This is a genomic window from Butyricimonas sp. RTP31003st1_G1_RTP31003_210430 (genome assembly GCF_040920905.1).
In the GTDB taxonomy this organism is placed as follows: domain Bacteria; phylum Bacteroidota; class Bacteroidia; order Bacteroidales; family Marinifilaceae; genus Butyricimonas; species Butyricimonas paravirosa.
In genome coordinates, this window is record NZ_JBCOSQ010000040.1 from 1 (window position 1) to 45402 (window position 45402).

Annotated in this window: 37 protein-coding genes and 1 tRNA gene; 15 read left to right on the plus strand and 23 right to left on the minus strand. The window is 41.6% G+C overall.

The features are described 5' to 3' along the window. Window positions 1-129: 129 nt before the first annotated feature. Window positions 130-588, minus strand: a complete 459-nt coding sequence (locus AB5542_RS12965) for an SPOR domain-containing protein (RefSeq protein ID WP_051466006.1) — start codon at window positions 586-588, stop codon at window positions 130-132. A gap of 388 nt (window positions 589-976) precedes the next feature. On the opposite strand from AB5542_RS12965, the gene AB5542_RS12970 reads away from it, so the two are divergent. Next, window positions 977-1525 (plus strand): RNA polymerase sigma-70 factor, encoded by a 549-nt coding sequence (locus AB5542_RS12970; RefSeq protein ID WP_118302420.1) that lies wholly within the window; start codon window positions 977-979, stop codon window positions 1523-1525. Window positions 1526-1551: 26 nt separating this feature from the next. On the opposite strand, the gene AB5542_RS12975 is transcribed toward AB5542_RS12970, so the two are convergent. From AB5542_RS12975 to AB5542_RS13025, 11 genes are all read right to left on the minus strand, one after another. Continuing rightward, window positions 1552-3876 (minus strand): TonB-dependent receptor domain-containing protein, encoded by a 2325-nt coding sequence (locus AB5542_RS12975; protein WP_279038523.1) that lies wholly within the window; start codon window positions 3874-3876, stop codon window positions 1552-1554. A 112-nt stretch (window positions 3877-3988) separates the two neighbouring features. Beyond that, the gene (locus AB5542_RS12980; RefSeq protein WP_279038522.1) at window positions 3989-7357 is read right to left on the minus strand and encodes an ABC transporter permease/M1 family aminopeptidase; all 3369 of its coding nucleotides are present in this window, start codon (window positions 7355-7357) and stop codon (window positions 3989-3991) included. A 126-nt stretch (window positions 7358-7483) separates the two neighbouring features. After that, window positions 7484-7846 (minus strand): hypothetical protein, encoded by a 363-nt coding sequence (locus AB5542_RS12985; RefSeq protein WP_288215181.1) that lies wholly within the window; start codon window positions 7844-7846, stop codon window positions 7484-7486. 238 nt (window positions 7847-8084) lie between these two features. Further along, window positions 8085-8519 (minus strand): hypothetical protein, encoded by a 435-nt coding sequence (locus tag AB5542_RS12990; protein WP_279038520.1) that lies wholly within the window; start codon window positions 8517-8519, stop codon window positions 8085-8087. Between the two features lie 48 nt (window positions 8520-8567). Next, window positions 8568-8909 (minus strand): hypothetical protein, encoded by a 342-nt coding sequence (locus tag AB5542_RS12995; RefSeq protein ID WP_279038519.1) that lies wholly within the window; start codon window positions 8907-8909, stop codon window positions 8568-8570. Window positions 8910-8971: 62 nt separating this feature from the next. Continuing rightward, window positions 8972-10060, minus strand: coding sequence for a TlpA disulfide reductase family protein (locus AB5542_RS13000; protein ID WP_279038518.1), 1089 nt, complete (start codon window positions 10058-10060; stop codon window positions 8972-8974). Window positions 10061-10121: 61 nt separating this feature from the next. Beyond that, window positions 10122-11702, minus strand: coding sequence for a PKD-like family lipoprotein (locus tag AB5542_RS13005; RefSeq protein ID WP_368243114.1), 1581 nt, complete (start codon window positions 11700-11702; stop codon window positions 10122-10124). A gap of 12 nt (window positions 11703-11714) precedes the next feature. Beyond that, entirely contained in the window at window positions 11715-12533 is an 819-nt protein-coding gene (locus AB5542_RS13010; protein ID WP_118302435.1) for a DUF4843 domain-containing protein, read from the minus strand. A 12-nt stretch (window positions 12534-12545) separates the two neighbouring features. Beyond that, window positions 12546-14030: a RagB/SusD family nutrient uptake outer membrane protein gene (locus AB5542_RS13015; protein WP_279038517.1), complete on the minus strand. Its 1485-nt coding sequence runs from the start codon at window positions 14028-14030 to the stop codon at window positions 12546-12548. Between the two features lie 11 nt (window positions 14031-14041). Beyond that, on the minus strand, window positions 14042-17368 hold the full coding sequence (locus tag AB5542_RS13020) for a SusC/RagA family TonB-linked outer membrane protein (RefSeq protein WP_118302439.1): 3327 nt from the start codon (window positions 17366-17368) through the stop codon (window positions 14042-14044). Window positions 17369-17454: 86 nt separating this feature from the next. Beyond that, on the minus strand, window positions 17455-18621 hold the full coding sequence (locus AB5542_RS13025) for a FecR family protein (RefSeq protein WP_279038516.1): 1167 nt from the start codon (window positions 18619-18621) through the stop codon (window positions 17455-17457). A gap of 279 nt (window positions 18622-18900) precedes the next feature. Between AB5542_RS13025 and AB5542_RS13030 the strand changes: the two genes are divergently transcribed. From AB5542_RS13030 to AB5542_RS13045, 4 genes are all read left to right on the plus strand, one after another. Beyond that, window positions 18901-21450, plus strand: coding sequence for a prolyl oligopeptidase family serine peptidase (locus AB5542_RS13030; protein WP_279038515.1), 2550 nt, complete (start codon window positions 18901-18903; stop codon window positions 21448-21450). An 83-nt stretch (window positions 21451-21533) separates the two neighbouring features. After that, window positions 21534-22001 (plus strand): CYTH domain-containing protein, encoded by a 468-nt coding sequence (locus AB5542_RS13035; protein WP_279038514.1) that lies wholly within the window; start codon window positions 21534-21536, stop codon window positions 21999-22001. Window positions 22002-22081: 80 nt separating this feature from the next. Then, entirely contained in the window at window positions 22082-24112 is a 2031-nt protein-coding gene (locus tag AB5542_RS13040; protein WP_410518807.1) for a transketolase family protein, read from the plus strand. A gap of 169 nt (window positions 24113-24281) precedes the next feature. Next, window positions 24282-24354, plus strand: a tRNA-Met gene (locus tag AB5542_RS13045). 269 nt (window positions 24355-24623) lie between these two features. Here the strand turns inward: AB5542_RS13045 and AB5542_RS13050 are convergent. The 3 genes from AB5542_RS13050 to AB5542_RS13060 all read right to left on the minus strand — a co-directional run bounded on the left by AB5542_RS13050 (window position 24624) and on the right by AB5542_RS13060 (window position 26805). Further along, entirely contained in the window at window positions 24624-25151 is a 528-nt protein-coding gene (locus AB5542_RS13050; protein ID WP_279038513.1) for a GNAT family N-acetyltransferase, read from the minus strand. A gap of 17 nt (window positions 25152-25168) precedes the next feature. Continuing rightward, window positions 25169-26092, minus strand: coding sequence for an EamA family transporter (locus AB5542_RS13055; protein WP_279038512.1), 924 nt, complete (start codon window positions 26090-26092; stop codon window positions 25169-25171). A 146-nt stretch (window positions 26093-26238) separates the two neighbouring features. Continuing rightward, window positions 26239-26805, minus strand: a complete 567-nt coding sequence (locus tag AB5542_RS13060) for a Crp/Fnr family transcriptional regulator (protein WP_087420179.1) — start codon at window positions 26803-26805, stop codon at window positions 26239-26241. A gap of 205 nt (window positions 26806-27010) precedes the next feature. Here AB5542_RS13060 and AB5542_RS13065 point away from each other — a divergent pair, with 205 nt between their 5' ends. From AB5542_RS13065 to lpxA, 4 genes are read left to right on the plus strand one after another with little or no spacing between them, the layout of a single operon-like run. After that, window positions 27011-28186 (plus strand): efflux RND transporter periplasmic adaptor subunit, encoded by a 1176-nt coding sequence (locus AB5542_RS13065; protein WP_195666796.1) that lies wholly within the window; start codon window positions 27011-27013, stop codon window positions 28184-28186. A gap of 47 nt (window positions 28187-28233) precedes the next feature. Beyond that, a complete protein-coding gene (locus AB5542_RS13070; RefSeq protein WP_118302453.1) occupies window positions 28234-31407 on the plus strand; it encodes an efflux RND transporter permease subunit in 3174 nt (1057 codons plus the stop codon). 6 nt (window positions 31408-31413) lie between these two features. Then, window positions 31414-32796, plus strand: coding sequence for a TolC family protein (locus tag AB5542_RS13075; protein WP_087420176.1), 1383 nt, complete (start codon window positions 31414-31416; stop codon window positions 32794-32796). Window positions 32797-32815: 19 nt separating this feature from the next. Continuing rightward, window positions 32816-33595 carry an acyl-ACP--UDP-N-acetylglucosamine O-acyltransferase gene (lpxA, locus tag AB5542_RS13080; RefSeq protein ID WP_279038511.1) on the plus strand — a complete coding sequence of 260 codons (780 nt, stop codon included), beginning with the start codon at window positions 32816-32818 and terminating at the stop codon, window positions 33593-33595. A gap of 253 nt (window positions 33596-33848) precedes the next feature. Here the strand turns inward: lpxA and AB5542_RS13085 are convergent, their stop codons facing one another. Beyond that, window positions 33849-34142 carry a hypothetical protein gene (locus AB5542_RS13085; RefSeq protein ID WP_087420174.1) on the minus strand — a complete coding sequence of 98 codons (294 nt, stop codon included), beginning with the start codon at window positions 34140-34142 and terminating at the stop codon, window positions 33849-33851. A gap of 351 nt (window positions 34143-34493) precedes the next feature. Then, window positions 34494-35402, minus strand: coding sequence for a DUF5996 family protein (locus tag AB5542_RS13090; protein WP_279038510.1), 909 nt, complete (start codon window positions 35400-35402; stop codon window positions 34494-34496). A 167-nt stretch (window positions 35403-35569) separates the two neighbouring features. Between AB5542_RS13090 and AB5542_RS13095 the strand changes: the two genes are divergently transcribed. Genes AB5542_RS13095 through AB5542_RS13110 form a run of 4 tightly spaced genes read left to right on the plus strand, consistent with a single transcriptional unit; the run spans window position 35570 to window position 38992 of the window. Continuing rightward, a complete protein-coding gene (locus AB5542_RS13095; RefSeq protein ID WP_118302862.1) occupies window positions 35570-36700 on the plus strand; it encodes a hypothetical protein in 1131 nt (376 codons plus the stop codon). A gap of 18 nt (window positions 36701-36718) precedes the next feature. Further along, window positions 36719-37360, plus strand: a complete 642-nt coding sequence (locus AB5542_RS13100) for an ABC transporter permease (protein WP_087420632.1) — start codon at window positions 36719-36721, stop codon at window positions 37358-37360. Next, on the plus strand, window positions 37357-38271 hold the full coding sequence (locus tag AB5542_RS13105) for a glycine betaine ABC transporter substrate-binding protein (RefSeq protein ID WP_118302459.1): 915 nt from the start codon (window positions 37357-37359) through the stop codon (window positions 38269-38271). The genes AB5542_RS13100 and AB5542_RS13105 overlap by 4 nt, the downstream gene beginning before the upstream one ends. Next, window positions 38261-38992 carry an ABC transporter ATP-binding protein gene (locus tag AB5542_RS13110; RefSeq protein ID WP_279038509.1) on the plus strand — a complete coding sequence of 244 codons (732 nt, stop codon included), beginning with the start codon at window positions 38261-38263 and terminating at the stop codon, window positions 38990-38992. Before AB5542_RS13105 ends, AB5542_RS13110 begins: the two co-directional genes overlap by 11 nt. A 10-nt stretch (window positions 38993-39002) precedes the next feature. On the opposite strand, the gene AB5542_RS13115 is transcribed toward AB5542_RS13110, so the two are convergent. After that, window positions 39003-39152: a hypothetical protein gene (locus AB5542_RS13115; protein WP_158571833.1), complete on the minus strand. Its 150-nt coding sequence runs from the start codon at window positions 39150-39152 to the stop codon at window positions 39003-39005. A gap of 151 nt (window positions 39153-39303) precedes the next feature. Here AB5542_RS13115 and AB5542_RS13120 point away from each other — a divergent pair, with 151 nt between their 5' ends. Further along, window positions 39304-40923, plus strand: a complete 1620-nt coding sequence (locus tag AB5542_RS13120) for a hypothetical protein (RefSeq protein WP_087420169.1) — start codon at window positions 39304-39306, stop codon at window positions 40921-40923. A 9-nt stretch (window positions 40924-40932) separates the two neighbouring features. Then, the gene (locus AB5542_RS13125) at window positions 40933-41415 is read left to right on the plus strand and encodes a GNAT family N-acetyltransferase (RefSeq protein ID WP_270542196.1); all 483 of its coding nucleotides are present in this window, start codon (window positions 40933-40935) and stop codon (window positions 41413-41415) included. A 9-nt stretch (window positions 41416-41424) separates the two neighbouring features. Here AB5542_RS13125 and AB5542_RS13130 read toward each other — a convergent pair whose 3' ends face one another. From AB5542_RS13130 to AB5542_RS13150, 5 genes are all read right to left on the minus strand, one after another. Further along, the gene (locus tag AB5542_RS13130; protein ID WP_279038508.1) at window positions 41425-42471 is read right to left on the minus strand and encodes a hypothetical protein; all 1047 of its coding nucleotides are present in this window, start codon (window positions 42469-42471) and stop codon (window positions 41425-41427) included. Continuing rightward, window positions 42455-43729, minus strand: a complete 1275-nt coding sequence (locus AB5542_RS13135) for a DNA cytosine methyltransferase (protein WP_279038507.1) — start codon at window positions 43727-43729, stop codon at window positions 42455-42457. The genes AB5542_RS13130 and AB5542_RS13135 overlap by 17 nt, the downstream gene beginning before the upstream one ends. 157 nt (window positions 43730-43886) lie before the next feature. Beyond that, window positions 43887-44045, minus strand: a complete 159-nt coding sequence (locus tag AB5542_RS13140; protein ID WP_158571832.1) for a hypothetical protein — start codon at window positions 44043-44045, stop codon at window positions 43887-43889. A gap of 151 nt (window positions 44046-44196) precedes the next feature. Beyond that, window positions 44197-44754 (minus strand): sigma-70 family RNA polymerase sigma factor, encoded by a 558-nt coding sequence (locus AB5542_RS13145; RefSeq protein WP_087420165.1) that lies wholly within the window; start codon window positions 44752-44754, stop codon window positions 44197-44199. 338 nt (window positions 44755-45092) lie between these two features. Then, window positions 45093-45402: hypothetical protein (locus AB5542_RS13150; protein ID WP_368243117.1), on the minus strand; the 310-nt coding region annotated here is incomplete at its 5' end.

Below are 45402 nucleotides of genomic sequence, written 5' to 3' on the forward strand. Positions count from 1 at the left end.
GTTTCCTCTTCGACTTTACTATTCAAAGATAAGCTTTAATTGGAAAAATGTTACCAACTATTTTTGGCCACATTACTTACTTAAAGGTCGGCATTTAGCCGACCTTTTATATCATCTTTATCTCGTATTTTAGTTTTGCTTGGAAATCAACAACCATGCATCAGCAAATTCCGGATATTGTTCACGAACTTTTAATAATTCTTCACGAGCGGATGCCTCTTCGTCAAATCCAGCAATACTTACCCGACTCATCCCTGCACTATTCTTCATGATAATGCTGTGATAACCCATCCCGTTCAATTTCGCCTGTAATTTCAAAGCATTATCCACGTTTGAAAAACTGCCGACAATCACGTTATAACGTTTCAACACGTCCCCGTGAGTCATAGTTACATTCTCTTCCCGAGAAACAACAGGTTTTGTATTTTCAGTTTTCTTTGTGGGATTTTGTGCCGTGGTTTGCACGTTTTCTTTCACTACAACAGTTTCTGTCTCCTCTTCCTCAAAAGGTGGTGCGTAAACACGTTTGTTAGTACCGCAACTGACAGTGATAAATGCCAATAAAATTACAGATACAATAATTCTCATTTTTCCCAATTTTTAATGTTATCAATCTTATATTAAAAAGACAAATTTAGTGATAATACATGAGAATTGGATTGGAATAAAAAAGATTTTTTCTTACATGAACGTAAAAAGAGGAAAACACAGATAAATCTAACACACCTTACCCTTCTAGGCTATTATTAATTGTTATAACAATATACCAAAACAAACATAATCCTCCTATCAAAAAACGAACGATTAATAATCATACAAATATAGGTTATTAATGGTTATTTTCACATGAAATTATGTTTTTATTAATTTTTTTATTCTCAGTGTGAAAGAGGCTCTAGTTAGTATTTGGTCTTATCATAACGAAATCAGTACTTTTTACTATTATTAATCGTTGGTTTAAAGATACGGCATTTACATGGAAAGTCAAATAACAACAAATTTCTGGGGACAAGACAGCGATAAAGCTTTCCGCTATTTATATGACAAATACGCATCAACATTGCGCTATTTCTCAGCTAAATATGTAGATGATGATGCGACCATTGAAGATGTAGTACAAGATGCCTTTCTCAATTTGTGGGAAAAAAGGAACGAATTTAAAACAGAAAGCACGATAAAAGCTTATTTATACAAAATCGTACGTAGTTTCTCTGTCGATACCATCCGTCGCAGAAACATTGCGAATCGATATGCCGAGAAAATTGTTCTCGAAGAAGAAGATCAAGAATTCTTTCTGGAAAACATCGTCGAATCAGAAGTTTTCCAGATGATCCAAACCGTCTTTAACGAACTCTCCCCTTCTTGCCGAGAAGTGTACCAACTCAGTCTTCATGGGAAATCTCATGAAGAAATTTCCCAGTTACTGGACATATCGATAAATACAGTGAAAAAGCACAAGAACAATGCTAATCACTATATGCGGGAAAGATTGAAACACGTGCTTTCCATATTTTTATGCATCTAACTTAAAATTTCATATTATCAAGGAAACTATATTTCTTTCACTCTATCTTCATTTTTTACTCCCCGACCACTTTTCTTTACACGATCACATAGGCGTCCAAAATTATAGACCAGGGTAAACGACACCCACCGACCTCGCCATTGTTCATCTTTGTCGTAGTAAAACGAGTCTGTTTCTTTCACGTTTTCCACATTGATATGTTTCCATAAAAACTTGTCCATATCAACTAGGAAAGATAACTTTGAAGTAAAAGCATATTCTCCTCTCAAAGTAGCTGTTGTGAGATATTCAAATTTTGTATGTTGTACAGACGTTGACATAGGACGAATATTTCCAATAATTCCAAGAGTTGCCTTTTTGAATAATGTAACATAAACTCCCGCAGCTGCTTTAAAATTCCAAAGAGGAAAATTACTTCTAGTGATAGAATAATACGTATATTTTGCCTCTCCCGTACACCATATTTGAAGTTTATCGGGGACTTTGTATTCAAAGTTCATATTAAAAGAAAGCATTTCCGAACGATTCATATTCCTGTAAGTAGTGACAAGCGCTCCTGTTTCATTCGTGTAGTCATAAGGATATATGGCATTACCCGAATGTTTATACTTTGCTGAAAAAGCTAAACTCGTCTTTTCTGTATAAAAGCGATAACTCATCGAGAGCAACTGGGATATTTCCGGTTCTAAATCAGGATTACCAACTTTCCAATGTGAAGGATCAGAACGATCTACAAAAGGATTCAAATAATAAATATCTGGTCGGAAAGAAGGCACTGAATATAATATTGAAAACGTAGATTTCCGACTTAATAAAAATATAGCAGAAGCACTGGGAGTTACATTAAAGAAATTCTTTCGTACCTTTTTGCTCTTCTTACTGAATTGCATATCATTTATTGTTTTCTCAAAACTCACTTCTGCCCTTAAACTCATTTTGACTGTAGAAAAAGAATAACTTGCCCGAAATGCCGGAACATATTGATCATAATTCAATTCCTCATCACTGCGATACTGTCTGGCAACAAGTTTAGCCGTCAGGAAATATGAATGTTTCTCATTTATTGGATTCGTAAAATCCACTCCTGTTGTGTGTTCCGTTAAACGCAAGCTATTCTTAAATATTCCCCTAGAATCCTCTATCCCCAACATCCCTGTTAACTCCTGTCCATACTGTTTTTTCCCTTGATTATTTTCCACGCCATACGTGGCAGTAAAAAGCCTCCCTTCTTTATTCCGGAACGACTTCTGATAATTAATTTTTCCATTCCACCGCTCCTCTCTGTTGATATTTCTATTTTCAAAGGAATAAATTTGTACCTTGTTATCTTTTTTATTCCATATCGTAGTTTTTCCTTCCTGAAACTCCCTTTCCCGATAGTAGGTGTATTGCCCGGTAAAGGTGAGTAAATCATTGTCTGAAAAATCGTAACTTGCGTTTAATTGTAACTCATGCGAATCATCTTTCGACCAAGTTATCAATTCTGATTCCGTTCTGTGTATCGTGTCATCCCTATAATTTATTACCTTTGTCTTATCTGTTAACTCCGAATAATAGGTGTATCCCGGTTGATAATTCACGTTATACACCAATTTCCCAATTTTTGAAGTTACCCCTAAATTCGGTTTAATGAAGTCTTTACCGAAATCAATCATAATATTCCCGACAATACCATCCGGCAAACTCCCCTTTGTCACGATATTAATCACGGCAGTCTTATCACTGTATTGTCCTTGTGGCGAGGTGATTAATTCGACTTGTTTCATCTTATCTCCTTGTAACAGTCGAGCCACGTATTGATTTGCCTCCGAAAGAAAAAGATTCTTTTTCCCGTTAATCGTAATCACGAAATTCGTCTCTCCCATCACTTGTAATTGTTTCGTTTTCAAGTCAATATTAACAAACGGAAGTTTCTCTAGTATCTGCATCGCCACAGAATTTTTGGCCATTGAATCTTGCTCCACATCATATATGATCCGATCTACTTTCGTTGTTAAAGATTTCTTGTGCTTTATCACTGTTACTTCATCCAAGGTAATCCCTTCTTTTATTCTAAACACACCTAAATCTCCTCGATTTCCCTCTATCAAAATATTTTGTTGTAAAATCTCGAATCCTACACAGGATATGTTCAATTTATACATCCCCTTTTCCACGGCTTGGATTAAAAAGAAACCATCATCACCACTTACAGCATGGGCAACAACCTTTAAATCTGAATTTAGTAAAATAACATGAGCTTGAGAAACAGGTTTCTCCTCCAAGGTTTTGACATAACCTTGTAAGATTTGTCCAGTTCCTTTACAAACGACCAAGAAAAATAATATCAAAAATAATATTCCTTTTTTCATTAGATTTCCTATAACTTTTTATTCAAATTAGATTTCTTCACGCAAGAACTTAAATTCTGAATTTATTATCGTCTCTATATTAGTGTTTTCGCCTTCTCGATTATTACTACATTCATGACTTCTTCACCCACTTCACCGCATCCGCAAAAACCAATTGTTCCGGGAAAGCCCCTTTATCATGTAAAATTAGTTTTACTTTACCCTTGACTAGCGGGAGAACACCTACTTGGATCCAACCACATTGAGGCATTTGTTGCTGGTAAGAATATTCTTCCTTTCGTCCGAGATTGTCTGACAGATAAATGTTTTGCAGTCCATTTCGGAGAAACGACATCACAATATCCGCACGATAATCTCCTTGCTCCAACGTGTAATAATAGGCCACTGAATCAGCTTGCCTTTGGTACCTGAAATCCAGGTCTAACTTGTATATAGACACCCCATACTCTCCTTGTTCCGGAATTTCCGTTTTCCATTCCGCACGGGCCTGGCTGTTTTTCGTCTTTTTACCTAAAAAACTCCGTACTGGAAAACCGTAAGCATCTATATAAACGGAACTAACCCATCCCGGGGCATTGTCGGTCAGAAAATCGACCCCACTATCTTCCACGATCATCTTATTCTGCAATAATTTCCCTAACAAGGATTCTTTCGTCTCCGAAGCGAAAACATGAAATCCTTGATCCTCATTGTCCACGACAATCTCTCCTGAAGGCGGTAAAAAGCAAAAGGGTTCCAACTTTTTCCGTCCCGCATGAACAAGCACTTCCTGGGGAAATTCCATGAAATTGTAAATATAATTACCCGGGATATTCTGCGCCAAATTAGTTTGCAAGATCACACCTCCTACACTATGAGGTAACGGGAAACAAATCCGGGAACATTCACCGGCCCGGATCATAAAATCCCCTACATTCAACAAATCTCTTGAACCATCGCCTTTATCCGTGTACGCGGAAATAATTCCGTTCACGTCTGAAGAATTCCATACACTGAAAGCAAGCATCGGCCCTTCGTTTCCCTTCCCCGTGTATTGTTCAATATCTTGTACACGAAGCGCGGCAAGTCCATGTTGGTCATACAATTCGCGTGTTGCCTCAACAAGATCGAAATTAAATTCACGTTCAAATTCTTCCGCCAGGCATTCGAAAGTAATGCGAGAAAAAGAATTCCTAGATCGGAATTTGTTCATGAAAACAGCAAAACTATCCTGATTCACTTTTATGTTAATCTGTTTTCTCAAATAAGCGGCTTTTAGCTTGTAAATGGCATCTAAATCACAAGACTTTCCCGTTCCTTTCAATACATCTCGTAAACTTTGCGAAGAAAGAGTCCGTATCGCTTTATGTTCACCGGTTTCTCCGACCTTGTATAATTCCCATTGTATATCAACTTGATTATTTGCTCGCATTCCTGTCATAATTCGATTAATGCCCGGAAAATTTTCAGAATAAATGTAATCGCTAAAATCAGTAAACATGGGAAGAATTGAAGCCGGATTCTTTATTATTTCCGGTGTAATTTGCTGCCCGGCAATAAAATCCGGCAACGCCATTTTTCTCAACACGCTAATTTCTTCCCCTACATTCGCCGTACAAAAATTACGAATCGCCTCACTTTCGATCTCTGTTCTAGAACTTCCGGTAACGGCTTTTTCTCTTTTATCCGCATACTCCTTTAAGGGAAGATAATCTGATTGATCGCAACAATTTTCCGGTTTAAAGATTAATTCCGGTTGAATCCGTTCACTCCTTTTCCTATTTTCGCCACGATAAGCACAAAAACTAACCGGGGTTTCAATGAAAGTCAATTTATGAAAAGGATAAACTTCTCCGGTTAGTTTTTCAAAATATGCTTTAGCCTCACCAATTCCTTGCACAAGCCCTTCTCTAGTCGCCTCAAGCGAAGAGAACAAGGCTCCTTTTTCATCAAAATAATACAATTCAAAACAAGTATCGTCAATCGTAATCTCTCGTTTATTATACCTGCCCATGCACAATGTTAATCCCGGCAATGCGTGAGCATGATCAAAACGAGTTCCATCCCCCGTTTGTGAAGCCTCTCCTTGAGATATAACGGTATAACTTGAATCATGGATAACGGTTAACACGTAATCCGTAAAATACCTGTCGGCAAATTGTAATGCCACGGGAGATGTCTGAAACTCCACAGTCGGATACCATAAACATTCGGGAGTTAACAACGTGTATTCATCATCAACCAAAGCTGTATGTTTCCCGTATCTCAAAATATTAATACTCCATTGTGTCGCGTAATAATCCTGATCCGGAATATCTAAATAACAAACACTCTCGTCAATTTCTCCGGCATAACGAATCACGAACTCTTTCGCCTCTCCCGGCTCCAAAGAATGGTGTAATGATATGGCAAAATCTTTTCGATCGAAATTCACGCTAGTCTCTCCAGTCGTTATGCCATCAACATATAATCCGGGATTCAGGAAAAGGAAAAATCCATCTATTTTTTCCCGGTAGGGATTACGAATAGTCAGCGTGTCATTCACGATCATCCGAGTTCGATGTTGGCTATACTCGATATGTTGACGGATAATTTCCACACGTTTCCGTGTTGCATACTCCATGTACAATTTCACAAACTCCTGTCTTTTCTGTCGGTCTTTTTCAAAATGGAAATAATAAGTTCCTCCTACCCAGATTCCTGTAATCAGCACAATAACCCCCATCCATTGTATCCATCGTCTATTTCCGGGATTATTCGGTAAACGTTTCAATCTAACTACAGATAGCAACATGAAGGCAATACCTAACATGGCAAATGCGATTCGTTGAGTCACATACGGGAAAAGTCCCACGTGTTTTCCCGTGGCATCCGAGAACACATTAGGTATCGAAATCGCCAGATAGTCCAAACTGCCATATAAATAATCCGTCAAAACAAAAACATTAAAAAAGATATATCCTATCAAGCACAATAACGCCACAGGCCATATTTTTATCGTGACGGTTATCCACAAAGTTATCCCGACCAAAAACAATAAAGAAGGGAGAGTTAATGTCATGAAATAAAATACATACGGGAAAAAAACAGGAGATGATTGCATTGAAAATTGATGGAACCCCCATGTAATCACAATGACCAGCACGTTCAACACCACGAAACTCCCCACAACAGCCAGTAATTTCCCCATTGCGTAATCGCCATTCCCATGAGAACGTGTGCTTAGCGATTCAAAAGAGTCTAAAGAACGATCTCTCCGGATAAAATCACCCGCTATAAAGAGGATAAAAATTCCCTGAATAAAATTGAAAAGAAAAGCACTCACGAAAGGAATCGAACAAGATAGTGCATTCAGAAAATGAATAGGAAAGTCCACTTGTATAAACCATTGAGCCGCCAGACTCCCACCTATCAATAAAAACACGAGAAAAATGAATAACCAATTTCTCCTTAGTAGCTTTGCCTCATAGTGACTGATTAATAGTATTTGATTGATATTCATAATTCTCGCGTTTTAAGTTATTAAAATATTTAAGCCTATTACCTGTTACTAAATGTTGTTGGGCCCTTACTTACACGCAAGCTTCTCCTAAAAAGCTTAACAAGCACATTAATTTCATAATTATATTCATGTGTTTTTACAACATTTCTTTCTAAAAATTTTATACCCTTGTAATGCCATAAGTAGCATAACTGCACCTATCCCCCACCACATCCACGAAAGACTTTTACTAGCATTTAAAAGTTTCATCTTTACAATTGGAGATCTATTCACCATATCATTTTTCCAAGTGACACGAACTTCCTCGATTGGTTCATACCCTTCTTTACTAAATTGGAGATAATACGTTCCAAAGTTTTGTATTTCTATTTTCTTAATCTGCCCTTTAAAATCAGTTTTATTAACAACTTCTTCTTTTACAAACTGATGAAGGCTATCATATACAATTACCTTAGGTTTATCAATAGGATTTCCTTCTAAATCAAACACACCGATCTTTATTATTGGTTCAGCATTCTGTGGCAGAGCTCTCGTCAGCGGACAGAATCCTAATAGGAATCCTAACAAACACACGAATTTCATTGCTAGATTTATCATTTTTTACAACATTCTCAATTTTTTCCATTCTCGGATTCGTAAGTCAAACCATCCCATCCGGAGAGAACTAATTTTTTCTCAGAATCTTTGCCTCCTAGTGACTGATTAATATATTCCTAAAAAACAATCTTTATTTAGAACGCTTTTTCCGAATCAACCATGCCCCACCCAATAAGACAAGAATTCCCACGCAGACATACCACCAAACACGGGGAGAAAGAGCTGTATTTAAATCTCTTTTCATTACAACATCGGGAGATGAGTTCATAATTCGATTTCTAAATTCAACTTCCGTCGATATGGTCTCGTACCCGTCTTTAGAAAAAATTAAAAAATATCTCCCATAATCCTCTACCCAAATTTTTTGAATCGAACCGTGTCCTGTCGTTTCAGCCTCTCCTTCAAATAAAAAGTTATGCAAACTATCATATACAGCTACATGTGGCTGTTCTATTGGATTATTTTCTTCATCCATAACCCGGATCATAATGTCACGTTTTACCGATTTCTGAGCCATTATCAAGGAACAGCAAAACATACAGAGAAGTAAAAATATTAATTTCATTGGATCATTTTTTATAGAATTTATATTCATTCAACATTCACCCTCATATCATCCTTGTCCTGGCCATTTACCAGGTAATGTGATCGTCAAATAAAGCATTTTAGTATTGCGGTCTAAAATAAAACTTGTTTTAGGTTTGGGATCCAAAAAATGAGTTGGATTTTGAACAAATACATCACAATGATTTATTGGAGATACAGTAAAATAAGCATCTCCATTTTCATCAGTTGAACTAATCTGCCATCCTTTTCCTGCTTCGTATATCTTCACTTCAACACCTTTAAGACGAATCCCATCTACGTCTAATATCTTGATACAAACATTATTATCTTTTGCAACAAATACTCCAGATGTCATAAATAAAAACATCATTACAACAAAATATTTCATATTAACTATTTTATGTTTGTTATTCAATTTCTATAAATATCTATTCAATATTCATAATAGCATCAAGCTTCACTATTATTTTTTACAACACGCTCAATTTCCTCCATTCCCGGATTGGTATCCAAAACCATCCCATCCGGAGAAATCAAGTATAGAGTAGGCAAAAATTCTACCTTATAATCATCGGCTGTATCACTTCCGTTTATCTCCTGATCAACACGTAATTGTTTCCATATAGGTTGATCCTCTTCCACGGCTTTTAACCAATCCTCCTTTTTCTTGTCACAGGAAATAGCAATCACTTCAATCCCTAATTCTTGCAGACGACCATATTCTTTTTTCAACTCTTTAATCTTCATGCGACATGGTTTACACCAAGAAGCCCAAAAGTCAATCAATAAATATTTCCCCTTGTAATCCGACAATTTTACGTTTTCCCCCTTTAGATCCGGCAAAGTAAAATCCGGGGCTTTACCCGTTAATTGTTTTTGTTTTGCCGCCTCATATTTTTCCATGATCTCCTTTCTTATTTCCGAATCAGGTCCATCCCCCATTGCTTTTACAGCTCGTGTGAATAATTTAAAATCATAACTGATTATCCACATATTATCCTGTACCAACATGGCCGCCACAAAAGTACCACTGAAATCAGTCACCATATCCAATAGCAGATCGTTCCCTTGTTTCCATAATCGTTCATTTTCTCGTCCCAATGACTCTAAATCCCCTTCATCCCTTGTTTCTGCCATTCGTTTTTGCAAATCGAACCTTTCCGTCGAGTTCTTCTCGATCTTTTCGAGATGAGCGTTTAACCGGGATTGCATTCCTTCCTGCCCGGTCTCGACTAAATAATTATTACCTATCTTTTTCAACTGGTACTCTCCGGGTTCTGAATAAAAATAAACTCTTCCACCATAGTTTCCCATATTTAAATAAAGCAAACGATTCCCCGCCTTACCTTTTAATGTAAAAGTACGATCCCCACGTACCGTACTTTTTGCAAGAGTATCAGCACCTTTCCCTTCCCCCGTGAGTAAATAAACTTCAGTGGCTTTACTATTTTCGGGCAGGGTACCCTGAAGGGTATAATAATCCGAAGGTGTACATGCTAGGCACGCCACACCCAATACAATACAATCTATAATTTTCATGTTGTAAGAGGTATATATTTCAAAGGAGACGCTTCAAGCATCTCCTTTGAAAAACGATTCATTAAAAAGAACTAGGAAAATAACTATAACTAACCATAGACATAGACGGATCGACATAATGCATCTTCACCACTTTCCCCTCTCCTTCCAGCACGCGCACCGGCTTTCCATAAGGCTTACCTCCTAGAATCTCGTATAAATACACTTTATACTTTCCATCCTTATGAGTAGCAAATACCAAATAATCAAAGTTTTTATCAGCATTATCAGAACCCGACCAGTAACGATTACTAATATAAGTAATCTCTTCTCCCGTAGCCATATCCGTCGGTCGAAGTAACTCTTCCGTATTCTGTACCAGATCATACATATACAATTGATTATCGTTTACAAAATACATCACTTTAGCTGTCAACTCATTCACGGCAAACAGATTCGCCCCGTTCAATTTAGACGAAGTTGCAACTTCTGTTACCTTTTCAATCGGATTAGAAGGAGCCATTCCCAACACTAACTGGTAAATATAATGTTTTCCTGCAGTATTCTCATCTTCAAACAAAGCATACCCTGTACTCTTTTTATCCATGTAATTCTTTCCAAAGAATTTCAGATGGTGAGTTATACCGTTAGGCTTATTTGGCTTTTCTTCATTATTCTCGTCTAAATCACTATAAGTATGCAAACTACCATTATAGTCCAAAAACAAAAAGCGTCCTTTCAATTCGTCTAAATAATAAAAACAAGTACTTGCGAACACACCGTTTCGATTAGGCTTTGTTTCTTCGTCATCATTTACCATAGCGGGGAATCCGAACTTTCCCGTTCCTAACAAATCCCAAAGGGATGCCTGTGTGGAAAAGTATGCTCCTTTATCTGAAATATATCCGACCCCGTATGCATTTCGCCACACATAATACGGCTTTTCTTCGGGAGCCTCACCACCAAGGAACATATTACTATGAGTGTAAATCGTACTCATATCCTCGATATTAGAAATCCGGACATCCTTCTCCGTGCAAACAGTTAAAGCCTTCGTAATCACGTATTCTGCCGTGGTTTCATCAACAAAACAATATCCGGGATCTAAGCCTAAGCTAACCGGCGCATCAGGCATATGTTCCCCATCCATTTTCAAGAAAATATTATCCACTAAACTGTTATCAGAAGCGTGCAAATCCACGTCTGTTGAATTTCCCATATCTTTCAACAGGTAGAAACCTTCTGAAAATTTAGTCACCACGCTCAAAGACATCACCTGATACGTTTCCAGCTTATTGCTCTTATTCGTTACCCGAAATGTCAAATCATAAAACCCTTGTTTAATATTTACCGGAAAATCCAACACTCGATCAGTTCCAATCGTGTCCAGTATTATTTCTATTTTATTGGAAGTCGTACCCGACCCTTTCGTCAGGTTCAACGTCCATAAATATTCAAAATCACTCTCCCCACCCGTTGCCGTAACGGTTGGTTCCAGATGAAGAACATCCTGGTAGGACGTTTTCGTGTAACTCTTTTCCAATCCTTCAGTATTAATCGTACTGATTTCATGATAGTCATAGTTTCCCTCGTCGTCATAACATGCCGAAACAAGTAACGCAAATAAACAGACTGATAATATATTGTATATTTTCTTTTTCATAACTTGTCATTATTATCTTTCATACCGGGTAAATCTAACTAACGCTCCTTCCGTTTCACCGGGCTCCGGTGCCTCTCGAAGAGGTTCTTCACCTCTGGCAGCTCTCGCCTCATTTTCAGCAGCCAATTTCCGAGTGAAGAAATAGAACCAATAATCCGTCATTCCCATGTCAACACTATTCGGATTGCCAACTAACGAATAGAAAAAGTCATCGTTCATCTTGATTCCTAAATCTGCCGTGGCATCAATCATAAACTGATGTTTCACTTTACCATATTTTCCAGCGAAATAATACGATGCATAAAAATCCCAGTATTTCGGTTGCATCAATATATCTGCCACCCGAATGATCTTCTTCTGATATTTTTCGTAGCCGGGAATAAAGTTTTCATTGTGACCGATCTGAACACATAATGTCACCTCCTGTTGTTTTAATGAAGGATCACGTTTTAATATTATCGGAAAACGTACGGTATTTTTTCCCGCTGGAATCTTATAATAATCGGCAACAAGCGGATCATCAAAAGCAATATAATGCTTTCCTACCACGGCTTGTTCTCCCTCTCCTTTCTTCACTTGTTCCAGTGCAAACGAACGTTCATGATCTTCGACATACCCCATCGTTTCAACTTCCAACCAAACGGTATCGAATACCCGGGTTTCAACATCGTAAACAAATGTACGAGGAATCACGGTATCGGCCATCGTGAATGGCTCATATATAAAATTCAAACGATTCTCCGGTGAATTATACACCCCCATCTCATCTTCACATGCGAATAATCCGAAAACCGGTAATAACCATAGTATATATTTATTTATCTTTTTCATAGCTTTCTACTTTTAATTTGCGTTCAGTTCTGTACTTGGTAATGGCACAATATAATCCTGTTCGCCAACCTCCCGATCCGTCTTCCATAACATATTTTTTATTCCCAAACGTTTGTAAGTATAGAACATTTGTCCTTCTCCAAAGAATTCTCTACGATATTCCCGGATTATCTCGGTCATCAACTGTTCTTGTTGTAAAGGAGACGCATCCACGTTTCTCGCTTTCATATAAGGAATATAAAGAGCATTAGCCTCATTCAGCGTGGGAGCAGATTCGATAGCAATCAAGTACATCTCGGACAAACGAATCAATGGAACCACCTGTTTCTGCGTGGCCAACACTTCCATATCCGTGTTCGTGGTTGAGGACGGTTGATTGTACTTTTTTAGCAAAGGTTTTATAGCTCCTTGATTATCAGGTGTACGATCCCACACTTGCACTCGGTTATTCACGGCCGTAGATTGTCCGGCAAACAAATCATTATTAAACTGTTTTTCTGTAAGGTATATTTTTTCAGCTTGATCTGATTTAAATAATTTCTCTGTATTACTTTCAATCTCGTAATTACTTAAAGCCAAAATACACTCTGAAGGCAAAGCAAAATTACTACTACTAATATCTCCCGCTCCCGCCAATTCCAAAACTTTCTTACCATTCTTATCGACGGCATCAATAATTTCTTTTGCTGCAGTATATGCTTCTGTTTTCTTCCCCATATACATATACAACCTTGCCCGAATCGCTTTCACAGCATAATAATTGAAACGGAAACGTCTAAATCCCATAAACTCGTCCGCCAGCTCTACATTATAATTTTTTGTATCGAAGAAATTATCTAATTCTTGGAAAGAATAAGTAAATAACGGATCATGATCTTTAAACAAAGCTTCAGCCGCATCTAAATCAGCAAGAATCAAATTCGTGAAATCATTATATGAATAATGCGGAATCATCACCGTGGACACGGTTTTAGCATACGCCAAAGATACCTGTTTATCAGTGTTTTGCGGCATTTGCCCAAACAAACGTAATATTTCCATGTGACAAAATGCCCGAATCGTTAATGCCTCTGCCTCTACAATTGCCCGCATATCCTCGTTCGTGATCACCTCCTTATGCTCGGGCATATTCTGTAGTATAATATTGGCTTGGGCAATTGTATTATACATCTCCCCGTAAATTGCGGATATTAATGTCTTCGGATAATCGTTTTCATATTTGAAAGCCTTGAGATCCTCTGCCCCCCGATAATTACTCTCCTGATAACTCCAATGTTGGGCCATAAATTCAATATCCGTAATCGTCAAACTTAGCCCATATAAATTTTTGGAATTCAATTTAATATAGCAGGCAGTCAAGGCATTTTTAAACCCAGAAACCGACTCGAACATATCTTTTTCATCGGTTTGAGTCTCCGGCTTTACATCCAGCCAATCATTACAAGAGGCTAGCGATAAAGTTGCGAATAACGTGATATATAGTAAAATTCTTTTCATAATACCATTGTTTAAAACATTAATGAAAGGGTTAAAGCCAGTCTGCGGGCAAACGGATAAGAAGTTCCTCTTTCACGCTTGATAGAAGAAATATAGAATATATCCGACATATTAGCCCCGATACTGATTGTCTCAACTTTCCACTTGTCACGCAGGAAATCTGAATGTAACCGATACTCCACACTGGCACTTTGGAATTGGAACACGTTATCATCCATCACGAAACGGGAAGTCGCTTTTGTCTCCACGGAACCGTATCCCTTGTAAGGTTTCACGTCTCCAATATACTGCCATCTCTTTTTCAACACCCGACTATCAACATTATTCTTATCAATTTCACCATTAGTCACTTCCACCTTGTTAAGTAATGTCTCGTTATATTGTTGTCCTCCCCATTGATAAGCAAATGACAGATTAACAGAAAGATCCTTCCAAGCAAAGTAAGTACTGATATTACCCCTGTATTTGGGCTCATCAACTCCAAAATAACGCTTGTCGGATGGATTCCATTTATCCGTGATATTCCCATTCTTATCCAAGAAAATTTCATATCCGGTACTCGGATCAATTCCCATGGAAGGAACAGCCCAAATTGAATTCTGTGCATACCCTTCATACAATAACTGATTGATCTCTACATTTTTTGACTTATAAAGCTCATTCTGCCGTTTGATCGCTTCTGAGAGCTTGGTAATTTCATTCTTCGTGTAAGCTAATTTTGCTGTCATAGACCAGATGATATTCCGGTGCGTATCACGCATTAAATATCCACTAATCATGGCCTCGTAGCCCGTATTTTTCACCTCTCCCACGTTATCCACGTAAGAACTGAATCCGTTCGCCAAAGGCAAATCCATTTGAGACAACAAATTAGAAGTCTTTTTACTATAAATATCGAAAGATGCCGACAAGCGTCCGTCGAAAAGTCCAACTTCAACACCACCATTTAATTGCTTGGTAACCTGCCATTTCAACTTTTCATTTCCTAATCCCATCAACTCAGACCCGTTCCAAATAATGTAACGTTTTCCCGTGTAACTCTGGAAGGTTGACAACGCCTGGTAGGAAGAAAACTGTTGAGATCCGGTTTCTCCATACGATCCTCTAATCCGAAGATTATTCACGATATTCTGATTCTGCATGAACTTCTCGTTATGCACGTTCCACCCGATACCGGCACTCCAGAACGGGGCAAATTTATTTTTTGTCCCGAACAACGATGAACCATCCACACGGAATGATAAATCCATGAAATAACGATTGTTATAAATGTAATTGACATTCCCGGTAAAACCAACCCGACGAGACAATTCTTCCGTACCTTTCGGTACCCCATTTTTCTCATACTGCAAAGCATTACCAATGAAATCCAATTTACCATCAGGAAATCCTTCCACGATAAACGTGTAGAAGTGATTTTTCTTCTGGGCTATAGAGTAATCGAATCCGGCATATAGCTGGTGTTTTTCATGAAATATCTTTGAATAACTCAACGTCACGTTTGCATCGATATTAATATCCTCACCCGTTCCGTAAGTATACTTTCCTTTGCGAAAATAACTATCACTATCTGTAGCAGTCGCAAAAGTCGTGTGATCGGCAGGTAAATAATTATCAGAAGTACTATTTTTCTTTTGTAAGCCTAATTGAGCTCGTAAACGCAAATCATGATTAATGCTCCATTCAATAGAAAAATTATTCGTGATCAAGGTATATTTATCCTCGTCGATTACCCCCAACTGGGCATTATAAAGCGGGTTATACTGTTTTGTCCCTTTTATCGTGTACACCTTGATATATTCTCCATTCTCATCTTTTATCCGGTAATACGGATTCATTTTGGCATAATCAGAGAATGTTCCATATTTACTTTCTTTTCCTTTATTTATATCAATACTAGTCTGATTCTTAAAGAGCACATTCTTCACGGAATATGACAAAGTTACCGTACCACTGAAAGTATTTCTCTCGGATCCCTTCATCGCTCCTATAACAGAATTATAAGAAATATTTGTTCCCCAACGAAAAGACTCATTTCCACCCTCTAGACGCAAATTATATTTCTGACCAATACCGGTCTGTACCGGTTGGCTCAACCAATGCGTGTTCACACCTTTCAACACCTCCGAATATAATTGACCATATTTCTCCTTTAACGCCCGATCGTTAACGACATCATCTTCATCATCATAGAGTCCGACAATCCGCTCCAATTCCAACTTATCACGGGCATTCAATAAATCGTATGAAGAAAGGTCTGGCATTTCAATATTCATTCCTCCTTGCACGTAAATTTTCAATTTACCGGCTTGAGGAGCCTTCGTGGTAACAACAATAACACCATTTGCACCCCGAGAACCATAAATTGCCGTGGCAGAAGCATCTTTCAGTATGTTGATACTTTCAATCTCCTCGTCATTAAAATCCATTAATTTCTGCAAAGTAATCTCGAATCCATCCATGATTACTAACGGAGCATTCAGTTGTTTGGATGCTTGTTGATTTAATTCATCCACGCTCATAGGTAAAGAGGAATTACCCCGGATATTAATCTCTGGTATCACGTTCGGGTTACTTCCCAAAGCATTGTCCATCACTACATTGATTGAAGGGTCGATGTTACGCAACGTGGCTAACAGATTTTGGCCTTTGTACATCTTCAACTCTTTGGCAGAAACGGCCGTAACAGCCCCCGTGTAACTTTCCTTGGATTTCGTGAAAATACCGGTTACAACCACGTCGTCCAATGTTTCCGAATCCTCGACTAACTTCACGTCTAGTTGCGTCTTCGAACCGACGGCAATTTCTTGAGTCTTCATCCCGACGAAAGAGAAGATCAAGACTTGCTCACTATCACCGGGTATTTCCAATTTATACTCCCCGTCAGCACCAGTTGCCGTTCCCAAGGTCGTACCTTTAATGATAATCGTAACTCCCGGCAACACATTTCCTTGCTCATCCGAAACCTTACCTGTAATTGTTTTCGATTTTTTTTCTTCTTGGCTTACAGCCTTTTTACGAATAATGATCGTCTTACCATTTATCTCGTAACCGAGATCAGTCCCTTTAAGACAATCCGTTAAAATTTGTTCAATCGTTGCATCTTTAAAAGCAACATCTTGCCGGGCAAATGATTCCAGATTCACGTCACGATAAACGAAATCATAATCAGAATTCTTACGGATCTCACTGATAATCTCTTTTAAAGACGCATTTTTCAATGAAAACGTAATCTTTCTTTCCTGCGAATACGCATTCAGACTAATTTGGGTTGTGAAAATTAAGAAAAGGAGGAATAAAAACCGCCTCTTCCCGACGACATTAGAAATTTTCTTCATAACTTTGTTTTTTGAATTCAACAATTCCTCACGCCCTGTGCCAACAGGGAGTGAAATACGAAAAGTAGTGTTAGCAGCGCTACTTTTTATTTTACAATAACCGTGTTATCTTTTATTTCAAATTGTACTTCTCCGGTTTTACCAATTAATTCTAATACTTGAGTAAATTCTTCGTGTTTTTTCATGTTCAAAGAGAATTGGTATGAACGCAATTCATCCCGACTATAGAATACATCAATGTTATACCATCGTCCCAAGTCGGTCAGGATTTTTTCCAACGGACAATTATCATACACCAAACGTCCGTCCGCCCATGCCAAGTACAAATCGACATCCACGTCCCGAACTTCCAACCCCATCGTTGATTTATTAAACAACACTTGTTTATTCGGAACAAGCTTCACACTTTTACCTTCCACCCTTACCGTTACTTGACCACTTTCCAACGTGGTTTGTATATCCTTTTCGTCTTTATATGCCCGAACACCGAAAGTAGTTCCGGTAACCAGCACTTCCAATTCTCCGGCTGTCACTACAAAAGGATGTTCCGTATTTTTCGCCACTTTAAAATAGGCTTCACCGGTTAAATACACCTTACGCTCCTTACCCTGAAATTTCACGGGGAAGCTTAACGTTGATTCCGAATTTAAATAGATCATCGTACCATCCGACAGGGTAAGTAAATATTCTCCACCCCGAGGAATCTCCAACGTGTGAAAAATTTCCGTCGTGTCGGGAGAATCAATATCCCTGTATTTTAAAGATCTGGCGCTAACCAATAATAAACTGTCACTCTGAGCCAGATCAGAACGTAACACCTCGTTTTCCAGATCAACTTTACGCCCATCGGGTAAAATCAAAACGGCCCGGGAACCGGGAACTTGCACCTCATTCTTAGCTATCGGAAGAATTTCGGTTTGTTCTTTATCCCCGGAAAAATAAAAAACACCTCCCACGCTTAATATTAACACAATAGCAGCCGCATACGGGAACCATTTTATCTTCCGAACAGAACGACCGGATCGTGCTTTCTGTTGGAGTTGCCGCCATCCTCTCTCCTCCTCTTCTTCCGTTTTCACGAAACGGGAAATACTTTTTTCCACGTGTTCGCTTGACAACATTCGTTGAAAAAGTTCTTCATGCCTCGGGGAAACCGATCTCCATTCGTTCAGTTCTTTCTCCTGCGCATTGTCCGTCATTCCCTGTACATGCAGGAAAATCAACCGGGCTATATGTTCTTCTTTGCTTAACATCTTTTTTGGCTTTTATACTAAAGCGATTTGGGGTGCGTTTGGTGTAATAAAAAAATCACTTTTTTTCTCACTTTTTTATTATCATCTCTGTATTTGCAAGTTAGCATCTTCGTTTTCTGGCAATAGATGTAGAACTGATACAAGAGCATCTATTTATAAATCATTGATTTACAAGAAAGATATTTATAACGCTCCAAAAGATGCAATCAACGGGGTTACAAGTTAAAATATAATCCATATTTTTGCGAAAGAGAATTCAAATGATCAAAACACAATAAAATGAGAAAACTATTATTTTTATTCATGCTGATCTGTACCATGCAGTTACACGGGCAGACAGTCAGGGAATGGATGGGATTACCTCCCGTCCCGGTAGAGTTTCCGGCTTTCGGGGACATGAAAAACGTGGAAAACAAAACATTTTCCCAAGCGGATTTACTAACTCTTTCCACGTTTAATATCGAAAACCTAACCCCTGCCGTGGGCGAACAAGAACTACAATATCACTCTCTGACTTGGGAAACTGCAACCGTGAATGATAACATTGTTATCTCCCAAAATAAAAGTACCGTTCCGGCAATTGGATTGTATGCCGTTTACGCGGAAAACACGCAATGGATGAGCGGGAAACTGCAATTTTCATTTTACGGGAATGCCGAAGTTTACGTGGATGGAGTGAAAAAAATCACGTACACCAGCCACAAGGGAACCGAAGCCGTAAACCAAGAATGTACCCTGCAATGGGTTCCGGGAAAACATTCCATCATCGTGAAAAGCTTGCAAACGAAAGAAAGCGACAAACTATTTTCAGCTCAATTTATTGCAGATCCCGATTTCAAGGATGCCCCGGTGGAATTTACCTTATCCCCCAAACGCGGGAAAAATATACTGGATGTGCTTAACGGTCCCAGGATCGGAGGAATTCAAGTTTCTCCCAGCGGAAAATACCTGATCATGACAGAAGGTGAGATTATAAAAGGTAAAAGCAGTTCCATGACGAACGTGTACAGAATTGCCGACAAAGAAATCGTGTACACGTTCTACGGCAACAATGTCAGTAACTTGACTTGGATACCCGGAGAAGACAAGTTGTCTTACCTGATAAAAGAAGGAACGGGAAACTCCCTATACACCTACGACATTGAGCAACAAAAACTGGAACGCCTGTTCCGGGACGATCAGACGATCAGTTCTTTCTCGTGGTCACCGGACCGAAGTTATCTTATTTACTATAAAAATGAAAATTACACCCCGAAAGAATGGGAACTCCGCAAACTCGACGGGATCGAAGATCGACAGGCTTATTATCGCAATCGGTATTTCCTATGCAAATATGATTTGGCAACGGGCATACATACTCGCTTAACTTGGGGAAACCAAACGACTTCTATCATGGACATCAGTCACGATGGTAACCAAATTTTAATCAGCACCGGACGACCGGATTATAACGAATACCCGTACCGGAAACAATCTGTCTACCTGTTAAATGCCCGCACGAATCAACTTGACACGCTCTGGAAAGACCGTCTGGTTGACATTCAATGTGTCTTTTCTCCCGATGATTCAAAATTATTAATTGCCGGAGCGGCTGACGCTTTCGGACAAATCGGGGTAAAGATTGCTAAAGGACAGATCGTGAACGGATACGACACGCAGCTATACATTTATGACTTAAATTCCAAAGAAGTAACTCCGATTACAAAAGATTTCAATCCCGCTGTCTCCAACTACATCTGGCACACCGACGGGAATATCTATATCGTGGCCGGGGATACCGATTACGTTTACTTATTCCGGTATGGGAAAGACGGGAAAATCGCGAGAATAGAATGTCCGGGTGATCTCGTACAAAAGATCAGTTTGGCTCAAAACGGGAATACCGGGATCTACACTGCCTCAGACGAGAGTTACCCGACGCGGGTCTATACCTTGGACTTGGCAACCCTCAATGCACAAGAATGGGCCGATCCGCAAGGTGAACAATACAAAAATATAGAATTCGGACAAGTAAAAGACTGGGACTACAATTACAAGAAAGGAACCACGATAGACGGACGCTATTATCTTCCGGCAAATTTCGATCCCAAGAAAAAATACCCGATGATCGTGTATTACTACGGGGGAACAACCCCGGTAGAAAGGACTTTCGGAGGAAGATGGCCATTCAATCTATACGCTGCGAATGGATATGTTGTATATGTAATGCAACCCTCTGGTGCAACCGGGTTCGGACAAGAATTTTCAGCCCGTCATCAAAACAACTGGGGTAAAATCACGGCAGACGAAATCATTGCCTGCACGAAATCATTCTTGAAAGCACATCCTTTCGTGGATGCACAACGTGTCGGATGCATGGGAGCCTCTTACGGTGGATTCACAACCATGTACCTGCAAACCCGCACGGACATCTTCGCTTGTGCCATTTCACATGCCGGAATTTCCTCCATTTCCAGTTACTGGGGTGAAGGCTACTGGGGATATAGTTACAGCACGAACGCATCGGCTCATGCATTCCCGTGGAATCGAAAGGACATCTACGTGGATCAAAGCCCGCTATTCAATGCGGACAAGGTAAAAACCCCCATGCTTTTATTGCACGGTACGGCCGATGTAAACGTACCCACGGGTGAAAGTATCCAGTTCTACACCGCGCTGAAACTCTTGGGCAAAGACGTGGAACTCGTATTAATCAAGAATGCCGATCATGCCGTCGTGGATTACAACCAACGAATCATCTGGGGTAACACCATCATGGCTTATTTTGCCAAATACTTGAAAGGTGAACCCGCTTGGTGGGAAAATATGTACAAGGACAAGAACCTGTAAATAATTTAAAATTTAGGATGTAGAATTTAAAATTGAATGCATCTAAATTCTACATCCTAAATTCTAAATTCTAAATTAAAAAAATGGCACAGGAAATTGAACGTAAATTCTTAGTGAAAGGGAAATTCAAACCGGAAGTATTCAAATCGACCCGTATCACGCAGGGGTATCTCTCTTCCGTGCCGGAACGTACCGTTCGGATACGAATTAAAGGAGAACAGGGATTCCTCACGATCAAGGGAAAAGGGAATCATTCCGGCATCAGTCGTTACGAATGGGAAAAAGAAATACCTTTAAACGAGGCGGAAGAGTTATTACAACTCTGCGAACCCGGTGTTATCGACAAAACCCGTTATCTTGTAAAAGCCGGGGAACACACCTTCGAAGTGGATGAATTTCACGGGGAAAATGAAGGTCTGATCATGGCAGAAATCGAATTAAAGACAGAAAACGAGAATTTCATAAAACCCGCATGGCTTGATAAAGAGGTGACCGGGGATGACCGGTATTATAACGCCATGTTGACAAAACATCCGTACACGAAGTGGTAAAGTTTTTAGATACTTTGATTTCCCGACAGAAAAGCATACCTTTGCCGAAAATTTAAAATTTTCATCAAAAAAATATAGGCATGGATAAGATCCTTAATCGAGCAGCGGACAACATCCGCATCCTTTCAGCTTCTATGGTTGAAAAAGCCAAATCAGGGCATCCGGGAGGTGCAATGGGTGGCGCTGATTACATTAACGTGTTGTATTCTCAATTCTTGAATTTCGATCCGGATGATATGACATGGGCAAACCGGGACCGTTTCTTCCTTGACCCCGGACATATGTCCCCGATGTTGTATTCTATGTTGAGCCTGATCGGCACGTATAGCATGGAAGACTTGAAAAACTTCCGTCAATGGGGAAGTGTAACCCCCGGACACCCGGAAGTGGACTTCAAACGAGGCGTGGAAAACACCTCCGGTCCTCTCGGTCAAGGTCATGCCATGGCTGTCGGAGCTGCTATTGCAGAGCGTTTTCTGGTAGCTCGTTTCGGAGAATGGATGGCTCACAAAACATACGCTTTTATCTCTGACGGTGGCATACAGGAAGAGATTTCACAAGGAGCCGGACGTATTGCCGGAACACTGGGATTATCCAACCTGATCATGTTCTATGATGCAAACGAAGTGCAGCTATCTACCCGTGTAAATGAAGTAACTCACGAAGATACCGCGGCCAAATATCAGGCTTGGGGCTGGAACGTGATCACGATCAACGGGAACAACGCTGACGAGATCATCAAAGCATTACAAGCCGCCAATGCCGAAAAAGAACGTCCGACATTGATTATCGGTAAAACCTTGATGGGTAAAGGGGCCATGGGTGCTAACGGGGAAGATTTCTCCGACAAGGTTTCCACTCACGGACAACCCTTAACCGGGGCCGGGGCTTCTATCGAAAAGACGATTGAAAACTTGGGTGGCGATCCGCAAAACCCGTTCACGATCTTCCCGGAAGTAGCCGAGTTCTACGCTAAAGTACTTGATGAAAAACGGGCTTACGCCAAAGCTAAGAAAGCAGAGCAGGCAGCTTGGGAAAAAGTAAACCCGGAATTAGCAGCCAAACTGCACAAATTCTTATCCGGTAAAGCTCCCGAAATTGACTATAAAGCAATTCAACATAAAGCAAACATTGCCACACGTGCCGCCTCGGCTGACGTGCTGGTAGCCTTGGCTCAACAGGTAGAGAACATGATCGTTTCTTCTGCCGACTTGAGTAATTCTGACAAGACCGACGGATTTATCAAAGGTGGAGCCCGCAACCTCGTGAAAGGAGATTTCAGCGGGGCATTCTTCCAAGCCGGAGTTGCAGAGTTGACCATGGCTGTAATCTGTAATGGTATTGCTCTCCACGGGGGTATCTTCGTGGCTTGCGGAACCTTCTTCGTGTTCTCCGACTACATGAAACCTGCCGTACGTTTGGCAGCGTTAATGGAAGTTCCGGTGAAATACGTTTGGTCTCACGATGCCTTCCGCGTGGGAGAAGACGGACCGACTCACCAACCGATTGAGCATGAAGCCCAATTGCGTTTGATGGAGAAATTAGAGAATCATTCCGGAAAGATGAGTTTGTTGGCTTTGCGTCCTGCCGATGCAGCCGAGACTTCCGTTGCCTGGAAAATGGCTATGGAAAATACCTCCACCCCTACCGCTTTGATCCTGTCCAGACAAAACATCACGGATCTTCCGGGAACAGATCGTTATGACGAGGCTTTACAAGCAGAAAAAGGTGCTTACGTGGTATGCGAAACCGGAGAGAACCCGGATGTCGTGCTAGTTGCTTCCGGTTCTGAAGTTTCTACTTTGGTGGAAGGAGCCAAACTTCTTCAGGAACGGAAAGGAATCACCGCACAGATCGTATCTGTGATCTCTGAAGGTTTGTTCCGTCACCAGCCACAAGCATACCAAGAACAAGTTATCCCGGCTAACAAACCGAAATACGGACTGACAGCAGGTTTATCCGTTACTTTGGAAGGTTTGGTTGGTTGCAATGGTCGTATTCATGGTGTAAACCATTTCGGATACTCAGCCCCTGCCAAAGTATTGGATGAGAAATTTGGATTCACCGGAGAATGTGTATTCAACGAAGTATGTGAAATGTTAGGAAAGTAATTTTCTAACATGCTAAATATCAAACGGGAGTAACGATGGTTGCTCCCGTTTTTCTTTCCTTTCGTGACAACTAATTTTATTTATTCTAAAAAAAGAAGGAAATACTTGCATACACGATAAATATGTACTATCTTTGCCGACGCAAAACAGAAGATGTTTTGACTGATATTGCGGGATGGAGCAGTTGGTAGCTCGTTGGGCTCATAACCCAAAGGTCGTCTGTTCGAGTCAGGCTCCCGCTACAAAATAAGGATCGAGAAATCGATCCTTATCTTTTTTCCTCTTCCCCCTTATAGCAAACTTAATTTTCAGCCACCCCTTCTCTATCCTTACACTAAAACACCAAGGGAATACAGACACGACACTAATATAGCATATACATATACCAATGTTCATGCTATGTACTTGATGTGTTCATGCCATGTTCATGATCAAAGGAAAGGATAGTTCAACTTTAGCAAAAGTGTAGGTTATCATTAAATAAGTAGCACGCCTAAAGAAAGTTTCCTTATTATCGATTTTCTCTATAAGCCACCTGTTTTATCCGCTCTATGAACTCCTGTAAACGATCGGATTTCCGGTTACCCATAATCCAAAGATTACCGACTTCAATGTCTTCATCGTAAGAAGGCTGCATATACGTCTTGTCGAGAATCTCATACCCGTTACGACGATAGTAATTCACCCGGCGAGTGGTCATCTCATCCGTGGTCGGTTCCACTTCCAACAATCGCATACCGTCTAAATGTTCCGCAATATAATCCAACACCTGTTGCCCGACTTTCAGATTACGCATTGGGGTAAAAACGGCTAAATGTTCAAGGTAATAAAAATCCCGCATATCCCAGTAGATAAACAAACCGGCCAAAATACCATCCGTCTCTATGGCATTAAAATGCATCTCCGTTTTTTCCCGTATCAACCATTCCAATTGCTTGATATTTCGCCTCTCCTCCTCCGGGAAAGCCTCCTTATAGAGTGGGATAAGTTTTTGTAAACGAATATCTGTCGGCTCCGTTATTCTAATCAAATTTACCATAACACGAATCTTTAATTTTATTTTCTTATTCTTATAAATGACGGGATCAAACGTTTCATAGAAAAATGTCCCGGATGACTGGACAGGATCACGATGAACACGGCTACCAGCACGATAGCAACTCCCAGTATCTGCCCCAACCCGAAACGTTCTCCCAAAAACAAAACTCCCATACTTACTGCCGTCAAGGGTTCCATACATCCCATAATAGCGGCCGTGGTTGACCCCACGTGCTGTATTGCCAATATTAACGTTAAATCGGACACAAGGGTTGGGATTAAAGACAGCAAAAAGATATGCACCACGGCATTCGCATTCGGCATCATATCCAATCCCTGCCCTTTTAACAGGATGTTGGCTCCAAAGATGATTGTACAACAGAACAACATATAAAAGGTCATTTTTAATCCATCCATGTGCTGTATACAGGATTTATTTACCCCAACGATATATATGGCATAAGTCACCACGGTCGACAATACCATGAAAAGTCCTTTCCAACTCGTCACTCCTTCCCCTTCACCACTACTTAATAAATAGACTCCCAGAATAGCCAGAACCGTGGCAATGATTACCGAGAGTGATATTTTATCTTTGAAAAAAGCAATCATGATAGCGGTAACCAACACCGGATAAAGAAAATGAATCGTTGTGGCCACCCCGCTAGGAATGTACAGGTAAGATGCTGTCAGAAAAAGTGAAGTAGAGGCATACGCTCCTCCTAACAGGAACATCGTTCCAAACTCCTTTAAAGTTATCCGAAGGTCCACACGCCGTAAAAGCAAATAGGCGCCCACGACCACTGCGGAAATGGCAAAACGATAAAATAATACGGAGTCCAATCCCACCCCCTCTTGCATTGCCGGAAGGGCAAACAATGGAATCAACCCGAACGTGGATGATGAAATCATCGCTAATAGTACACCTTTCAACTGCCGCATTTTATTTTCTGCTTTTAAATTAACGGCCCCAAAGGTCTGTAAAATTCCCGACTTTTCAATTTACATATGTAAAAAATAGTATCAAGTCAAAACATGATAAAATTAAGAAACATTGGATTTGTGCAGTTAGAATTTAAAATCTAAAATTACTGAATTCCTGCCCTGATCCTACTTAATGACACTTGAGAAATTCCCAGAAATGATGCGATATGACGAAGCGGAACCTTCTTTAGAATCTCCGGTTCCCGTTCAACCAATAAATGATAGCGTTCCGAGGCAGACATGAAATAACGTTCCATGAATAATTTCTCGAATTTCAATATAATTCCGTCAGACATCCGTCGTCCCCAATTCGCCAGTTCAATATTGGAATCAAATAAACGATTTAATGTTTCGTTTGATATTTTCAACAGGTCACATTCTTCCAGTAACTCCACGTTCTCATACCCGGCAGTTGAAAACATATACCCGTTCATTGACAAAAGGGACATACCCTCGGAGGCAAACCAGATCGTAATATCCTTATCCTCCTTATGGAAAAATCCCCGGGCAAATCCTTTTATTACAAAATAAGTATATTTTGCAACCGTTCCTTCCCGCATCAATAATTCACCTTTAGGAAGAACAACTCTTTCCGTGTGACCGAGCAATAAACGAACGGTTTCATCCGATAACGGGTAAGCTTCCCTTATTTTCCTGATAAAAACCTCCATGATCCAAACCTTTTCGGCAAAGATAATGTAAAATTGAGCAGAAACTTAAAATTAACTGCTCACATATATAATTTTTCTATAAAAGAAATAAAATCTACATTTCTATTTACAATTTTGGTATACCTTTTGTCTATTCGACACTGTGTCGCCTGTTATAGGGTGTTTTTAAAGTTATACACGAATACAATTAATTAAAATCTAGCATATGAAAATTAGAAAGTCAATGATTATTTTGTCTCAAAGATTGATTGTAATTATGTTAGGGACTACACTTTTTGCCTGTGGAAACAAACAGGCTGGACATCAAGCGGGAGTTCCTGAATATGCGGTCATCACAATTGAGCCTAGCGTATCAAAGTTGAATAATTCTTACCCGGCAACAATCAAGGGATGTCAGGACGTTGAGATACGTCCAAACGTGAGTGGATTCATCACGAAGTTATGCGTGGATGAGGGTTCGGTCGTAAAGAAAGGTCAAACGCTATTTGTTATTGACCCCGTACAATACGAGGAAGCCGTGAACGTGGCCCGTGCTGCTGTTAAGGTTGCGGAAGCAGGAGTTGCAACAGCGGCGCTCACCGCCGAGAATAAAAAAATGCTGGCGCAGAAAAACATAATCAGCCAGTACGAATTACAAACGGCAGAGAACACATTAGCACAACAGAAGGCTAATTTAGCCCAAGCCGAGGCACAATTAATCAATGCGGAGAAGAATCTGTCCTACACGCAAGTCTCCAGCCCCGCGGATGGAGTTATCGGGAAAATTCCTTATCGTGTCGGTAGTCTCGTTAGCCCCAGCATGACAACGCCTTTAACCACGGTATCAGACAATTCCAAGATGTTCGTTTATTTCTCCATGAACGAGAAAGATCTTCTCAAACTAACCCGTCAAAGCAATGGAGCTACCCAAGGAGTATTAAACCAAATGCCGGCAGTGGAATTACAATTGGTTGACGGATCAATCTATTCCGAGAAAGGAAAAATTGAAACGTTAAGCGGGGTAATTGATCAAACGACGGGTTCTGCCAGCGTGCGTGCCACCTTCCCCAATCCGAACGGGATCTTGCGTAGCGGTGGATCGGGAGTAATCCTGTTGCCGGAGGAATCAGACAACGCAATCATCATCCCTCAAAAGGCAACCTCGGAAATTCAGGATAAAAAGTTCGCTTTCATTGTGACGGACAGTGCTGTTGTGAAAACCAGAGAAATTACCATATTACCCATTAACGACGGCAAAAACTATGTTGTTACTTCCGGGTTAAACATCGGGGACCGTATCGTGGTTGAAGGCGTAGGTACATCCGTGAGAGACGGGATGTCCATTAAACCGATCACCCCGGCTGAATCGGCAGCAAAACGCCAACAGGCAATTGCCCGGTAAGCGGGAATGGAAGAACATAAACAAACTACTTTGAATGAATTGAGATTATGAAATTAGATAATTTTATTAAACGTCCCGTTCTCTCCACGGTGATTTCCATCATCGTCGTGATCTTGGGTATCTTGGGGTTGATTTCCATCCCCGTCACACAATACCCAGATATCGCACCTCCTACTGTTCGGGTTAGCACGTCTTACACCGGGGCAAACGCAGAAACGGTGCTAAACAGTGTGATTGCCCCGTTGGAAGAGCAAATCAATGGTGTGGAAAACATGATGTACATGACTTCTACCGCTACCAACACGGGAGAGGCCTCTATCGAGGTATATTTTAAACAAGGAACAGACCCGGACATGGCTGCGGTTAACGTGCAAAACCGCGTGGCCAAAGCTCAAGGATTCCTACCTGCCGAGGTGACTCAAGTAGGTGTGATCACTAGTAAACGCCAAACCAGTATGTTGTTAGGTTTCACCGTTTACAGCACGGATGACCGGTTTGACCAAACGTTCCTTCAAAACTATATGAAGATTAACTTGATTCCGCAAATCCAGCGTGTTCCCGGAGTGGGCGACGTGATGGCGTTCGGTGCCGATTATTCCATGCGTATCTGGTTAAAACCTGACGTGATGGCACAATACAAGTTAATGCCTTCTGATATTACGGCAGCCCTGGCAGAACAAAACATCGAGGCTGCTCCCGGACAGTTTGGGGAAAGTGGCGATCAATCGTTCCAGTATATCATGAAATACAAAGGACGTCTCCAGACGACAGAAGAGTTCGAGGATATAATCATCCGGGCCACTTCCGACGGGGAAATCCTACGATTGAAAGATGTTGCCCGCATCGAACTGGGAGGATTAAGCTACGGCTACTCGAATAACGCGAACGGTCATCCCGGAGTTACCAGTATGATCTTCCAGACCGCAGGCTCCAACGCCACGCAAATCATTAAAGACATCGAGGCATTACTGGAAGATGTTTCCAAGGACTTCCCTCCCGGTGTTGAGTATAGCATACTGCTAAGTGCCAATGACTTCTTGTATGCATCTATTCATGAAGTACTGAAGACATTGATCGAGGCATTTATCCTCGTGTTCTTGGTTGTATTTATCTTCCTGCAAGACTTCCGGTCCACGTTAATTCCTGCCATCGCGATTCCGGTTGCATTGATTGGTACCTTCTTCGTGCTTTACCTGATCGGGTTCAGCATGAACTTGTTGACACTTTGCGCCCTCGTTCTGGCTATCGCGATCGTGGTCGATGATGCCATTATCGTGGTCGAGGCCGTCCATGCGAAACTAGATCAGGGATATAAATCCCCGCTTAAAGCCTCCATTGACGCCATGAATGAAATTTCCGGTGCTATCGTGTCCATCACCCTCGTGATGATGGCCGTGTTCATCCCCGTAAGTTTCATCACCGGTACTTCCGGTACTTTCTACCGCCAATTCGGTTTAACAATGGCTGTTTCCATCGGTCTATCTGCCATCAATGCCTTGACACTAAGTCCCGCATTATGTGCTATTTTCCTAAAACCGCATGACAAAGGTGAGGATCACAAGAAAAAAGGACTTATCAACCGGTTCCATGCCGCCTTCAATGCCGCTTATGACGTAACGTTAAACAAATACAAAAAAGGAGTTAGTTTCTTCATCAATCACAAGGTGACCACATTTATCACGGTCATTGCCAGCATGGTAGTCCTTGTATTCCTGATGCAGAAAACCCCGACCGGGTTAGTACCCAACGAGGATACGGGAACTTTCTTCGTGATCGTGGACCTTCCACCTGCCACATCGTTGGAAACCACGGAAGCCGCCTTGGCACAAGTGGACAGCTTGATTGCCAGCAATCCGGCCGTTTCCGACCGTACAGAAATTGCCGGGTATAGTTTCATTGCCGGGCAAGGTAGCTCTTACGGTACATTCATCTGTCGTCTGAAACCGTGGGATGAACGAAGTAAGGGACAGGATGTAAACAGCGTGATCGGACAATTATACATGCAAACCCAAGGATTGATCAAGGATGCCCGTGTTCTTTTGTTCGCACCTCCGATGATTCCGGGATATAGCTTGACGAACGGATTCGAATTCAATCTTCAGGATAAAACAGGTGGTGATTTGAACGAATTTTTCAATATAACCCAGAACTTCCTGGAAAAGTTAAATGCTCGTCCGGAAATTGCCGCAGCACGAACCTCATTCAACCCGAATTATCCACAATACATGGTAGACATTGACGTGGCCAAGTGTAAAGAAGCCGGGTTATCCCCCAGCGTGTTACTTTCTGCATTGCAGGGATATTACGGTGGTCTGTACGCCTCTAACTTTAACCGTTTCGGAAAATTGTACCGTGTCATGATTCAGGCGGATGCCAATTTCCGTGCAAATCCGGAAACCTTAAATCAAATTATGGTCAGAAACGGGAATGAAATGGCACCAATCACCCAATTCGTCACCTTACGTAAAGTATACGGTCCGGATAATATCAAGCGTTTCAATATGTTTACAGCCATTAGCGTGAACGGTTCTCCTGCCGACGGGTACAGCTCCGGGCAAGCCATCAAAGCCATCGAGGAAGTGGCCGCCGAAACGTTACCTACCGGATACGGATACGAATTCTCGGGTATGACCCGTGAGGAACAAAGTTCCAGTGGAAACACCACCGCATTAATATTCGTACTTTGTCTCGTGTTCGTGTACCTGCTGCTGAGTGCCCAGTACGAGAGTTACATCCTACCTTTGGGTGTTATTCTTTCCGTACCTTTCGGATTAATGGGTAGTTTCATATTTGCACAATTTATGGGTGTCGAAAACAACATCTACATGCAGATTGCATTGATCATGTTGATCGGTCTGTTGGCGAAAAACGCCATCCTGATCACCGAGTTTGCTCTCGAAAGACGTCAATCCGGAATGAGCATCGTTTCCGCTGCCGTGCTAGGAGCTTCTGCCCGTCTCCGTCCGATTTTGATGACCTCACTGGCCATGGTTATCGGTTTGTTACCGATGATGTTCGCTAGCGGTGTTGGTGCAAACGGTAACAGCACGTTAGGCTCCGGTGCAATTGGCGGTATGTTAATCGGTATGATTTGCCAGATTTTCACGGTACCTGCCATGTTCGTTGCATTCCAGTATCTGCAAGAGAAGATTAAACCGATCGAATGGCATGACACGGATAACACGGAACTTGAATCTGAAATAGAACAATACACAAAATAAAGAAAGATGAAACAAGTTGTTATATACACGATATGCATGGGCGCCCTGTTAAGCAGCTGTAACATTTACAAGAAATACAACCGTCCGGACGTGGATGTGGAAGGCCTGTACCGGGACCCGGTTTCTGTAAATGACACGCTGGTATCGGATACCACGAATATGGGTAATTTACCCTGGGAAGAGGTATTCACGGACCCCCAATTACAGAAATTAATTCGTCAGGGACTGGAACAAAACAGTGACCTGCAAACTGCCATCTTGAAAGTGAAAGAGGCAGAGGCAGGGTTAATGTCCTCCCGCTTGGCATACCTACCTTCCCTGGGATTATCTCCCCAGGGAACAGTAAGTAGTTTTGACAAGGGCGCCGCCACGCAGATTTACTCGCTCCCGGTAGTCTCTAGTTGGGAACTTGACCTGTTCGGCAAATTAACAAATGCCAAACGCGGAGCAAAAGCGACCTTATTACAAAGCGAGGCATACAAGCAAGCCGTTCAGACACAAGTCATCTCGACTATTGCCAACACCTACTACACGCTGCTCATGCTGGACAAGCAACTGGCCATCACGGAAGAGACAGCCGTATTATGGCAAAAAAGCGTGGAAACCATGAAAGCGATGAAAGAGGCCGGGATGGTAAACGAGGCCGCTATCGCGCAAAGTGAGGCTAACAGCTACATGATTGCCGCCTCCATTCCCGACTTGAAAAAAAGCATCCGGGAAGCAGAAAACTCACTTTCCCTGTTATTGAAACAAGCCCCGCAACGTATCGAACGGGGAAAACTGGAAGACCAATCCCTCCCTACCCTGCTGAATGTAGGTATACCTGTTCAATTGCTATCGAATCGTCCGGACGTGAAATCCGCCGAAATGGCATTGGCCAGCACGTTTTACAACACGAATCAAGCCCGTTCGGCATTCTACCCGCAAATCTCGATCAGCGGAACACTCGGATGGACGAACAGTTCCGGCTCATACATCACGAACCCGGGTAAGATGATTGCCTCTGCCGTGGGATCACTGACACAACCGATCTTCAACCGGGGAGCCCTCACCGCCCGTTTAAGAGTTGCCAAGGCACAACAAGAAGAGGCCTTGATTAGTTTCGAACAGGCTATATTAAATGCGGGAAGTGAAGTTAGCAACGCGTTGGTGCAGTACCAAACGGCACAAGATAAAATCGAACAACGTGAAAAGCAGATATTTTCTTTAGAAAAATCCGTGGAATACACGCAAGAATTACTAACTTTAGGAACATCCACTTACCTGGAAGTGCTCACGGCACAACAGTCCTTGCTTAGCGCACAACTCTCCGGAATATCCGACGAGTTCCAACGCATACAAGCCGTTGTTAACCTGTATCATGCCCTGGGTGGTGGACGAACCGAATAACCTTTAAATACAAATTATCATGATAAGTCCACTAGCTTACGTTAATCCCGATGCAAAAATAGGAAAGGATGTTACTATCCATCCTTTCGCCTATATCGACAAGAACGTCGAGATCGGTGATAACTGCACGATCATGCCGTACGCCAGTATCCTGAGCGGTACCCGCATGGGAACGAACAACACGGTCTACCAGGGAGCCATTATCGGGGCGACCCCGCAAGATTTCAAGTTCAAGGGGGAAGATACCCTTTTAAAAATCGGGAATAACAACACGATCCGGGAGAAGGTTATTATTAACCGGGGAACTAACACGACGGATTGCACGATTGTCGGTGACGGGAATTTCCTGCTGGAAAGCGTGCATCTGGCACACGACACCCATCTCGGTAACAACTGCGTGCTGGGAAATGCAGCCAAGACAGCCGGGAATTGTATTATCGACGACTACGCAATCTTAGGTGGTGGCGTAATCGTGAAACATGGATGCCGCATTGGGACTTGGGCCCTGGTGAAGGATGGATGCCGGACCAACAAGGACGTTCCCCCTTACATCGTTGCCGCCCATAACCCGATCGCTTACTACGGGATCAACGCTTACATTCTGCGTAAAGAGCAGAAACTCACGGAAGAAATCATTGATGACATAGCCAAAGCCTACCGCCAAGTATATCAATGTGGGACAAGCGTTGAAAACGCCCTACTGAGAATCAAGGAGACCATTACTGTCGGACCGGAAATTCAACGCATTATTGATTTCATAGAACAATCCACGAAAGGACTGATCGGTACAACCATGTGACACTAACACTTTTCTAGCAAATAACGATTCGGGGCTGCCAATTCACATTGAACAGCCCCGAATTCATTTACCCCTTATGCCATCAGTGTCCCTGTACTCTCTCGTCGGTATCATGAATGAATATCAAGGATAAATCAGGAATAAATTGACGACACGTGTCGAATACTTATCGAACACTTATCGAATAGTTATCGAATACTTACTAGCGAATCACAAGTACAACAAGCTTTATAGTGTATCTCGTCCAATACTTTCACGCTCCCAGCATTCTCCACATTCCCCATGCCACGAGCATAACTAATAGCAAAATTCCCAGAAAAGCAAACATGAAACGGGTGTAATACACCTTTTCGTCATGTTCTCTCGATTTTATGTCTCTTTCGATTTGTTCCATTTCCCCTTCCGCCAACTTGTTCGGATACCCCGATAAAGGTTTCTCGTTCATTTTCTCAACGAGATCTTTCATCCGGTCACGACGCTCCTGAAGCATTTTTCGATTCTGTTTCGTGCGTCGAATCATATCAAATACGTGTCCTTCGCCTCCCATGACGTTCATAATTTAGTTAGTAATATCGTACTATAAATATATGAAAAATAATTATAAAAACCAATTATTTTATAAATATCGCTTCATAATTAAAACCCGATATACATTATGACTATTGGCCGTAGATAAGGCGCTCGCTAGGGACAGGAGCTGTCCAAAAAGTCATTTTATTTCAAAAAACTCCTCCGTCACTTCGTGCCACCTCCTCTATAAACAGAGGAGGAGCTGGTAACTTATCCCGAAGACAGGGAGTATTTCAACTCTCCCTCTGTTTATAGAGGGAGTACGGCGAAGCCGGGAGGGAGTTTGAAAAATGACTTTTTGGACAGTTCTAATTTTGGGAACTCCCGTCTATTTCGTGTAAGTCAATGGAGTCGTGATCCAGTCCAGATGTTGCCACGGACGTACTTTCTGCATGATATCAAAACTGGATTGCAGGAATTGATGTACGGCATCAAACGGGTCATCATAAGCCAAAGCATCTTCCAGTGTCAGAAAAAACTCTTTTTTCTCGGGCTTGAATATTGCCATCGCGGGACGAATCAAATGATCATTACCTTTTATATCACTTATGAAAGGATAAGGCAACCCGTAGAAAGCAGGACGAGGATAATTTACGTCTCCCGGCCAGAAACCGCACTCGAAATAACGTTCATCAAAAGCATGATCTGAAATCGGTTTATTCATGCCAAACGGAGCCGATTCACCACTATACACAATTCCAGTGAGGTCCATCGTACCGAAATAATAAGCCGGTCCATCCACTTTTCCCCGGAAACCGGAAAGGAATCCCCGTAATGCCTCATGTGCAAAAAGATGGTTCTGATGCCAAAGTTGTACGGCCTCCTTATCGTAATGATGATGTTTAGTGTCCTTGTCAAAATCAATCGGATCGTAGAACTCCTGCGCACGGACATTGATCGCTGTCGGGGAACCGATCTCTTCCAGTCCCCTCATGAACTGTTTGTAGAATTCCATCACGGAAAGCCCGTCCTGTAAAGTAAACGTAACCACTTTCCCGTTTCCGTTACGGAAAATGACCAAATGTTTCATAAAATTTGCCTGAATCTCGAAAGGAGAATCATCACCGGGTATAATTCCCGTGGATACCCCTTCCACCGTCAAGTAAAGACGCACGTGAGCCCACTCGGGACGTTGATGACAACGCATCAATTTCACTTTACCCAACATCTGAAGGTACATATGCAGCGTGTCGGCAGTTCCTTGCCAATCCGTATAATTTAAAAATTTCTTGTTCATCTTATTATTTTTTATTTCGTTATCTTTTTTCTTTAACGGCCAAGGAGTTAAAAAGGTTCTACTTTTCCACCGTCTAGTTACTTTAAAGTTGATTTTACTAACAAAAGATAAATTTAAGGAAACTATTTTTTAACATTCCCGTTATACCTTGAAAGATAAAAATGGATATGAAATATAAAAGACTGTTTCTAGGAATATGCCTAACGCTACTGGTGGTGATAAGTCAGGCACAAGAACGGGTGTTACCGAAGTTCAAACTCGGGGGAGCGCTCCGTTTTAATTACAATTTCTGCGATTGGAAACCCGGACATCGTGACCGGGGTGGAGATTTTGGTTTTGACGTGTTATACTTCAAATTGTCAGGTTCCTACCGAAATATCATTCTAAGTGCGGACTACCGCTTTTACAGTAAAGATTTCGGTGGTCCAATGCTGAAATACGGGTGGATCGGCTACCAGTTCAACGACAAAAGCCAAATGCAACTGGGGCTAACGGGAGTGCCTTTCGGTATTCAACCTATCGCCTCGCACAACTTCTTCCTGCAAATCGCTTATTACATCGGACTGGAAGACGATTCTGATATGGGAATCAAGTATTTATATCAAGGTGACACGTGGGATTTTACTCTCGCTTTTTTCAAGAATGCAGATGAACTACTTTTCGGGTCAGATAACGAAACTTCCGATGATCGATACGGTTACGACGTGGCCGGACGGAACAAAGAGATCAATCAATTCAACGGACAAGCCTTTTATAAATTCGGGGAATCTACCCGGCAACGATTAGGCGGATCGGCAGAGTTCGGACAACTTTACAACCTCGACACCCGCAAGAACGGTACACATTACGCTTTCGCCCTACATTATGAACTAACCACGCAAAAAGTCAGTCTGAAAGCACAATTGACAACTTATGCCATGAATCCTAAAAATGGCGAGGGAGACGACGATGAGCTGATCTCGATGACGGCTTACGGGGCTCCCTATCTGGTAGCCGCCAAAGCAAACGTGTACATGTTGGGAGTCGGGTACACGATCCCGGTAAACAGGAAATTTCTAAAGAAAATACAAGTGTACAACGACTTCGGTTGGCTCGACAAACAGAACAACGATTACAAAGATAGTTTCCAGAACGTCACGGGATGTATGCTGGACGGTGGTCCCGTGTGTATTTACGTGGATTACGCTCTAGGTAAAAATCACGGGTGGCTGGGACCTGATTTCAACGGTTTCGGTGCCGGTGGCGAAAGTGATTCCTGGCATGCCCGTTTTAACGTGAACGTGGGTTATTATTTTTAACTTTTAAACGCAATGCAAATGATAAAAGAGATTTACACGCTATACGTGGAACGTTGGCACTTTTTCTTGGACCTCACGTGGGAACACCTGCAAATATCGCTGACATCCATCGTGATCGCCACGATTGTCGGATTGGGGCTAGGAATCATGATCAGTATGTACCGCAAGGGTTCATCCACCGTGTTGGGCCTCACGAACTTCATTTACACCATCCCATCAATTGCCTTGTTCGGTTTCTTGATTCCTTTTTCCGGAATCGGTAACACCACAGCCATCATCGCTTTGAGTATTTACGCCCTGCTCCCTATGGTCCACAATACCTACACGGGAATTATCGGTATCGACAAGGAGATTATCGAGGCGGCACGGGGAATGGGCAGCACAACCTTCCAGATACTCTATAAAATACAGATTCCTCTGGCATTTCCTGTTATCCTGTCGGGAATACGTAACATGGTCGTGATGACCATTGCCCTCACGGGTATCGCCGCATTTATCGGTGCCGGAGGATTAGGAGTAGCCATCTACCGGGGAATCACAACCAACAATTCGGCCATGACGATTGCCGGGAGTTTATTAATAGCCCTGCTGGCCTTATTGGCAGATTGGGGCGTGGGACGCTACGAAAAGTATATTAAAAGAAAACGTAAATTACTATGAAAAAATACATGAAAAACGGACTACTTGCACTATTCATTGGCCTCGTATTCCTGTCGGGATGCGAGTCGAAAAAAGACACGATCCATATTGCCACCAAACCGATGAGCGAACAATTCATTCTCGGAGAGATGCTTGCCCTACTCATTGAAGAAAACTCCGATTTGCACGTGAAAATCACGAAAGGCGTGGGTGGTGGCACGAGCAACATTCATCCGGCCATGATCAAGGGAGATTTCGACCTTTACCCGGAATACACGGGTACAGGCTGGTTGGTGATCTTGAAAAAAGACACGCTACTCCCACCTGACCAATTATTCTCCGAGTTACAAAAAGAATATTCCCGGGAATACGGGCTGAAATGGGTTGCCCCGTACGGCTTTAACAATGCTTATAGCTTGGCTGTAAGTAATGAAATGGCAAAAAAATATAACTTAAAAACATTTTCCGATCTGGCCCTTTATCCCGATTTATTCACTTTCGGGGCGGAATATGACTTTTACGAAATTAATGACGGGTACGCAGATCTCTGCGCCTACTATAACCTCAAATTCAAGAAAAACTTGGATATGGACATTGGATTGAAGTACGAAGCCATGAGATCCGGCAAGATTGATGTGATCAACATTTTCACGACGGATGGACAGTTAAGTCACGCAAATCTTACGATTCTAAAAGATGACAAACACTTCTTTCCTTCCTACTATTGCGCAACAATAGTACGAGAGGAAACATTGAAGGAACACCCGGAACTGGAAAGGATACTGGAAAAGATGAACGGTATACTGACTGATCAGGAAATGGCCGACATGAATTACAAAGTCGACGTGGAACATCGCACGGAACGGGAAGTTGCCGTGGAGTTTTTAAAGAAAAAAGGTTTACTTAATCCACAATTGAGTTATGGAAAATAATGTTGCTATTCGTTTTGAACACGTCAATAAATCATACGGAAACCGGGAAATATTAAAGGACTTCAACTTGGAGATCCGGAAGGGCGAGTTCCTAACCATTATCGGAAGTTCCGGTTCTGGGAAGACAACCGTACTAAAGTTAATTAACGGGCTGATCTCTCCCACTTTCGGGATCATTTATGTCGATGGGAAAGATATTTCGAAGGAGAACCAAACACTTTTACGTCGTAACATCGGGTATGTCATTCAAGGTATCGGACTGTTTCCTCACATGACCATTCGTAAAAACATTGCTTACGTCCCCAGCCTACTGAATCACAGGAATAAAGAACGTACCCGCAAAGCGGTGGAACGATTGATTGACGTGGTCGGTCTTGACAGGGATATGCTCGACCGCTACCCGGCAGAACTGTCCGGTGGTCAACGCCAACGAGTTGGTATCGCCCGAGCCCTTGCCGCAAACCCGGATATCCTACTCATGGACGAACCGTTCGGGGCGGTTGATGAGATTACACGCAAAATGTTACAGAGTGAAATTATTCGTATTCACGAGCAGTTAGGAATGACTATCGTGTTTATCACCCACGATATAAAAGAGGCCATAAAACTGGGTACCCGAGTTATGGTCATGAACAAAGGGCTTGTTGAGCAACTGGACACCCCGGATCATATCAGGAATACCCCGGCAACACCTTTCGTGAAAGAATTAATAGAAGGCTGACATTTACAAGTCAGTCTTTTTCTTTCCATTTCACATCACTATTCTTTTTGATGTATATCCGCAACGCGACATAAACATTCCAAAGTAAAATAACCAAACCGACAAACAGTATTAGTTTTAACACCACATACAAAATTCCAACCACTCCTCCTAACATCATACTTATTATTATTGATTAAACACTTATTTCTATCGAGTTAGGAAAGTTAATGAATATTTTTAATATCTCCTAATAAATCAGCTTTTATGAAAAAATACTTTCTCCGTTTTATTTATAAAATTTGCTTATATTTGCACGAAACGTGCGTACTATGAGAAATTACAACCAGTGTGAATCCGGTCTTATCTACAATGAATTTTCCGTCATTCTGATACAGACCTTTACTTCTGCCGGAATTGAAATTCCCTTGAACCCCGAAACGAATTTCTTCATCAAAAAGGATGATGACGGGCATTTTGACGACCAGTTGTTTACCCATTCGGATAAAGTCATCAACCGTTATCGTTTGAAAGGGTTCGATATATGTATTGACATTGACGGGAACGCTCCCGCTAGGCTATGGGGACACGTACATGTACGGGCTGCCGTATTCTTCAACAAGACAGTTGAAATCTCCTACCGGATTATCGTGAGCCCGACAGGAAGAATTAACGGGACCAAATTTTGCCAAACAGATGTTCCATTCAACACGGATCAACTGATTGCCGTGGCGGGGATCGTGCAACATGTGGAACATTGGGTTTACAACAACAAGAAGAAAGGCCAAGAAATCGACGGTTCCTTGAAAGTTGTTTCAATTAGTGACCTGCACATCGACGAAGAATCACACGTCCACACGACAACCGTGAAAACAAAAGGTGTTACTTTCGATGAAGTACAAAAGCGTTACCGCTATTTCTTTGACGGGCAAAGACAAAAAGATTCAAGAAAAAGTAAAGAATCCAAAGAGTTCGAATACGGATGGCATAATTATATCTTTCTGGATATTTGGGAAAGTATCGGTCACGAGGGACGAATCCGTTTTGACCAGATGCGGGAAGACCAAGTTATCGAACATATCGAACAATGTCACAAGGCGGAACTCGTGGGCCTCATGAGTCTTTACCCCGAAGAGTGGCCCTACCGCATGGATTCCAGTTTTGAAGATATTTGTGGGAAAAACATCGCCATTGACACCGATGATCTTGTGCTGGCAAATGAAAACATGAGTCTCGTTATCGGTACGTACGGAAACCGTGGGAAAGAAGCTCCCACCGACTGGAAAAAACACTTGGCCCGACGAGACCGTTATCACGTCAGTTGGCCGGAATATCTTGTGTTAGTCGAAATCCTGTTGGCTAAAAAACACACGATCAACTACGTGCTGAATAAATATATCTTCAATTCCCGACAAGCGATCAAGGATAACAGTCACCCGGAATCAAAGGACGGACAACAGGGATTCACAATCATCAATGACAAGATTCTGGACATGATCGAGCAGAATGCCCGCCTAAGCATCAGCTTATCCGATGTAATACTGCAACTCGATTCGGTACGCTACCTGCGCTATATGTCTCACAAACACATGTACCACGAGACAAGCCGAAGACTACGAATTGACGCAGACGAGCAGCAATTAAAGGACATCACGGAAAGAGTGGATAAATCCTTGACAAATGCCAACAATATAGCTGATCTGAAAGAGGCTAACAGCACGAAGAATATTCTTCTTTTCATTTCCATAGCCTCCCTTTTCGGAGTATTATTGGAAGGTAACGGCGAGGCTCCCGTGTTTTCGATGATTTCCAAAGAATTTGGGATATTCACAGCTGTCGTTCTGGTCGTTATCACTTCTATTGGTATATATTTCAGTATGAAAATCATGATCCGGGTAATTATTCACTACCTTCGTAAAAAACATAGTAAAAGAAAATCACATCAAATTTAATTTATGTATATGATACAGACATATTCTATCGATTACAGGACGCAACTCTGCGAGTTTTTCTCTCGCATTATCGAATCACACAAAGCCTACATTTCCCACGGGGAACTACAAATGGGAATCGCTCTCGATAGTAACGAGCTTGCTCCTAATTACAAGGAAATGTGGCTAAATTATCTCGATCGACAAGTAGAAAACCCGGACAACACGCTCCTGCTATATCTGGAAAACGGAACAATTATCGGGTTCGTATTGTTCGGCATCACGAATGACGGAGCCAGACCTTACGGAGTTATCTTTGACCTCAGTGTCGATCCCGTGTACCGGGGAAGGCGTATCGGACAGGAACTCCTGCAAAAAGCGACGGAAAGTTTCCGGGACAAAGGAATACAGGATTGTTACCTCGAATCGGGCGTCAACAACCATTCTGCCCATCAATTTTTCGAGCATCACGGCTTTAAACAAGTATCCGATATTTTCCGGTTAAAATTGTAGAAAACGAAATTAACAGATTAATTTCTTCAAAGGGATTCCGGTTGTGTTGATTGTTTCAAGATTATTGATTGCCAATTGACACCACGTTTCCCATTTTTCCCCGATATTGAATTGACATTTCCAATACTCCTGCAATTCAGCATCATCAACCTGCTGAATAAATTCTTTTATTGCAGATAATTCCCGGTAGAGTTTCCCAATCACTTTTGACACACCAGGATAACTCTCTCCGTTTTTCGTAATACACTCCTTCCCTCCTGCCGAGAAAATATCTCTTAGATTCGGACAAACAACTCCTTCTTGAGTTGCAAGCCAAACAGCCATACGATTGAATTTATCCGAACGATTACTTAATAACTCTGGGAAAAAGATAAATCCTTTAATTTGGTATTTCTGTTTCTCTTGCGGAGATAGCGAACTCCACATACGAATCACAAGGTTAGATACCTTAGAATGATCATTATCCAACCACCATAATTCTTCCCCTTCTTTAAGCCGGGAACGATAGTAATCAAGAATGGTTCGAATCGGATTCGGTTGACAACGCAATTCATCATAAGGAATTCCCAACTTGTCAAAAATTGTTTCTCCTTTTGATAAATTCATATCTACCAAATAACGAGGAGAGTGGGTTACCACGACTTCCGATAAACACTCTTCATAAGGCTTGCAAACAAAACAAACCGGTTCACACATTTTTCCAAACAAAAGGTATACTCGCTCCACATCTTCCACTCGAGTCCCCTCGGCAACACTACTTCCCGTAGACTTCCAATGATTAGCTTTCGTTGTTTTCACCTCAACCCCGTAATAACCACCGATAACAATATCAGGAAAACGTTGCCCGGAATATTTCACGATCTGATCTTCAAAACATGTCCCGACAGCACATTGTTGCAATACCTCCACGACTTTGTCTTCTAATTTACTACCTAATAAACCAGTATACATTTCCGGAAACGTCAATGCTTCCCGATTCATGAAGTCTATTACTTTTGCTAATAGCTCTTCGAAAGCACGATCATCTTGCATATGAAAACTAAATAACGACTTCATCAGGTTCGAAATAAAGATCCCACAAATTCTCAATTCGTTTTCCTATATGGTAAGCCAATAAAGGCGGAACGGCATTTCCTATAATCTTATAGGCTGCCGAAGGACTTAGAATATATCTCTGTTTGTTTTCCTCATGAGGAATCACAAATTCATAATCAAGAGGGAAAGTCTGTATCAACGCACATTCTCGCGGGGTTAAACGACGCTCTTTCAATCCCTTTTTCAATTCCTTGTCAATGATACCGCCATGTTCTTTTGACAGTCGTCTATATTCAATGTTACCATGATGTTCAGCCCGAATCGTCGGCCCGATCCCGTTAACATCCACCTCTGTCTGACCTTGACAATGAGTACCCATAAACTTGGCTTTGGAATAGACCTTTTGTGCAGGATCATCACTATCTTCCGGTTCCTTCAACCCGGCAAACATCCCTCCCACCGTCTGGGGGGGCATTAATCCCTTATTCTTAATATGATATGCATGACTGGGCGACGGATAAGGCACGTATTCATCGGGGATAACATCACGCATCAAAGCCTCACGGGCTGCAGGTGTTAACGCAGATTTACGTATACCGATAAAAATTACCCTCTCACGGGATTGGGGGACACCGTAATCCGCAGCGTGCAGAACACGAGGTTCCAGCACGATATACCCATCTCCATCTGCCCGGGAAAAATCCTGCTGAATAATCTCCTTCACATTGGAAAGATTTACCAATCCTTTCACGTTCTCTGCGATAAACAGCTTGGGCTTCGTGATTTCAATCACCTCTTTCATCCACATATATAACTTACCGCGGGTTTCTTCCGAGGCAATCTCCCCATCAATAATTTTTCCCTTATGATCTTTATGAGAATTGAAACCGTTACGTTTCCCCGCCACACTGAAATCCTGACATGGGAAACCTCCTGTAACCACGTCTACTTTTTCCGGGAAAACCAATTCCCCTGCCCTGTGCCGTTTCACGAGATCCACGATACTTTCCTCCCGGTAAACATCCGGCGTGTAACCGTACTTGGCGAAATAATGGGTCCAAGCCGTCCGGGCCTCTTTCAAAATATCATTGGCGAAAACAAGTTGAAAACGAGTAGAATGTAATTTTACCAAATCACCTCGCTCTTGCTTTTCAATAAAATCAGGATTACTTTTTTCATTAATACATCCCTTATGGATAGAGAATCCTCCTTCCAATCCTAAATCCATTCCACCACAACCTGAAAATAAAGATAATACCCGAATCGTTTTAGATGCCATTTACTTGTACGTTTTTACACCTACAAAAATAACAATATTTATCGGGTTATTGACACTGCTCGGAAAATTTATCCGCCATTTATTCCTTCCTTGGTTAATCTACCATTTAACCAATTCCCCCAAGTGTTACATCCCCGGGTTCACAACGTTAATTCCGTTACAATCCCACCACTTTCATTCCCGTGAATGCCTCGCTCGCAGCATGATCAAAGAAATTGATTAACTCTGCGAAACTTATCCACGTGTAAACAACAATACTCGTGATGACGACCAGTAGTAGAACTACGATTACCATTTGATTCCATTTAGTTTTCATCTCTTTTCATTTTAAAAGTTACTAACTCAAATCAAACTCTCGCTCCTATCATTGCTCACTGTAAATATATAACATTATTTTGTATTTACCAAATATTTTCTTAATAAAATCATAAATTTAACACCATGTAAAATATATTCCGAAACACCACTCACAAGTCCAGTTCCCGACGACAATGAATCAGCCGGTCACGCAAATATTTGATACTTTTGTTCTTTTGAACCTTCACCGTGTTCACACTAATGCCCAATTTATCGGCAATTTCCTTCCCGGAGAAACCACTAATACTTAATTTCATGATCTGCCGTCTCACTCGCGGTAAATCACCAATATGAAGATGTAGCAAGCGCACGATCTCTTCCTGCACGGTGTCCAGCATGAAATCCTTCGAGAAATCCTCGTTTTCTTTCTCTTGGTCTATTTTATCAAGAATCATCGCCCTCTTTTTCTTGTTACGGATATATAATAAAGAATTATTATACAAAGATTTATACAAGTACCCCATCAATTCCCGGCCGGAAGCGAACCGAATATCCGAGTGCCAGAGATTCACCAGCAAGTCCTGCACGATGTCCTTGGAGCAATCCATATCCTTCACGATCGACTCCACGTACACGCACATCGCCGCATAGCAAGACGTGTAGAGTTGCTCCCAGCATCTTTCATTCTTCGCATTAATGCCCGACAAAATAGATTCAAGGTTTACCATATCTATTTCTATTAGACGTCAAATATCATTTACATAGAGATAAAACATCAATTGAAGACACAAGAACGACCAAGGGGCGAAGATTCAATAATCAAGCGATTATCTACCCCTCGTCAGAAGAATTCGTTTACATTTTCCTTTGTCAGCTCTGCGTTTGTTACAATTTGTTTATCTAATAAATCCTATCACTTAGTACCACGTATTCAGAATAAAAATACTTAAAAATGAGATAAGTACTACCTTAAAAGACAAAAAATAAACGACTTTAATAAAATTGTTTAACAATCCAGCCGTGTAGCCGGATTGTTAAACAGCCTTCTATCAACACTCCTTAAATCCTATATTGCATGTTTAGCCGGACCATCATACCGTATATCGATAATCTTGCCATAACTCTTGGTTGACATCCACTTCGGGGTTATACCCGTGCCAAAATGAGAGTTATTCACGTTGAACATATATATTTCCCCGGTTTCAAGCGCCACGGTTAAATCCATCCCCATCGCACCTCCCCCACTTCCTGATTCTGTCGATGAGATCCGGGTAATCTTCCGTCCACCAAAATCAAACAACTTCACCGGATCTGTTCCTCCCGTTCCCCGGAATATATATCCCCACAACTCGCTGTCATTCACCCCGGAACTAAAG

What these genes read in the sequence shown, in the direction of transcription:
- AB5542_RS12965 (WP_051466006.1), bottom strand. Translation starts at nt 588, where the DNA reads ATGAGAATTATTGTATCTGTAATTTTATTGGCATTTATCACTGTCAGT.
- AB5542_RS12970 (WP_118302420.1), top strand. Translation starts at nt 977, where the DNA reads ATGGAAAGTCAAATAACAACAAATTTCTGGGGACAAGACAGCGATAAA.
- AB5542_RS12975 (WP_279038523.1), bottom strand. Translation starts at nt 3,876, where the DNA reads ATGAAAAAAGGAATATTATTTTTGATATTATTTTTCTTGGTCGTTTGT.
- AB5542_RS12980 (WP_279038522.1), bottom strand. Translation starts at nt 7,357, where the DNA reads ATGAATATCAATCAAATACTATTAATCAGTCACTATGAGGCAAAGCTA.
- AB5542_RS12990 (WP_279038520.1), bottom strand. Translation starts at nt 8,519, where the DNA reads ATGAAATTAATATTTTTACTTCTCTGTATGTTTTGCTGTTCCTTGATA.
- AB5542_RS12995 (WP_279038519.1), bottom strand. Translation starts at nt 8,909, where the DNA reads ATGAAATATTTTGTTGTAATGATGTTTTTATTTATGACATCTGGAGTA.
- AB5542_RS13000 (WP_279038518.1), bottom strand. Translation starts at nt 10,060, where the DNA reads ATGAAAATTATAGATTGTATTGTATTGGGTGTGGCGTGCCTAGCATGT.
- AB5542_RS13005 (WP_368243114.1), bottom strand. Translation starts at nt 11,702, where the DNA reads ATGAAAAAGAAAATATACAATATATTATCAGTCTGTTTATTTGCGTTA.
- AB5542_RS13010 (WP_118302435.1), bottom strand. Translation starts at nt 12,533, where the DNA reads ATGAAAAAGATAAATAAATATATACTATGGTTATTACCGGTTTTCGGA.
- AB5542_RS13015 (WP_279038517.1), bottom strand. Translation starts at nt 14,030, where the DNA reads ATGAAAAGAATTTTACTATATATCACGTTATTCGCAACTTTATCGCTA.
- AB5542_RS13020 (WP_118302439.1), bottom strand. Translation starts at nt 17,368, where the DNA reads ATGAAGAAAATTTCTAATGTCGTCGGGAAGAGGCGGTTTTTATTCCTC.
- AB5542_RS13025 (WP_279038516.1), bottom strand. Translation starts at nt 18,621, where the DNA reads ATGTTAAGCAAAGAAGAACATATAGCCCGGTTGATTTTCCTGCATGTA.
- AB5542_RS13030 (WP_279038515.1), top strand. Translation starts at nt 18,901, where the DNA reads ATGAGAAAACTATTATTTTTATTCATGCTGATCTGTACCATGCAGTTA.
- AB5542_RS13035 (WP_279038514.1), top strand. Translation starts at nt 21,534, where the DNA reads ATGGCACAGGAAATTGAACGTAAATTCTTAGTGAAAGGGAAATTCAAA.
- AB5542_RS13040 (WP_410518807.1), top strand. Translation starts at nt 22,082, where the DNA reads ATGGATAAGATCCTTAATCGAGCAGCGGACAACATCCGCATCCTTTCA.
- AB5542_RS13050 (WP_279038513.1), bottom strand. Translation starts at nt 25,151, where the DNA reads ATGGTAAATTTGATTAGAATAACGGAGCCGACAGATATTCGTTTACAA.
- AB5542_RS13055 (WP_279038512.1), bottom strand. Translation starts at nt 26,092, where the DNA reads ATGCGGCAGTTGAAAGGTGTACTATTAGCGATGATTTCATCATCCACG.
- AB5542_RS13060 (WP_087420179.1), bottom strand. Translation starts at nt 26,805, where the DNA reads ATGGAGGTTTTTATCAGGAAAATAAGGGAAGCTTACCCGTTATCGGAT.
- AB5542_RS13065 (WP_195666796.1), top strand. Translation starts at nt 27,011, where the DNA reads ATGAAAATTAGAAAGTCAATGATTATTTTGTCTCAAAGATTGATTGTA.
- AB5542_RS13070 (WP_118302453.1), top strand. Translation starts at nt 28,234, where the DNA reads ATGAAATTAGATAATTTTATTAAACGTCCCGTTCTCTCCACGGTGATT.
- AB5542_RS13075 (WP_087420176.1), top strand. Translation starts at nt 31,414, where the DNA reads ATGAAACAAGTTGTTATATACACGATATGCATGGGCGCCCTGTTAAGC.
- lpxA (WP_279038511.1), top strand. Translation starts at nt 32,816, where the DNA reads ATGATAAGTCCACTAGCTTACGTTAATCCCGATGCAAAAATAGGAAAG.
- AB5542_RS13085 (WP_087420174.1), bottom strand. Translation starts at nt 34,142, where the DNA reads ATGGGAGGCGAAGGACACGTATTTGATATGATTCGACGCACGAAACAG.
- AB5542_RS13090 (WP_279038510.1), bottom strand. Translation starts at nt 35,402, where the DNA reads ATGAACAAGAAATTTTTAAATTATACGGATTGGCAAGGAACTGCCGAC.
- AB5542_RS13095 (WP_118302862.1), top strand. Translation starts at nt 35,570, where the DNA reads ATGAAATATAAAAGACTGTTTCTAGGAATATGCCTAACGCTACTGGTG.
- AB5542_RS13100 (WP_087420632.1), top strand. Translation starts at nt 36,719, where the DNA reads ATGATAAAAGAGATTTACACGCTATACGTGGAACGTTGGCACTTTTTC.
- AB5542_RS13105 (WP_118302459.1), top strand. Translation starts at nt 37,357, where the DNA reads ATGAAAAAATACATGAAAAACGGACTACTTGCACTATTCATTGGCCTC.
- AB5542_RS13110 (WP_279038509.1), top strand. Translation starts at nt 38,261, where the DNA reads ATGGAAAATAATGTTGCTATTCGTTTTGAACACGTCAATAAATCATAC.
- AB5542_RS13115 (WP_158571833.1), bottom strand. Translation starts at nt 39,152, where the DNA reads ATGATGTTAGGAGGAGTGGTTGGAATTTTGTATGTGGTGTTAAAACTA.
- AB5542_RS13120 (WP_087420169.1), top strand. Translation starts at nt 39,304, where the DNA reads ATGAGAAATTACAACCAGTGTGAATCCGGTCTTATCTACAATGAATTT.
- AB5542_RS13125 (WP_270542196.1), top strand. Translation starts at nt 40,933, where the DNA reads ATGATACAGACATATTCTATCGATTACAGGACGCAACTCTGCGAGTTT.
- AB5542_RS13130 (WP_279038508.1), bottom strand. Translation starts at nt 42,471, where the DNA reads ATGAAGTCGTTATTTAGTTTTCATATGCAAGATGATCGTGCTTTCGAA.
- AB5542_RS13135 (WP_279038507.1), bottom strand. Translation starts at nt 43,729, where the DNA reads ATGGCATCTAAAACGATTCGGGTATTATCTTTATTTTCAGGTTGTGGT.
- AB5542_RS13140 (WP_158571832.1), bottom strand. Translation starts at nt 44,045, where the DNA reads ATGAAAACTAAATGGAATCAAATGGTAATCGTAGTTCTACTACTGGTC.
- AB5542_RS13145 (WP_087420165.1), bottom strand. Translation starts at nt 44,754, where the DNA reads ATGGTAAACCTTGAATCTATTTTGTCGGGCATTAATGCGAAGAATGAA.